This window comes from Streptomyces flavotricini, from assembly GCF_020639365.1.
Taxonomy (GTDB): domain Bacteria; phylum Actinomycetota; class Actinomycetes; order Streptomycetales; family Streptomycetaceae; genus Streptomyces; species Streptomyces flavotricini.
On the sequence record NZ_JAINUL010000001.1, the window covers coordinates 1,062,558 to 1,119,404 of the forward strand.

General features: G+C 73.7%; 45 protein-coding genes and 1 pseudogene (1 of these 46 cut by a window edge). 28 read left to right on the forward strand and 18 right to left on the reverse strand.

Features of this window, described 5'->3' with window-relative positions:
- Window positions 1–1,540 (reverse strand): helix-turn-helix domain-containing protein (locus K7B10_RS05150; protein ID WP_443734637.1); only part of this gene is annotated, 1,540 nt, incomplete at its 3' end.
- Between the two features lie 158 nt (window positions 1,541–1,698).
- On the opposite strand from K7B10_RS05150, the gene K7B10_RS05155 reads away from it, so the two are divergent.
- Both K7B10_RS05155 and K7B10_RS05160 read left to right on the forward strand, forming a co-directional pair.
- Window positions 1,699–2,712, forward strand: a complete 1,014-nt coding sequence (locus K7B10_RS05155; protein WP_229334749.1) for a hypothetical protein — start codon at window positions 1,699–1,701, stop codon at window positions 2,710–2,712.
- Window positions 2,705–3,154, forward strand: a complete 450-nt coding sequence (locus tag K7B10_RS05160) for a peptidase inhibitor family I36 protein (RefSeq protein WP_229334750.1) — start codon at window positions 2,705–2,707, stop codon at window positions 3,152–3,154. The genes K7B10_RS05155 and K7B10_RS05160 overlap by 8 nt, the downstream gene beginning before the upstream one ends.
- A gap of 7 nt (window positions 3,155–3,161) precedes the next feature.
- Here the strand turns inward: K7B10_RS05160 and K7B10_RS05165 are convergent, their stop codons facing one another.
- Together K7B10_RS05165 and K7B10_RS05170 are read right to left on the reverse strand one after the other, a co-directional pair.
- Window positions 3,162–4,235 carry a GNAT family N-acetyltransferase gene (locus K7B10_RS05165; RefSeq protein WP_229334751.1) on the reverse strand — a complete coding sequence of 358 codons (1,074 nt, stop codon included), beginning with the start codon at window positions 4,233–4,235 and terminating at the stop codon, window positions 3,162–3,164.
- Between the two features lie 67 nt (window positions 4,236–4,302).
- Window positions 4,303–4,512 carry a hypothetical protein gene (locus K7B10_RS05170; protein WP_229334752.1) on the reverse strand — a complete coding sequence of 70 codons (210 nt, stop codon included), beginning with the start codon at window positions 4,510–4,512 and terminating at the stop codon, window positions 4,303–4,305.
- A 186-nt stretch (window positions 4,513–4,698) separates the two neighbouring features.
- On the opposite strand from K7B10_RS05170, the gene K7B10_RS05175 reads away from it, so the two are divergent.
- The gene (locus K7B10_RS05175; protein WP_229334753.1) at window positions 4,699–5,280 is read left to right on the forward strand and encodes an HPP family protein; all 582 of its coding nucleotides are present in this window, start codon (window positions 4,699–4,701) and stop codon (window positions 5,278–5,280) included.
- 96 nt (window positions 5,281–5,376) lie between these two features.
- Complete coding sequence (locus tag K7B10_RS05180; RefSeq protein WP_229334754.1) at window positions 5,377–6,528, forward strand: serine hydrolase domain-containing protein; 1,152 nt, start codon at window positions 5,377–5,379, stop codon at window positions 6,526–6,528.
- A gap of 10 nt (window positions 6,529–6,538) precedes the next feature.
- Here the strand turns inward: K7B10_RS05180 and K7B10_RS05185 are convergent, their stop codons facing one another.
- Window positions 6,539–7,891, reverse strand: a complete 1,353-nt coding sequence (locus tag K7B10_RS05185; protein WP_229334755.1) for a M64 family metallopeptidase — start codon at window positions 7,889–7,891, stop codon at window positions 6,539–6,541.
- 153 nt (window positions 7,892–8,044) lie between these two features.
- Here K7B10_RS05185 and K7B10_RS05190 point away from each other — a divergent pair, with 153 nt between their 5' ends.
- Complete coding sequence (locus K7B10_RS05190; protein WP_229334756.1) at window positions 8,045–9,379, forward strand: helix-turn-helix domain-containing protein; 1,335 nt, start codon at window positions 8,045–8,047, stop codon at window positions 9,377–9,379.
- 19 nt (window positions 9,380–9,398) lie between these two features.
- Here the strand turns inward: K7B10_RS05190 and K7B10_RS05195 are convergent, their stop codons facing one another.
- Window positions 9,399–10,934: an MFS transporter gene (locus K7B10_RS05195; RefSeq protein WP_229334757.1), complete on the reverse strand. Its 1,536-nt coding sequence runs from the start codon at window positions 10,932–10,934 to the stop codon at window positions 9,399–9,401.
- Between the two features lie 119 nt (window positions 10,935–11,053).
- The gene (locus K7B10_RS05200) at window positions 11,054–11,296 is read right to left on the reverse strand and encodes a DUF6158 family protein (protein WP_229334758.1); all 243 of its coding nucleotides are present in this window, start codon (window positions 11,294–11,296) and stop codon (window positions 11,054–11,056) included.
- Window positions 11,297–11,415: 119 nt separating this feature from the next.
- Between K7B10_RS05200 and K7B10_RS05205 the strand changes: the two genes are divergently transcribed.
- From K7B10_RS05205 to K7B10_RS05215, 3 genes and pseudogenes are all read left to right on the forward strand, one after another.
- Window positions 11,416–12,534: a M20 family metallopeptidase gene (locus K7B10_RS05205; RefSeq protein ID WP_229334759.1), complete on the forward strand. Its 1,119-nt coding sequence runs from the start codon at window positions 11,416–11,418 to the stop codon at window positions 12,532–12,534.
- Window positions 12,535–12,982: 448 nt separating this feature from the next.
- On the forward strand, window positions 12,983–13,603 hold the full coding sequence (locus K7B10_RS05210) for a TetR/AcrR family transcriptional regulator (protein ID WP_229334760.1): 621 nt from the start codon (window positions 12,983–12,985) through the stop codon (window positions 13,601–13,603).
- Window positions 13,600–14,946: pseudogene (locus K7B10_RS05215) on the forward strand (MFS transporter); the annotation flags it as partial. The gene K7B10_RS05210 and the pseudogene K7B10_RS05215, both read left to right, overlap by 4 nt.
- Here K7B10_RS05215 and K7B10_RS05220 read toward each other — a convergent pair.
- Window positions 14,929–15,837 (reverse strand): LysR family transcriptional regulator, encoded by a 909-nt coding sequence (locus tag K7B10_RS05220; RefSeq protein WP_308284518.1) that lies wholly within the window; start codon window positions 15,835–15,837, stop codon window positions 14,929–14,931. The pseudogene K7B10_RS05215 and the gene K7B10_RS05220 sit on opposite strands and share 18 nt — an antisense overlap.
- Before the next feature lie 202 nt (window positions 15,838–16,039).
- Between K7B10_RS05220 and K7B10_RS05225 the strand changes: the two genes are divergently transcribed.
- Window positions 16,040–16,675, forward strand: coding sequence for a DUF6817 domain-containing protein (locus K7B10_RS05225; RefSeq protein ID WP_229334762.1), 636 nt, complete (start codon window positions 16,040–16,042; stop codon window positions 16,673–16,675).
- 12 nt (window positions 16,676–16,687) lie between these two features.
- Here K7B10_RS05225 and K7B10_RS40705 read toward each other — a convergent pair whose 3' ends face one another.
- Entirely contained in the window at window positions 16,688–19,915 is a 3,228-nt protein-coding gene (locus K7B10_RS40705) for a TIM-barrel domain-containing protein (protein ID WP_267501333.1), read from the reverse strand.
- Between the two features lie 335 nt (window positions 19,916–20,250).
- Between K7B10_RS40705 and K7B10_RS05245 the strand changes: the two genes are divergently transcribed.
- Window positions 20,251–20,553 (forward strand): DNA ligase LigA-related protein, encoded by a 303-nt coding sequence (locus K7B10_RS05245; protein ID WP_229334763.1) that lies wholly within the window; start codon window positions 20,251–20,253, stop codon window positions 20,551–20,553.
- 435 nt (window positions 20,554–20,988) lie between these two features.
- Here the strand turns inward: K7B10_RS05245 and K7B10_RS05250 are convergent, their stop codons facing one another.
- From K7B10_RS05250 to K7B10_RS05260, 3 genes are all read right to left on the reverse strand, one after another.
- Window positions 20,989–22,779, reverse strand: coding sequence for an ABC transporter permease/substrate binding protein (locus tag K7B10_RS05250; RefSeq protein WP_229334764.1), 1,791 nt, complete (start codon window positions 22,777–22,779; stop codon window positions 20,989–20,991).
- Window positions 22,779–23,840, reverse strand: coding sequence for a quaternary amine ABC transporter ATP-binding protein (locus K7B10_RS05255; protein ID WP_229334765.1), 1,062 nt, complete (start codon window positions 23,838–23,840; stop codon window positions 22,779–22,781). The genes K7B10_RS05250 and K7B10_RS05255 overlap by 1 nt, the downstream gene beginning before the upstream one ends.
- Window positions 23,841–24,039: 199 nt before the next feature.
- A complete protein-coding gene (locus tag K7B10_RS05260) occupies window positions 24,040–24,975 on the reverse strand; it encodes a SigB/SigF/SigG family RNA polymerase sigma factor (RefSeq protein ID WP_229334766.1) in 936 nt (311 codons plus the stop codon).
- Between the two features lie 471 nt (window positions 24,976–25,446).
- Between K7B10_RS05260 and K7B10_RS05265 the strand changes: the two genes are divergently transcribed.
- Window positions 25,447–26,850, forward strand: coding sequence for a S8 family peptidase (locus K7B10_RS05265; protein WP_229334767.1), 1,404 nt, complete (start codon window positions 25,447–25,449; stop codon window positions 26,848–26,850).
- Window positions 26,851–26,924: 74 nt separating this feature from the next.
- On the opposite strand, the gene K7B10_RS05270 is transcribed toward K7B10_RS05265, so the two are convergent.
- Entirely contained in the window at window positions 26,925–28,490 is a 1,566-nt protein-coding gene (locus K7B10_RS05270; protein WP_229334768.1) for an IucA/IucC family protein, read from the reverse strand.
- 131 nt (window positions 28,491–28,621) lie between these two features.
- On the opposite strand from K7B10_RS05270, the gene K7B10_RS05275 reads away from it, so the two are divergent.
- On the forward strand, window positions 28,622–30,172 hold the full coding sequence (locus K7B10_RS05275) for an IucA/IucC family protein (protein ID WP_229334769.1): 1,551 nt from the start codon (window positions 28,622–28,624) through the stop codon (window positions 30,170–30,172).
- Window positions 30,173–30,183: 11 nt separating this feature from the next.
- Complete coding sequence (locus K7B10_RS05280; RefSeq protein ID WP_229334770.1) at window positions 30,184–30,840, forward strand: class I SAM-dependent DNA methyltransferase; 657 nt, start codon at window positions 30,184–30,186, stop codon at window positions 30,838–30,840.
- Between the two features lie 10 nt (window positions 30,841–30,850).
- On the opposite strand, the gene K7B10_RS05285 is transcribed toward K7B10_RS05280, so the two are convergent.
- Window positions 30,851–32,020, reverse strand: a complete 1,170-nt coding sequence (locus K7B10_RS05285; RefSeq protein ID WP_229334771.1) for a hypothetical protein — start codon at window positions 32,018–32,020, stop codon at window positions 30,851–30,853.
- 259 nt (window positions 32,021–32,279) lie between these two features.
- On the opposite strand from K7B10_RS05285, the gene K7B10_RS05290 reads away from it, so the two are divergent.
- Together K7B10_RS05290 and K7B10_RS05295 are read left to right on the forward strand one after the other, a co-directional pair.
- Complete coding sequence (locus tag K7B10_RS05290) at window positions 32,280–33,797, forward strand: FAD-binding oxidoreductase (protein WP_229334772.1); 1,518 nt, start codon at window positions 32,280–32,282, stop codon at window positions 33,795–33,797.
- Between the two features lie 11 nt (window positions 33,798–33,808).
- Window positions 33,809–34,729: a S1 family peptidase gene (locus tag K7B10_RS05295; RefSeq protein ID WP_229334773.1), complete on the forward strand. Its 921-nt coding sequence runs from the start codon at window positions 33,809–33,811 to the stop codon at window positions 34,727–34,729.
- On the opposite strand, the gene K7B10_RS40710 is transcribed toward K7B10_RS05295, so the two are convergent.
- Together K7B10_RS40710 and K7B10_RS05305 are read right to left on the reverse strand one after the other, a co-directional pair.
- Entirely contained in the window at window positions 34,683–35,078 is a 396-nt protein-coding gene (locus K7B10_RS40710) for a hypothetical protein (RefSeq protein WP_267501334.1), read from the reverse strand. The genes K7B10_RS05295 and K7B10_RS40710 overlap by 47 nt on opposite strands.
- Window positions 35,079–35,464: 386 nt before the next feature.
- Window positions 35,465–36,412, reverse strand: a complete 948-nt coding sequence (locus K7B10_RS05305) for an AEC family transporter (RefSeq protein ID WP_229334774.1) — start codon at window positions 36,410–36,412, stop codon at window positions 35,465–35,467.
- 83 nt (window positions 36,413–36,495) lie between these two features.
- On the opposite strand from K7B10_RS05305, the gene K7B10_RS05310 reads away from it, so the two are divergent.
- From K7B10_RS05310 to K7B10_RS05325, 4 genes are all read left to right on the forward strand, one after another.
- On the forward strand, window positions 36,496–37,842 hold the full coding sequence (locus K7B10_RS05310) for a sensor histidine kinase (protein WP_229334775.1): 1,347 nt from the start codon (window positions 36,496–36,498) through the stop codon (window positions 37,840–37,842).
- Complete coding sequence (locus tag K7B10_RS05315; protein ID WP_229334776.1) at window positions 37,839–38,519, forward strand: response regulator; 681 nt, start codon at window positions 37,839–37,841, stop codon at window positions 38,517–38,519. The genes K7B10_RS05310 and K7B10_RS05315 overlap by 4 nt, the downstream gene beginning before the upstream one ends.
- A 145-nt stretch (window positions 38,520–38,664) precedes the next feature.
- Entirely contained in the window at window positions 38,665–39,708 is a 1,044-nt protein-coding gene (locus K7B10_RS05320) for an alpha/beta hydrolase (protein WP_229334777.1), read from the forward strand.
- Window positions 39,705–40,916, forward strand: coding sequence for an acyltransferase family protein (locus K7B10_RS05325; protein WP_229334778.1), 1,212 nt, complete (start codon window positions 39,705–39,707; stop codon window positions 40,914–40,916). The genes K7B10_RS05320 and K7B10_RS05325 overlap by 4 nt, the downstream gene beginning before the upstream one ends.
- Window positions 40,917–41,007: 91 nt before the next feature.
- On the opposite strand, the gene K7B10_RS05330 is transcribed toward K7B10_RS05325, so the two are convergent.
- Entirely contained in the window at window positions 41,008–41,430 is a 423-nt protein-coding gene (locus K7B10_RS05330) for a DUF350 domain-containing protein (protein ID WP_229334779.1), read from the reverse strand.
- Between the two features lie 125 nt (window positions 41,431–41,555).
- Here K7B10_RS05330 and K7B10_RS05335 point away from each other — a divergent pair, with 125 nt between their 5' ends.
- A complete protein-coding gene (locus K7B10_RS05335; RefSeq protein WP_229334780.1) occupies window positions 41,556–43,436 on the forward strand; it encodes a GNAT family N-acetyltransferase in 1,881 nt (626 codons plus the stop codon).
- Here K7B10_RS05335 and K7B10_RS05340 read toward each other — a convergent pair.
- A complete protein-coding gene (locus K7B10_RS05340) occupies window positions 43,355–45,466 on the reverse strand; it encodes an AMP-binding protein (RefSeq protein WP_229334781.1) in 2,112 nt (703 codons plus the stop codon). The genes K7B10_RS05335 and K7B10_RS05340 overlap by 82 nt on opposite strands.
- A gap of 128 nt (window positions 45,467–45,594) precedes the next feature.
- On the opposite strand from K7B10_RS05340, the gene K7B10_RS05345 reads away from it, so the two are divergent.
- The 3 genes from K7B10_RS05345 to K7B10_RS05355 all read left to right on the forward strand — a co-directional run bounded on the left by K7B10_RS05345 (window position 45,595) and on the right by K7B10_RS05355 (window position 48,921).
- Complete coding sequence (locus K7B10_RS05345; protein ID WP_229334782.1) at window positions 45,595–47,508, forward strand: ABC transporter ATP-binding protein; 1,914 nt, start codon at window positions 45,595–45,597, stop codon at window positions 47,506–47,508.
- Between the two features lie 64 nt (window positions 47,509–47,572).
- Entirely contained in the window at window positions 47,573–47,980 is a 408-nt protein-coding gene (locus K7B10_RS05350) for a VOC family protein (RefSeq protein WP_229334783.1), read from the forward strand.
- Window positions 47,977–48,921 (forward strand): NAD(P)-dependent oxidoreductase, encoded by a 945-nt coding sequence (locus tag K7B10_RS05355; RefSeq protein ID WP_267501335.1) that lies wholly within the window; start codon window positions 47,977–47,979, stop codon window positions 48,919–48,921. The genes K7B10_RS05350 and K7B10_RS05355 overlap by 4 nt, the downstream gene beginning before the upstream one ends.
- A gap of 22 nt (window positions 48,922–48,943) precedes the next feature.
- Here K7B10_RS05355 and K7B10_RS05360 read toward each other — a convergent pair whose 3' ends face one another.
- Window positions 48,944–49,660 (reverse strand): FadR/GntR family transcriptional regulator, encoded by a 717-nt coding sequence (locus tag K7B10_RS05360; RefSeq protein WP_229334784.1) that lies wholly within the window; start codon window positions 49,658–49,660, stop codon window positions 48,944–48,946.
- A gap of 105 nt (window positions 49,661–49,765) precedes the next feature.
- On the opposite strand from K7B10_RS05360, the gene K7B10_RS05365 reads away from it, so the two are divergent.
- The 5 genes from K7B10_RS05365 to K7B10_RS05385 all read left to right on the forward strand — a co-directional run.
- A complete protein-coding gene (locus K7B10_RS05365) occupies window positions 49,766–50,332 on the forward strand; it encodes a gluconokinase (protein WP_229334785.1) in 567 nt (188 codons plus the stop codon).
- A gap of 12 nt (window positions 50,333–50,344) precedes the next feature.
- Window positions 50,345–51,742: a GntT/GntP/DsdX family permease gene (locus K7B10_RS05370; protein ID WP_229334786.1), complete on the forward strand. Its 1,398-nt coding sequence runs from the start codon at window positions 50,345–50,347 to the stop codon at window positions 51,740–51,742.
- 155 nt (window positions 51,743–51,897) lie between these two features.
- Complete coding sequence (locus tag K7B10_RS05375; RefSeq protein ID WP_229334787.1) at window positions 51,898–52,329, forward strand: SseB family protein; 432 nt, start codon at window positions 51,898–51,900, stop codon at window positions 52,327–52,329.
- Window positions 52,329–52,892 (forward strand): hypothetical protein, encoded by a 564-nt coding sequence (locus K7B10_RS05380; protein WP_229334788.1) that lies wholly within the window; start codon window positions 52,329–52,331, stop codon window positions 52,890–52,892. Before K7B10_RS05375 ends, K7B10_RS05380 begins: the two co-directional genes overlap by 1 nt.
- A protein-coding gene (locus tag K7B10_RS05385) for a putative T7SS-secreted protein (RefSeq protein WP_229334789.1) crosses the window boundary here: on the forward strand, window positions 52,892–56,847 show its 5' portion. Its footprint extends 778 nt past the window's final position; the window shows 3,956 of its 4,734 coding nt (coding positions 1–3,956); it begins with the start codon at window positions 52,892–52,894; its stop codon lies beyond the right edge, outside the window. Before K7B10_RS05380 ends, K7B10_RS05385 begins: the two co-directional genes overlap by 1 nt.

Genomic DNA, 56,847 nt, shown 5'->3' on the forward strand with positions numbered 1-56,847 from the left:
CGCGGCGCCGGGCGGCGCTGCCCGCGGCGGCCTCGGCCGCCGTGCTCGCTTCGAGGAAGGCCCGCTCGACCGGGGTGAGTCCGATCGGCCGGGTGGCGGCCGGATCGCGCGCGAGCTCGAGCCGGGTGCCGCGGTAGAGGGCGCCGGGGTCCCGGCCGAGGGCCTCCCAGGCGCGGGCGGCGTCGGTGAGGCGGCGGTGCAGGCGCAAGCGCTCGCGGTCGTCGGTGAGCCAGCCGCGCAGCCGGGGCCAGGCGCGGATGAGGGCTTCGTGGGTGAGTTCGACCCGTCCGTCGTCGAGGGTGAGCAGGCGCAGTCGCGCGGCGCGGGCGAGGACGGCCGTGGTGTCGGCGTCCTCGTCCAGCTCGTCCCGGGCGACGGGGCGTTTGGTGTCCTCCGTGCCCTCGCCGAGGGCGATGAGGTGGACGAAGACCTGCTGGGCGAGCCGCTGCCGGCGTACGGAGAGGGAGGCGTAGAGGGTCTCCGCGGACTGGGCGAGCGCGCCCTCGAAGCCGCCCGCCGCGTGGAACCCGTCCAGGGTCAGGGCGGCGCCCCGGCGGCGGCGCCAGGTCTCCAGGAGGGCGTGGGAGAGCAGGGGCAGGGCGCCGACCTGTCCGTGGGCGTGGGCGACGAGCGTGGCCTGGAGGGCGCCTTCGACGGTGAGGCCGGCCCTGCGGGCCGGTTCGACGACGGCGCGGCGCAGTTCGGCCGCGCTCATCGGTCCGACGAGGACCTGGGCGTCGCGCAGGACCTCGACGAGGGCGGGGTACCGGGTGCAGTGGGCGTAGAAGTCGGCGCGTACGCCGAGGACGACGCGGCAGCGCGAGCCCGGCTGCCGGGCCGCCTCGACGAGGGCGGTGATGCAGCCGTCGCGCTCGTCGGGGTCGGCGCAGACCGTGAAGACCTCTTCGAACTGGTCGACGATCAGGACGAGTTCGCCGTCGTCGGCCCGGTGTGCGGCGAGGGCCTGCCGCACACGGCCGAGCGGGTGCGGCCCGGGGGTCAGGACGCGCACCGCCCGGTGGGCGTCCCGCGCCTCCAGCCGGGGCAGCAGTCCGGCGTGCAGGAGGGAGGACTTGCCGGCTCCGGAGGCGCCGACGAGGGCCACGACGCGCTGTCGGGCGAGGGTCGCCAGGAGGTCCTCGACCAGTCGCTCCCGGCCGAAGAACAGGCCCGCGTCCTCGGCGCGGAAGGCGGCGAGGCCGACGTACGGAGTGCCGTGCGCCCCGGTCTCGCCCGCCTCCCCCGGATCCTCCTCGGGCTCGGGCGCCTGCGCCGACAGCCGCACGGCGACGGCATGCCAGCGCCGTTCCCACTCGTGCGCGTCGCCGCCGCAGGCGCGGACGTACGACAGCGTCACGTCGAGGCTCGGCAGGCGCCGGCCGGACGCGGCCCCGGACAGCGTCGCCACCGAGTAGTGGGCGCGGGCCGCCAGATCCCGGTACGGCGGGGATCCGGCTTCGTGGCGCAGACGGCGCAAGGCGGCGGCGAACTGCCGCAGCGGTCCGTCCTCCCCCTCCAGCGGACGCTCCTTGCGGGCCATGTCCTCCCCTTTCCCACCCGGTGGGTTTTCCGCCCTCTGGGGCGGATTGTCCAGCAATTGTTTGTTCACTGCCACCGCGCCGACGCCGAACAACGGATCGCCGCTAGACCTGAGTTCGCCGCACCACCGCCGTCGCCGCGAGAGGAGGGAGCACACCGATGCAACGACACCGACCCGTCCGGGCCACGGCCGCCGCCGTGGCGGCCTTCCTGTTCCTGGGAGGATGCGGATCGGCGACCGGGGCTCCGCCCGGCCCGTCACCCGAGGCCGCGGCCGGACGCGCCGGGCCGGCCGAACCGCTCGCCCCCGCACGTGAGCCGAGCGCCGCCGACACCCGCCTGCTGGAGCGGGCCGAACAGGTCCTGATCAGCCGGTGCATGGACCGGCGGGGGTTCCCGTACGCCGTCACCGAGGCCCCGGACGCCACGGGGCGCTCCTTCCCGTACGGGGTGGACGACGTCGAGTGGGCGCGGGCCCACGGCTACGGGGGCCGGGACGAACGCGCCGCCGCGCGGGCCCGCGAGGCCGACCCCAACCAGCGGTACTTCCGCGGGCTGTCGGCCTCCGGGCGGGCGGCCGCCCGGGCCGCGCTCATGGGTTCCGCCCCGGTGGGACTCTCGGCCACCGCCCCCACCGGGATGACGATCACCGCCTCCGCCGAGGGCTGCATCGCGGACGCGCAACGCACGCTCTACGGGGATCTGGCGACCTGGTTCCGCGTCAAGGTCGTCACGATGAACCTGCGGCCGGTACGGGAGGCGCGCGTACACGAGGACCGGCAGTACGCGGACGCCGTCGGGCAATGGGCGGCGTGCATGCGGGCGGCCGGCCGCCCGTACCCCGACCCCGACGCCTCCCGGCAGGCCGCGGGCCGGTTCGGCGAGAACATGGCGCCGGCCGAGGCGGACGCGGCCGAGGCCGAACTGGCCGTCGTCGAAGCGACCTGCGCGACCGGCACACCGCTGGCCCGGGTCTCCCAGGCTCTGGACCACACCTACGGCGAACGACTCCGTGCCCGGCACCAGGAGGAGATCGCTCTCAGGTGGCGGCTCCAGAACGGCGCGCTGCCGACGGCGCGCCGGGTTTGCGCACCACACGGCTCGCAAGAGCACAGCACCGATGCACACGACACGGCACCGAAACCACGATCTTCAGGAGGATCCCATGCGTAAGTTCCGCACCCTGCTCCTCGCCGGCGCGCTCGCCGTCCCGCTGCTGGCCGTCCCCGCGACCGTCACCGCCGCCGGCGCCGCCACGGCCGGCACCTCCACCGCGGCCGACGCATCCACCGGGGCCGACGCATCCGGCGCGGCCGCGGACGGCAACTACTGGGTCTGGGAGGACACCAGCCGCGGCGGCCACTCCTGCGGCTGGAGCGGCAACGACTCCGACTGGCGCACCTGTGGGGCGGGCGGCAACTTCAACATGAACGACCGGGCCTCGTCCTGGTGGAACAACGGGTACGCCGGTTCCTTCGGGGACGTGCGCGTCTACGAGAACATCAACTACGGCGGTGCCTCCACCTGTGCCCCGAACGGCGGGGCCGGCAACGTCCCGTGGGAGTGGAACGACCGCATCTCGTCCCACAAGTGGGTCAACAACTGCGGCTTCTGAGCGGCCGCTACCGAGCAGCCGCCCGCAGGGTGTAGCGGGCCCCGCCGTCCTCGGCGGGGCCCGTCCGCTCGAAGCCCGTCCGGACGAGGACGCCGTGGGAGGGGGCGTTGTCCGCGTCGACCCTGGCGTGCAGCGCGGTCACGCCGGGCTGGGCGAAGGCCCAGGCGACCAGGCCCTGCAGCGCCTCCGTGACGTACCCGTCGCCGCGGGCCGACGGTACGAGGTCGTAGCCGACCTCCGCGTTCCCCTCGGCGTCGGGGGCGCCGTGGAAGCCGATCCCCCCGATCGCGCGCCGGTCCCGCTTGCGGACGATGGCGTACGCGCCCCATCCGGGACGGAACGTGCCCTCCTCGCGCGCCTTGGCCACCATCCCGGAGGCGACCCTGGTGCCCGCGCCGGGGCCGTCCTCTGCCCAGGCGAAGCCGCCGGTGCCGCCGCCCTGCAGGTCGCCCGCGACGAGCGGGGAGATCTCGCAGAGCACGACGCGTTCCGTGACGACGGGTTCTGCGTACCAGCGCCAGGCGGTGCGGCGGGGCAGACCCGGGAGTTCACCCCGGCCGGTGACCCAGAGCAGGGTCGGCCACGCTCCGGCGAGGTCGCGCGGCACCTGTGGGAAGAGCCGGTCGAGGACCTGCTCGCAGAGGTCCGCGTCGGGCTCCCAGTCCTGGACGCCGAGACCGTTCAGGATGTCGTGGGTGTGCAGCAGCGTCTCGACGACGCCCATCGCGGCGAACCCGTCCGGGCCCGCCATTCCGTACGGATGCCAGGCCCGGACCCCCGGGTCGGTCACGGCCGCGGCGGCGGACAGCAGCCCCCCGGTTGCCTCGATGACCTGGATCAGGCCGTCGGGGGTGGTGCCGGGCGCGGCGCTGATGTCGAAGGGGGCGTACCCGCTGGTCGAGCGCCCGGTGAGTTGGGTGGCGTACCCGGTGAAATCGCTCGCCACGTGGACGGCGGTGTCGTGACAACTCCACTCCAGGCCGGCGGCGGGGACGGACCAGTCGAGGTGCGCCACCTTCCGCAGTGCCTGCGCGGTGAGGGACACGGATCGGTCTACGGCTTCGGAGCCCATGATCGTCATGGCCCGCACCTTAGGACCGCCGCCCGTGCCCGGGCCACCGGATATACCGCGTGCCGTCGCGGGGGCCTCAGGAGCCGGGGGCCGGGAGCGGGCCGCCGCAGCGGGAGCAGGTCCGGGCGCCCCGTTCGTCGGCGAGCCGTCCGCATTCGGGGCAGACCAGGTGGAGCAGGCAGGCCGGCTCACCGCCCTCGGCGTACTCGGGAGCCGGGGCGCAGGCCGGGGCGGCGGGGACGGCGGCGGGCGTGACCGCCTTGGGATCGTGGTCGTGCGTGGTCATGTTTCGTCCTTCCCGTGTCCCCATCCCTCCCCCGGGACGGGCCGCGCACACCTGACGGATAAGGTCGTAGCCGGTCAGCGTCGGCCGTACCAGGGACAGGCGCGAGGCCGGGGCCGCGGTTGATCACCCTGCCTCCGTGCCGCTTCGACCGCATTCGCCCCGTCGTCCTGCCCCGGAAATCCGTACATGAGCACCGTCCTGCCGTCCCCGTCCCCTTCCGCTACGGCCCCCGCCACCGGCCCCTTCCCCGGGTCCGCCGACGGGCCGGTCCGGTCCCGGATCACCGCCGGCCGGGCTCCCGCCCGTCCCACCACCGCGGCCGCGTTCCACAGCACCAGCGCCGTGACGGCGGTGCTGCTGGGGCTCGTCGGGATCGGCGCGCTGCTCCACGAGCCGGTGCTCGTACCGCCGCTGGCCGCCAGCGCCGCCCTCGTGCACAGTGCCCCCACCCTGCCCCTGGCCCAGCCCCGCGGTGTGGTCGTCGGCCATCTGCTCGGCACCGCCGTCGGTTACGGCGCCCTCGCCGCCGCCGGCAGCAGCGCCTGGGCCGCGGCCGTCGCGGCCGGGGTGACGCTCGCGCTGCTGATGGCCGCCCGCACCCCGCACTCGCCCGCCTGCGCGACCTCCGTGGTGATCGTGCTCCAGAGCCCGGACCCCGCCCGGTTCGTCCCCCTGCTGTTCGGAGCGACGGTGCTGCTCGTCCTGACCGGGTACGCCGCTTCACGCATCCGGCGCAAGGCGCCCAGGTACCCCGCCTACTGGTGGTGACCCGTCCGGTCGTCCGCCGCGCGTCCGGCCGATGAATGCGCGGCGCTGCGGGAGTCTGTAGGAGGCATCCGGAGCGGGATCGGGAGAGGTGGAGTGATGAGTGACCTGCGCGACATCCTGGAACGGCACGTGAGCAGCGGATCGCTGCCCGGGGCGGTGGGCCTGGTGGCCCGCGGCGACCGGGTGGAGGTGGCGGCCGTCGGCTCGGCCGACCTCGGGGGCACCGCTCCGATGGTCCGGGACTCGATCTTCCGGATCGCCTCGATGACCAAGCCCGTGACGGCCGCCGCCACCATGGCGCTCGTCGAGGAGCGCCTGCTGGCCCTGGAGGACGAGATCGCGCCCTGGCTGCCGGAACTGGCTTCGCCGCTGGTCGCCCGGACGCCCGCGAGCCCGCTCGACGACCTGGTGCCCGCCGACCGCCCGATCACCGTGTTCGACCTGCTCACCTCCCGCGCCGGGTACGGGTTCCCGTCCGACTTCTCGCTGCCCGTGCTCGCGCCGCTGGTCGGCGAGCTGAAGCAGGGCCCGCCGCAGCCGCAGCACGTCGCGGGGCCGGACGAGTGGCTGAAGACGCTGTCGGGCATCCCGCTGCTGTACCAGCCGGGTGAGGCCTTCCTGTACAACACCTGCTCCGACATCCTGGGCGTGCTGATCGCCCGGGTCTCGGGCCAGTCCCTGCCCGAGTTCATGGCCGAGCGGATCTTCGAGCCGCTGGGCATGGCCGACACCGGATTCTGCGTCCCGGCCGCCGACCTGGGCCGTTTCACCAGCTTCTACCGTGGGGGCGAGGGCGGCCTCGCCCTGGCCGACGCCCCCGACGGCCAGTGGAGCAGTCTCCCCGCCTTCCCCTCCGGCGCCGGCGGCCTGGTCTCGACCGCCGACGACTGGTGCGCGTTCGGCCGGATGCTGCTCGCGCAGGGGGCGCTGGACGGGGGCCGGGGACGGCTCCTGTCGGCCGAGTCGGTACGGAAGATCACCACCGACTGGCTGACCCCGGCCCAGCGGGCCGCCGGCGAGCTGTTCCTGGAGGGCCAGGGCTGGGGCTTCGGCGGCTCGGTGGACGTCACGGCCCGCGACCCGTGGAACGCGCCGGGGCGGTACGGCTGGATCGGCGGCACCGGAACCGCGGGCCACGTCACCCCGGCCACCGCCACCGTCTCCCTCGTGCTCACCCAGCGCGAGATGGACGGTCCGACCCCGCCCGCGGTGATGCGCGACGTCTGGACGTACGCGGCCGGCGCCTGACGGACTCCCCCTAGAGGCGGACGCTCCAGTCGACCGTGGACTTCAGGGTGCGGGCGATCTTCGGGTCCCGGACCGAGGGGGTGCGGTCCTCGGCCGTGACGGACAGCTTGTGCGTGCGCAGGTCGAAGAGCCACAGCTCGGCGACCGCGACCTCGGTGCGGCCCGCGAACCGCTTCAGCTCCCGGCCGTCCAGGTACCAGCGGACGTCGAGCTGCCGGCCGTCCGCACCGGCCAGCCGGGGTACGGAGACCTTCGCCGTGTTGCGCAGCCGCAGGGTGCGGCCGGTCGGGGTGAGCGGGGAGGCGGGCTTCGCGTGCTGGTAGAAGCCGGCGATCATCGCTTCGGTGCCGGGCAGGTTGAACGGCTTCCCGAGCACGCGCATGATCGAGCTCTCGGTGGGCCGGTACAGGCCGGTGACGTAGTACCCGCCGCCCTCGTACGCACCGACCGTGCCGCCGTCGGGCGACTGCGCGCCGAGCCAGCGGTACCACTTGGCCCGCTCGGCGGCCATCCGGTCGGCGGGCAGCGTGGAGGTGTTGGATTCGGCGGGCTCGGGGCCCTCGTACTTCTCGTAGCCCGGGGTGTCCGGGTAGAAGTACTCGTCGGCCAGCTTGCCCAGGGAGTGGCCGGTCTCGTGGATGGCGACCTGGCCGGACTTGGCGTTGCCCGCGGAGGCGGTCGATATCCCCTCGTAGCCGAGGGTGGCGCTGGGCTCGTTGTAGCCGGCCCCGCCGTACTTGGTGCTGTGGGAGAGGACCAGGACCAGGTCGGCCGCCGGCGCCTTGGCCACGTACGCGTCCACCTTCGGCTGGTCGATGCAGAGCAGCCTCTCGATGTCCTCGCACCAGAAGTACGAGCCGAGGGCGGTGTCGCGGACGGTTGCCGGGGTGGGGTCGCCGGAGACGCCGGAGTCGTGGGAGACGGCGTCGACGGTCCAGACGTTGAAGAGGTCGCGGTAGGTGGAGTACGGCTCGACCGCGGTGATCTCGGCCCACTTGGCCCGGGCGTCGGCGTGGAAGCGGTCCTGCTCGGCGGCGGTGTAGCCGTCGCCGATGACGACGACGTCCAGGCGGTCGGAGGTCGAACCGTTGTCGACCATCTTGGCGACCTCGCCGTCGGCCGCCCGATCGGCCTCGGAGAGCTGCGGGGCCTTCTTCGCCCGCCCTGCTGCGGGGACGCGGACGTGGCCGGATCCGGCGGCCGTGCCGTCCTCGGGCCCGGGTACCTCCACTTCGGTCCCGGCCTTCACCGGTGGCGGCGGTGCCGCGGCCGCCGTGCCGAGCGGGCCCGCGGCCAGCAGCAGGGCCGTCGTACAGGCCGCGGCGAAGGCGGCGCGCAGCGTCAGACGGAGGGACGCGTCCATGGAGTTCTCCCCGGGAAGAAGCCGGAAGTCACCGGAAGTTAAGCGGCTCGATAAGTGTGCTGAACCAGTTGCTTAAACTAGGGGGCGCGCGAGAGGTGCGCAATGGCCGACCACCCCTGCACCATGGGGAGTTGGAGCGATGAAGGGGTCTTCATGGACGAACCGGCCGAGATCGGCCGCAGGGTTCAGCGCATGCGCGCCGAACGCGGGCTGACACAAAGGGCGTTGGCGGAGCCCTCGTACACCTCCGCCTACATCTCGACCCTGGAGTCGGGCAAGGTCCGGCCCTCCGAGACGGCCCTGCGCTTCCTCGCCGAGCGGCTCGGCACCTCGTACGAGGAGCTGGCCACCGGGCGCCCCGCCCATCTGGCCACCGAGCTGCGCCTGGCCCTCACCGACGCCCAGCAGACGCTGGCCACGGGGGCCGCCGCCGAGGCGGCCGTAAGGTACCGGCAGCTGCTGGCGGACGCGGAACGGCTCGGCCTCGACGCCGAGCGGGCGGAGGCGCTGCTGGGCCTCGGCGACTGCGCACTGGAGGCGGGGGAACTGCCGGACGCCATCGGTCACTTCGAGTCGGCGGAGCGGCTGCTGGCCGATGAGCCGCTGCCCCGCCGGGCCCGCCCGATCCGCGGCCGGGCCGTCGCGCACCTGCTCGCCGGGGAGCTCCGCTACGCCTGCTACCTGCTCGAATCCGCCATCGACGAGCTGAACGCGAGCGGGCTGGCCGATCCGGAAGCGCTGGTGCTGCTGTACGCGGCCGTGATCGGCCCGTACATCGACATGGGCGCCCACGCCCGGGCAGCGCACGCCGCCGAGCTGGCTCTGGCGCTGGCTCCGGAGGTGGCCGATCCGGCGCTGGTGGCGGGGATGCACCGGCAGGTCGCGCGGACGTTCCTCACCGCGGGCCGGCCGGCGGACGCGGACGCTTCCCTCGCCAAGGCGCAGGCGATCTACCGGCAGCTGCGGCTTCGCACCGATCTGGCGCACTGCCACTGGATGCGCGGGTACGTACAGGCGCAGAACGGCGATCTGGTCGCCGCGGAGGCGGAGTTGCGCACGGCCCGGGACATCCTCGCGGCGCGGCGGGCCGCCCTGTACACGGCGCAGGTCGAGGTGGAACTCGCGGACGTGCTGCGCCGGCTGGGCCGCTGCGAGGAGGCCGCCGAGCTGCTCTCCGGACTGCTGGAACTGGGCGACAGCCACGGCGCCGTGCACGCGGGCGGCGCCCACCGGCTGCTCGGGCTGATGGCCGAGGAGCGCGGGGAGGCCGAGGTGGCGGAGGAGCACTACGTCCAGGCGCTGACCCTGCTGGAACGCAGCGGGGCCAGCGGGGATCTGGCGGATCTGTGCCGGCTGCTGGGTGATCTGCTGCGGCGCACGGGCCGGATCGAGGCCGCGCTGGACGCGTACCGCACGGGGCTGGGCCATCGCGCGGCGCCGGGCACCACCACGCTGGGCCCGGCGCCGGCGTCACCGCTGCGGCGGTGACGCCGGCGGCCCGGCCGCGTCAGTGGTTCTCGGTGGGCCTGAGGTCGCGGGGGATCATCGTCCACGTCGTGGCCGCCGCGGCCACCGCGAGGAGGCCGGCGATGAGGAAGGCCGGGGTGATGGCGAGGGTGTAGGCCCGGGAGGCCGCCTCGATCAGGCCCTCTCCCACATCGCCGCCCAGCCGTTCGGCGATGTGGGCGGCCGCGCCCACGGACTCGTGGACGGCCGCGGAGGTGACGCCGTCCAGGTCGAGGGCCGGCAGGTTGCCGCGGTAGAGGGCGGCCGCGGTGCTGCCGAGGACGGCGACGCCCATGGCCGAGCCGAGTTCGTAGCAGGTCTCCTCGATGGCGGCCGCGCTGGAGACCTCCTGCGCGGGCGCGGTCGAGATCAGCGTGACCGAGGCGACGGTGGTGGCGATGCCCGCGCCCAGGCCCATGACGGTGAGGGCCACGGCGAACGCCGGGTAGCCGAGCTCGGCGAACTGCTGGGAGGTCCAGGGCAGGGCCATGCCGGCCGCGAGCAGGACCAGTCCGGCGCCCAGCACGTGCCGGATCGCGAAGCGCTGCATCAGCGTCGGGGCGACCATCGAGGCGCAGATCAGGGCGAGCGGGGCGGGCAGCAGGCGCAGGCCGGCTTCGAGCGGGGTGTAGCCCTGGCCGTACTGGAACCACTGGGTGACGAGGAAGAGGATCGCGCCCATGCCCACCATGGGCAGGAAGATGGCGGTGGCGGCGACGCTGAAGGCGGGCCTGGCGAAGAGCCGGACCTGGAGGAGCGGGTCGTCCAGGCGCAGCTGGCGGCGTACGAAGACGGTCAGCGCGACGGCCGCGAGGGCGAGCAGGGCCCACGGGAGCGGATCGGTGATCCCGCTCTTGCCGAGCTGCTTGATTCCGCCCGCGAGGGCGAGCATGCCGACGATCGACTGGCCGACGCCCCACCAGTCCCAGCGGCCGCCGCTGCGTGGGGAGCGGGATTCGGGCAGGTAGCGCAGGCCGGCCGCGACGATCACGGCGGCGACGGGGAGGTTGAGGAGGAAGGCGGAGTGCCAGCCGTGGTTTTGGACGAGGAGCCCGCCGACGACCGGGCCGAAGGCCATGCCCCCGCCGAAGACGGCCGCCCAGACGGCGAGCGCGAAGGCCCGCTCCTTGGCGTCGGTGAACACGCTGCGCAGGATCGACAGGGTGGACGGCATGATCGCCGCGCCGCCGACGCCGAGGAGGGCGCGGGCGGCGATGACGTGCCAGGCCTCGGTGGAGAAGACGGCGATGAGCGAGGCGATGGAGAAGATCGCGAAGCCCGCCATGAGCAGCCGCTTGCGGCCCCAGCGGTCGCCGAGGGCGCCGGCGGTGACGAGCAGACCGGAGAGGGCGAGCGCGTAGACGTCGATGATCCACAGCTGCTGCACGGCGCCGGGCCGGAGGTCGCCGACGAGGGAGGGGAAGGCCACGTTGAGGATCGTGGTGTCCATCGAGATCAGCAGCAGGCTGCCGGAGAGGATCGCGAGGACGATCCACCGGCGCGGATCGAGTGGAGCGGTGGGACGGCGGGCGTGCATGGGGTTCCGTTCAGGTGAGCGGGCGGGGAGGCCCACCCCTTCGCACAGCAGTGAGCCTCCTTCGCCCCGAATGATACATCAACGTCTCATTCGGGGCGAAGGAGGCTCAGAATCGGAGCTCAGCCCTCGCCGGTCCGCGCCCGGGCGCCCGACCGGGTCCGCCCCGGCGTCTGGGCGCGCTGCGGATGCCGGCGTACGTACTCGTGCTCCAGCTCGTTCATCCGCTGCGTGTGGGTGACCAACGCCTCGTCCGACCCGTAGAGCAGGGTCTCGTGGCGGGTCCGGTGGATGGCCTCCAGCTCCTTGAGCAGCTTGCCTTCCTCCAGGTGCGCCGCCGAGGGACCGCCGTCATGATCCGCCATGGCCCGTACACCTCCTCCTCTCCATCATCCCCTCGGATGCCCCTTTCGTCCCGGCCGCACCTGATTCAGCCGCCCTTCCCCCGGACTGCGCGCCGTGGCGCTGCGGCTACCCTGTCGCCATGACGATGCGTGCGGTTGTCCATGTGAATGTGGACGCGATGATCGAGGACCTCAGGACACTCGTCGAGATCGAGTCCCCCTCGCGGGACCTCGACGCCCTGGGGGTATCGGCCAAAACCGTCGCCGCCGTCATCGAGAACCGCCTCGGCGGCGAGGCCGTCCTCATCGAGAGCGAGACCGGCCCGCACGTCCACTGGTCGGGCGGCGGCGAGCCGCAGGTCCTGATCCTCGGCCACCACGACACGGTGTTCCCGCTCGGGACCCTCGAACGCCGCCCGTTCGCGGTCGAGAACGGGCGGGTCACCGGCCCCGGGGTCTTCGACATGCTCGGCGGACTGGTGCAGGCCGTCCACGGGCTCGCCCTGCTCGACGACCTGTCGGGCGTCGAGATCCTGGTGACCGCCGACGAGGAGATCGGCTCCCCCTCCTCGCGGGCCCTCATCGAAGAGCGCGCCCTGGCCTGCGGGGCGGTGCTGGTGTTCGAAGGCGCCGCCGACGGCGGGGCCCTGAAGACCGGGCGCAAGGGCTGCGGCTCGTTCCACGTCTCCGTCGCGGGCCGGGCCTCGCACGCGGGCCTCGAACCCGAGGCCGGGGTCAACGCCCTGATCGAGGCGGCACACCTCGTACTGGACATCGCCGCGCTCGGCCGGCCCGAGATCGGAACGACCGTCACGCCGACCGTCGCGTCCGCGGGGGGCGTGGACAACGTCGTGCCCGCCGAGGCGACCGTCACCGCCGACGTACGGGTCGAATCAGCCCGCGAACAGGCACGCATCGAGTCCGCGTTCGCGGCGCTCGCCCCGCACCTCGAAGACGCGGAGATCTCCGTCCACGGGTCCATCGGCCGGCCCCCGATGCCGGAGTCGGCGTCGGCCGATCTCTTCGCCGTGGCCCAGCGGCTGCTCCCCGGCCTCGAAGGCCGCTCGGTCGGCGGCGGCAGCGACGGCAACTTCACCGCGGCGCTGGGGGTTCCGACCCTGGACGGCCTGGGCGCGGTGGGCGGCGGCGCGCACGCCGATCACGAGTACGTGCTGGTCGACGCCATGGCCGAGCGGGCGAACCTCGTGGCCGGACTGGTCCGGGCGATCCGCAACACCCAGGAGAACGCGGGCGCTTAGGCCGCGCCTTTCGGATCATCTGACTGTCGAGCGTTCCGGCAGCCGGAAGACCGTCCACGAACGGCACCGGCGCTGGTCGGCGGACGGCTCCGGCCGTGATCCGTCAGACGTGGCCTCATCGGTGAAGGGGTCTTCCAGCGTCGGGATGCACGGGACAGCTGCGCCTCCGTGTGCTGCGTGACCGCGCCCCGAGCGAGTCCGAGCACGCGTCATCTGCGCCATGCGAAGCCGGAGCTCGTCCACGCCATGGCGCAGCCGGACGTCATCGTCGTCATCGTCGTCATCAACCGGGTTCTCCCCGACGGCGATCCAGCCGTGGCACTCGAACACGTCACGATCCTGGAGGGGTCAGCCCGGCCTCGACAGGCCCGACCACGGCATGATCCGCCGGACACCCCCTACGGGCCCGCGGATAGACACTGTCTACCCCTCCTGGTAGACAGTGTCTATGGACCCGCACCACCCGCTCCGGGAACGTCTGATCGACGTCGGCGTCGAGCTCGTACTGACCGAGGGCACCGCCGCCCTCGGCCTGCGTGAGATCGCCCGCCGCGCCGGGGTGTCGCACGGCGCACCCCGGCGCTACTTCCCCACCCACCACGCGCTGCTCTCGGCGATCGCCCGGCGCGGATTCGCCGACCTCGGCGGCCGGTTCGCCGCGGCGACCGCGCCCGGCTCCTCACCGCGCGAGCAGCTGCGGGCGCTCGGGTGCGCGTACGTCGGCTACGCGCTGGAGCGCCGCGGGATGTTCGAGCTGATGTTCCGCCACGACCTCCTCGACAGCGAGGCAACGCAGAACACCGGGGAAGAGGCCGCCGGGCCGCGGCAGCCGAAGCTGCGCGAGTCCACGATCCCGCTCTTCCGCCTCCTCGTCGGACTCGTCTCCCGCTGCCGGAGCGACGCGGACCCGGAGGTCGTCGCCGGCTCCCTGTGGGCCAACCTGCACGGCGTGGCCCAGCTGTGGGCCTGGGGCAGCCTGCCCCTGGTCCTCGAAGCCGGCCGCGCCGTCGGTGTCGAACGGCTCGTCGACGCCGCCCTGGTCGCCCACCTCGGGCCGGACCCCGCATGACCCGCGCGCGGCAGCGGATCGCGCTGCTCGTCAGCGTCGGCGGCGCGATGCTCGTCGCCCTCGACGGCACCGTCCTCAGCGTGGCGCAGCCCAGCCTGCGCCAGGACCTCGGGGCCAGCGTGGCCCGGGTCCAGTGGACGAGCACCGCCTACCTCCTCGCCGTTGCCGCCTTCCTCGTCATCGCCGGCCGCCTCGGCGACCGGTACGGGCACACGCGGCTGCTCCTCACCGGCGTGCTCGGCTTCGCCGCGAGCTCCGCAGGGATCGCGCTCGCGCCCGGGATCGGCTGGGTCATCGCCCTGCGCGCCGCCCAGGGGGTGTTCGGGGCCCTGCTGCAACCGGCGACCCTCGCGCTGCTGCGCCTCGCCTACCCGCCCGACCGGCTCGCCACCCCGGTGGCGGTCCGGACCAGTGCCATCGGCGCGGCCGCCGCGGCCGGCCCGCTGCTCGGGGGCGTACTGGTCGCGCAGGCGGGCTGGCGTTCGGTGTTCGTGCTGAACGTGCCGATCGCCCTCGCGATCGCCGCACTCGCCCTCGCCGTACGGATCCCCGCGCCGGACCGGACCGGATCCGCGGGGCCCGCACCGGACGGCCCCGGCTCGGGCCGGCCCGCGCTGACCGGCGCGGCGCTGCTGGCCGCCGCCCTCGCCGTACTCGTCCACGCCCTGGCCGGTGTGCCCGCCCACGGCTGGACCGCGCCTCCGACGCTGCTCGGGCTCTGCGGGGCCGCCGCCCTCGCGGCCACGCTCGTACGGTACGAACGGCGGGCCGCGCAGCCCCTCGTACCGGCGGCCGTGGCGCGGTCCCGGCCCGTCGCGGCCTCGATGGCACTGCTGCTGGCCGTCTCCGCCGGCATGTTCGGGGCGCTGTTCACGGCGACCTTCCTGCTCCAGGACGTACGGGGGCTCGGCCCGCTCGCCACCGGTCTGCTGGTGCTCCCGCTGACCGGCTGCATGGTCGTGGGCGCGCCGCTGACGGGCCTGGCGCTGCGCCGGTACGGGCCGCGCCGGACCGCGCTGGCCGGTACGGGCCTGGTCGTCCTCGGGGTCGGCGGCCTGGGTGCGGGAGCGGGACCGGCGGTCATGGCGGCCTTCGCGGCGCTCGGCGCCGGGTTCGCCGCGGTCATGGTGACCGCCACCGGCACGGTGGTCGGGGACGCCCCGGCCGGGTACGCGGGGGTCGTGGGCGGGCTCAAGCAGACGGCGATGAACGTCGGTCCGACCCTGGGCATCGCCGTCGCGGCGGGCGGGGGCGCGGGCTCCGCGACCGCGCCGACCGCGCTGTTCGCCCTCGCGGCGCTGGCCGCCGTGGGACTGCTGCCCGCCTCACTGCTGCCGCGCGGCACGCGCCGTACAGCTGCGGGCGACGTCGTCGGCGAAGACACGGGCCAGCGGGGACAGCGACGCCCAGCGGCGGACGGCCCAGCCGACCGGGAGCGCCGGCAGGGCCGGGACCGGGACGAGGCGCAGCGGGCCGTCTGATCCGGGGACCCGCCAGCCGGGCAGGGCCGGCACGACGGCGTGGCCGAGGCCCAGTTCGGCCAGCAGGAGGGCGGTGTCCCAGTCGGCCACGCTGGTGTCCGACCGTATCCGGATGCCGGATTCCGCGAAGGCGGCGTCGAGGTGGGCGCGGGACGCGGAGTTCTCCGGGAGCCGGATGTGGCGGATGCCGGTGAGGTCGGCCGGCTCGATCCGCGGCCTGGCGGCGAGGGGGTCGCCGGCGCAGACCGCGAGCACCCAGGGCAGCTCCATCACCGGGCGCTGCTCGATGCCGCGCACGGGCCGGCCGATGGTGATCCAGGCGAGGTCCAGGTCGTCGGCGGCGAGCGCGTCGAAGCAGCTGCGGCTGGAGTTCTCGGTCTGGAATTCCAGGCTGACCTGCGGGTGTCGGCGCCGGAAGTCGACGACGGCCTCGGACATGAAGTGCCGTACGGTCGTCGCGCCCGTGGTGATGCGCACCGAACCGCCGTTCCCGTGGACGAGTTCGTCGAGGCGGCGCAGGGCCCCGTCGAGTCCGGCGATGCCGTCGGCGGCGGCCGCCTGGAGAATGCGCCCGGCCTCGGTGGGGACGACTCCGCGGGCGTGCCGCTCCAGCAGCTCGGTCCCCGTCTGCCTTTCGAGACGGCGGACGTGCTGGCTGACGGCCGACTGGGTGCGGCCGAGGTCGCGGGCGACGGCGCTGAGACTGCCGGCCCGGCAGACGGCCACGAAGACACGGAGATCGTCGAGAGTCACGAATTCCAGGCTACTCCAAGCCATAGCTTGGGTCTTGATAGGGAATCAGAGGATTGACTTGGGTCTGAGGGTGGACAACGATCAATTCAGGGCCCAGGGCGGCAACCCGTCCGCGCTCGTGCCGGGTCCGGACCCGGCACGAGCGCGGACGGGTGTCGACCCACCCCCCCCTTTCACTCGCGCGCGGGAAAGGACCACGCCCATGCCGGCACCGACCCGGGCCGAGCACCAGGAGGCGCGCGCCCTCGCGCTGTTGCGCGAACTGGGCGCCGGGCACATGGACCACCCCGGTGGCACCCTCCTCGCACATCTGGAACGCGTCCACGCGCGGCTCGGGGAGTGGGGGGCCCGGCCGGCGCTCCGGCTCGCGGGCCTGTGCCACGCGTTCTACGGGACGGACGGCTTCGCCACCGCCCTGCTGCCGGTCGGCCGGCGGGCCGAACTGGCCGCGGTGATCGGGGCCGAGGCCGAGGAGATCGTCTACTTCTACGCCTGTTGTGACCGCGCGGCCTCGTATCCGACGCTCGCCGCCGACGCCCCGGCCGGGGCCTCCGGCGCCGACGCCGACGCCGCCGACAACGAGGCGGTGTCGTCGGTGGCGCCGGCGTTCCGCGACCGGTTCACCGGCCACGTCCACTCCCCCGACCTGCAGTCCCGCCGGGACTTCGCCGAGCTGTCCGCGGCGAACGAGCTGGACCTCGCCCGGATCGACCCGGCGTTCCGCGCGGCCCACGGGCCGGGCCTGCTCGCCCTGTTCACCCGGTTGCGGGGGCTGCTGACCGAGCCGGCCTGGCGGGACTGCCAGGCCGTGCTCGGCGACAGCGCGTCCGCTCCCTGACGACCGGTTTCGTCAGGGCGTGAAGGTCCAGCGTTGCGCGGGGCTGCCGTCGCAGGCCGCGCGGGTCAGCCTGGTGCCGTTCGCGGTGCCCGCGCCGACCGGGGCCAGGCACTGGCCGAGCGTACGGAGACTGCCGTCCGGCCCGGGCTGCCAGCTCTGCCCGGCGGCTGCGCCGCACGTCTGGACGGTGACCGAGGAGGCGCTCGTACCGTCGAGGCAGACACCGCCCAGGCCCGTGACCCGGCCGTCGGCCGTCAGGCTCCAGCGCTGGTTGGGGCCGCCGTGGCAGGTGTACAGGGTGGGTTCGGTGCCGGGCGTGGTGGCGCTGTACGGCAGGTCCGCGCAGCGGGCGGACGCCGCGCTCACGAGGGTGGCGTCGGCCGGGAGGGGGACGGCCCGACCGGTCAGGCTGATCTCGGCGGCGCTGGTCCAGGGGCCGCGGCCGCCGGCTTCGGTCAGGGACCGCAGGCGGAGGTAGCGTCCCGTCTTCGCGGCCAGGGGGACGGACTTCGCCGCCGCGGTGTCGGCGAAGGTGCCGGTCGCCACCGGTTGGCCCCAGTCGGTGGTGCTGTCGGAGACGTACACCTCGTAGCCGCCGATCCGGCCGTTGACTCCGCCGTCCTGGCGGGGCAGGTAGCCGAGGCCGTCGACCGCGTAGCGGGCGCCGAGGTCGACGCGGATCTCGTGCGGCAGCGCGGCCGGGGTGCCCGAGGACCAGGCGGTGTGCCAGAGCGTGGCCGGGTTGCCGTCGAAGGCGTTCTTCGCCGCGCCGTTCTCGGCGGCGGTCTCCTGACTGTCGGCGGAGACCAGGGTCCACGCCGACTGCGGGACGGGGGCGGAGGTCGCGGGGATCGGGTCGGCCGCCGGGACGGAGGTGCCGGTGACCGTGATGCCGAACGCGCCCGACCTCGTACCGGACTTGACCCACAGGATGCCGCCGCGGTCGGCGGGGTCGAAGAACCAGCCGGTGGCGGCCGCGTCGTAGGCGGCCTTGGAGGTCTGGCGGGCCAGGGCGGTTCCGTCGGCCGCGACCGCGCCCGGGGAGGAGGCCACGTGGAGGCTGAACTCGTAGCCGCGGGCGGCCGGTTTGCCACTGTAGTCGCCGGTGGGGGCGCCGACGGTGACGGTGACCGTACCGGAGCCGGCGGCCGGGGCCGTGACGTCCACCTGCTGGCGGGCGTACGCGCCGGACTGGTGGGCGCGGGTGAGCCCGTCGTCCTCGTACAGGCTGAAGGAGGAGTTCCCGCGCGGGTGGATGTCGTAGGTCAGGGTGGAGACGGGCTTCTCGCCGGTGTGGTTCATCTGCGGCCACATCGGCACGATCGCGCCGCCCTTGACGAACAGGGGCAGGGTGTCGAGCGGCGCCTGGTAGCCGTTCAGCCAGCCCGGTCCCGCGTACGTCTTCCCGCTCCAGTAGTCCGTCCAGGTCCCGGCGGGGAGGTAGATGCCGTCGCGGACGGAGGTGTCGGAGACGACCGGCGCGACGAGGAAGGAATCACCGGCCATGAACTGGCCGCTGGTGAGGTTTCCGCGTGCCACCGGGTCGTCCGGGTACTCCAGGACCAGGGCGCGGGTGCTCGGCACACCGCTCTCGTGCGCGGTGCGGCTCATGGTGTACAGGTACGGCATCAGCCGCATCTTGAGCTGCAGGTACTTGCGGTTGATGGAGAGGTACGGCTCGGCGAAGCGCCAGGGCTGCTTGTCCTGGTAGCCGGCGGCCGGGTTGGTCGCGCCCCAGCCCGACATGGTCATGAAGGCCGGGGTGAAGGCCTTCCACTGGAGGTCACGGGTGTAGGTCTTGGGGCTGCCGCCGAAGATGCCGTCGACGTCGCCGGAGGCGTAGTTGAGGGCGGACAGGCCCGCTCCGGCGATGGCGGGGACGTGCCAGCGCATGTCGTCCCAGGTGCCGTTGGTGTCACCGGTCCAGACGACGGCGTTGCGCTGGGTTCCGGCCCAGCCGTCGACCGTCCAGACGTAGCGGCGGGCGTCGGAGTTCTTCTCGATGCCGTCGACGGCCTGCTGGACGCCGGTGAAGGCGGTCTTGTAGCCGCCGCCGATCCAGGCGACGTCCGTCTTCACGCCGCGGGTGCCGGCTGTCCCGACCTCGTCGGCGATGGAGCCGAGGCCCGTGGAGGTCCACAGTCCGGTCTGGAAGCCCTTGGCCTTCAGGGCGTCGACGGTCGATTTGAGCGGCGCGGTGTAGCCGCAGCCGTAGCCGTCGTTGGGCAGGAACCAGCCCGAGGGCATGTCGGCGGCGCGGGCGTCGGTGGCGTATCCGACCACGTCCGGGGTGGTCTGGTGGCGCAGGCGGTTGTGGTCGCCCTGGTATGCGGGGTTGGAGGCGTTGAAACAGTCGGCGTTGCCCAGTTCCAGACCCCACATCGGCGCCATGAACGGCTTGCCGCTCACATCGGTGTAGGCATCGAGTACGGATTTCAGCGAATCGCCGGTGAAGTACCAGGCGTCGAAGCGCTTCTCGTCGTGGGTGAGGGTGGTGGGGGCGTTGAAACCGTACGAGCCGGGGGCCCAGGTGTTGCGCATGACGCCGTAGCCGTTGGTGGACATGTAGAAGGGGGCCGGGCTGGCGTTGCCGTTCTCGCGCCACTTGTTGTCGACGGCCACGGGGACGGTCTTGCCGCGCAGCGCCCATTCGCCGAGGCGCAGGCCGGTTCCGTAGAACTGCTCCTCGGCGCCCCGGGCCAGGTACTGGGTGGTCTGGGCGGCCGTCCAGGAGGTGGGCTGGGTCTCCTGCCAGACCAGGGTGGCGTTGTCGGCGCGGTAGACGGAGAACTGCAGGGGCGTCTTGTTGACGCGGATGTTCAGGGCTCCGGTGGTGATGCGGTAGTACGCGCCCGCGTCGGTGAAGGAGGCGTCGACGGGGCCGAAGTCGGTGGTCGGGGCGAGGTCGGAGCCGGCCGGGTCGTTGGTGAACGCGCCGTCGGGCGAGAGCCAGAGCCGGAAGATGTCGGCGCGGGCGATCACGACGCGGGCTTTGGCGCCGGCGGAGGTGCTGACGGTGAAGGTGTTCCCGGAGCGGGTGAGGCCGGTGGCGTTGCCCGCCGTGGCGGGGGCCGGAGCGGCGGCTGCCGGTGAGGTCATCGGCCCGGCGGCGGCCAGCCCGGCGACGGCGAGCGCCCCGGCGAGCAGGGCGGCGAGGGGCGCCCGTTTCCGCTCGGTCTTCTTTCGTACTCCTGTGGGGATACGGCTGTGCGTGCGCCTGGGGATGCGGATGAGTCTCATGGGGCAGCTCCTCGTGCGGTCCGGATTGCGGACACACCGCTTTGGCATGCGCCTGGCAAGATAGCGGCCCACGGAGATCAGTTGAAGGATGATGCTCGAAATCGTCTCCGATCAAGCATCTTTGAGCATCCGTCAGCTGAATCGCGCACCGAGGGGCGACGTGCCGTTTTGCGGTGGACCGGGCCGTCCGATCGGGTGACCGCACGACGGCCGCTCTTCCGGCGGGTCGAGCCGGACCGCCACACATCCGTGCCGTGATGGCGGTTCTTCACCGCCACCTGGACCACACCCGGCAGCCGGCGGGCATTGTCAGACGCCTGCGCGACGATCGGGGCATGACGATCACCAACGCCCCTCCCGCCGGATGCGCCCTCGCCCACCGCGACGCGTACGCCGACGCGATCGGTGCGGTCATCAGAGCCGCCGCCGCCCACTACGGGTCCGGTGATCCGCCGCTCGACGACGCCTCGTTCGACCTCCTCGTCTCCCTGATACAGGCGTACGAGGAGCGGTACCCGGAGCACACCGACCCGGCCTCGCCGGCCGGAGAGGTGGCCGGGAGCCCGGCGTTCCTCAGCCGCCGAGCCGTACGGGCGGCCGAGCCGGTACGGGGGAGCCCGCCGGCACCGGTGGGGTGACGGCCAGGATCGGCGCGGCCGGCGAGGTGTACCGGTCGCCGCAGGGTTCGAAGACCAGCGCCACCGGCCGGCCCGGGCACTGGCGCCAGGAGATCCGCTCCGGTGCGCTCCCGCACACGGGGCAGCGCGGCAGCGGGCCCGGCTCCGCCGGAGCGCCGGGGGCGGCCACGAGCCGGGGCACGGCGTGCGGATCGCGCATGGGGGCTCCCTGGTCCGGCGGTGCTGTTCCAGGCACTGTGCCACGGCCGGCCCCTCCGGGGCACGGGACGGATCATCCAGGATCCCGGCAGGTCAGCGGTGCGTTCCCGAAGCGGATCCGCCGTTCGCCGGCACGGCTGCCCTCGCCCGCGGCGCGGACGCGGACGAAGGCGCCGGCGGGTCGGTGGGAGCGTGCTCCTCCACCGACCCGCCGGCGCCCGCACCGCCTCACGGGGGTCAGGCCGCCTTCGCGACCTCCGGGTGTTCCCGCAGCCAGCTGCGGACGGCCTGCTGCTCCTTGCCCTTGCCCGCCTCCTGGATCTTCGCCTCCAGGCCGGTCAGCTGGGCCTCGGTCAGCTTGAACGAGCGCAGCCAGGAGGCCACTTCCGGCTCGTCCTGCGCGAAGCCCTTGCGGGCCAGGGTGTGGATGCCGTCGCCCTTGCCCCAGGCCCCCTTGGGGTCCTGGAGCTTCTTCAGGTCGTACGAGGCGTACGCCCAGTGCGGCGACCAGAGCACGACCGCCACCGGCTCCTGCTTCTCGTAGGCCCGCTTCAGCTCGGCGAGCATGCCGGGGGTCGATCCGTCGACGACCTGGTACTCGCCGTCGAGGCCGTACTCCTTGAGCAGTTTGCCCTTCAGGATCCCCATCGCGCCCGCGCTGGGCTCGATGCCGATGATCCGGCCCTTGAACCGGTCGCCCTTGCCCTTGAGGTCGGCGAGGGAGGTGACGTCCTTCATGTAGGAGGGGACGGTCAGCTCGATGGAGGTGGGCCCGTACCAGGAGCCCAGGTCGTCCAGCTTGTTGCCGTACTTCTCCCAGTACTGGGCCTGCGTGACCGGCAGCCAGGCGTCGGTCTGGAAGTCGACCTGGCCGCCCGCGAGCCCGGTGAACAGGGCGCCGAGCTCGAGCTGCTTCGCCTCCACCTGGAAGCCGCGGCGCTCCAGGAGCTCCTTCCACAGGTAGGTGGAGGCGATGCCCTCGTCCCAGGGGATGTAACCGATGCTGATCTTGCGGCCCTTGCCGACGGCGTCGGCCCCGGCGGCGGCCGGCTGCCCGGAGCCGCCGAAGGCGTTCAGGCCGCCGGCGACGAGGGCGAGGACCACGGCGCCGGTGACGGCGTAGGCGGGCTGGGGGCGGTGGTTCCACAGCTTGGCGGCGCCGCTCGCGGCGGCCCGCGCCTTGGCGAGGGTGCGCCGGCCGAGCGGGGAGACCTGGCGGCCGAGCGCCCCGGTCATCCGGTCCAGGTACATGGCGAGGATGACGATGGAGATGCCCGCCTCGAAGCCGAGGCCGATGTCGACGTTGCCGATGGCCCGGTAGACGGCCCCGCCGAGCCCGCCGCCGCCGACCATGCCGGCGATGACGACCATGGACAGGCCCAGCATGATCACCTGGTTGATGCCCGCCATGATGGTGGGCAGGGCCAGCGGCAGCTGGACGCGTACGAGGGTGTCGCGCGGGGTGGTCCCGAAGGCGTCGGCGGCCTCGACGAGTTCCGCGTCGACCTGGCGGATGCCGAGCTCGGTCATCCGTACGCCGGGCGGCAGCGCGAAGATGATGGTCGCGATGATGCCGGGCACCACGCCCACGCCGAAGAAGATGATGCCGGGGATCAGGTAGACCATGGCCGGCATGGTCTGCATGAAGTCCAGGACGGGACGCAGCACGGCGCTGACCCGGTCCGAGCGGGAGGCCCAGATGCCGAGCGGGACCGCGATCACCAGGGTGACGAGCGTCGCGACGAGGACCAGGGAGAGCGTGGACATCGCGTCGGCCCACAGGTCGACGGAGTCGACGAGCGCGAAGCCCGCGAAGGCGAGGAGCGCGGCGAGCAGCCCGCGCAGCCACCAGGCGGCGACGGCGAGGATGCCGGCGAAGAGCAGCGGGGCGGGCGCGTCGAGCACGGCGTGGATGCCGTCGTAGAGGCCGGTGACCAGCGCGCTGATGGCGTCGAACAGCCAGGACAGGTGGCGCTGGAGGAAGTCGACTCCGCTGTCGACCCAGGCGCCGAGGTGCAGGCGGGGCATCAGGCGGCCACCTCCGCGCAGCGCACCGGGGCGCGGTCTTCGTCGCCGATGAAGGCGACGAGCCGGTCCTGCGGCACGGAGCCCACGACGACCCCGGCTTCGTCGGTGACGGCGACGGCGTGCGGGACGCGCGCGCTGACCGCGCACAGGTCGGCGATCGGGGTGTCGGCGGTGACGCTGGGGCAGCCGCAGGCGCAGCTTCCGGCGACGGGGTCCGTCATCACGGCGTCGGCCGTGAGCACGCGCGAGCGGTCCACGTCCTGGATGAAGGAGGCGACGTAGTCGTCGGCGGGGCGGGTGAGGATGTCCTCGGCGGTGCCCTGCTGGACGATGCGCCCGTCGCGCATGACGGCGATGCCGTCCCCGAGGCGCATGGCCTCGTTCAGGTCGTGCGTGATGAACACGATGGTCTTCTTGAGCCGCTGCTGCAGCTCCAGCAGCTGGTCCTGCATGTCGCGGCGGATCAGCGGGTCCAGCGCGCTGAAGGACTCGTCCATCAGGAGCAGGTCGGCGTCGGTGGCCAGGGCGCGGGCGAGGCCCACGCGCTGCTGCATGCCGCCGGACAGCTCGTCGGGCCAGGAAGCCTCCCAGCCGGCCAGCCCGCACAGCTCCAGCGCCTCGGCGGCGCGGCGCAGGCGCTCCTCGCGGGCGACGCCCTGCACCTCCAGCCCGTAGGCGGCGTTCTCGAGCACGCTGCGGTGCGGGAAGAGCGCGAAGTGCTGGAAGACCATGCTGATCTTGGTGGAGCGGACGTGGCGCAGCTCACGCCGGGAGAGGGACGTGAGGTCCTGGCCGTCGAAGAGGATGCGCCCCTCGGTGGGCTCGAGCAGTCCGTTCAGCATGCGCAGCAGCGTGGACTTGCCGGACCCCGACAGACCCATGACGACGAAGATCTCGCCGGGCTCGACGCGGAACGAGGCGTCGATCACAGCAGCCGTCGTGCCGTCGGCGCGCAGTTCGTCGCGGCCTGCGCCGGATCGGAGCGCGCGGACCGCGGCGGCGGCGTCGCCGGGTCGTCTTCCGAACACCTTGTAGACGTGCTCGGCCTGGAGCGTGGACACATACACCTCGCGGGTCGTACCGGGAACGGCCTGCGCCCGGCCACTGGGGCCGGGCGCGGGCCGTGGAGCGGCACGGGATCCGCCCGCACCCGGGCCGGCCGCGTGACGGCCGGCGGAAGGGTCCGCTCCGGATCCGCGGGTGCCCAGGCTCCTGCGGGGTAAACGCCGAGGTGACCCACCTCACGCCGGGCGGTCCGGGTCAGGCGTGGTGCCGGGCGGTCCGCTCCTCGGGGTCCGGGTCCTCCAGCATGGAGGCGCGCAGGTGGGCGAGGATGCGGGTCAGCAGGCGCGAGACCTGCATCTGCGAGATGCCGAGCGCGGCGCCTATCTGTGCCTGGGTGAGCTCCTCGCCGAAGCGCATCCGCAGCATCCGGCGTTCGCGCTCCGAGAGCTGCTCGAGCAGCGGCGCGAGGGTCTGGATGTCCTCGACGCGCTCCAGGGCCGGCTCCTCCTCGCCCATGACGTCGGCGAGGGTGTGGCCGTCGGCCGAGCCGTCGGCGCGCTCCGCATGGGGGGCGTCCAGGGAGCCGGTGGTGTGGCCGTTGGCGGCCACGAGGCCCTCTATGACGTCCTCCTCCGCGAGGCCGAGGTGGCCGGCGAGGTCCGCGACGGTGGGCGAGCGGTCCAGCGTGGTGGTCAGCTGTTCCTTCGCCTTGGCGATGTCGAGGCGCAGTTCCTGGAGACGGCGCGGAACGCGCACGGCCCAGGAGGTGTCACGGAAGTGCCGTTTGATCTCGCCTGTGATGTACGGCATGGCGAGGGTGGCGAATTCGTTCTCGCGGGCCGGCTCGAACCGGTCGATCGCCTTGATCAGGCCGATGGTGCCGACCTGGACGATGTCCTCGATGTCGCCTCCGTCACCCCGGCCGCGGAAACGGCGGACGGCGTACTGGACGAGTGAGGAGTTCATCTCTATGAGCGCGTTGCGGACGTACTGGTGTTCCGGCGTGCCCTGGGGCAGTTCACGCAGCCGCCGGAAGAACACCCTTGACAGCTCCCGCGCGTCAGCGGGGGCCACCTCCCTGGGCTCCTCGATCCGCGGCAGGTCCGCGATCCGGGCGGCGTTGCTGCCGCGACGCGGACGGGGGACGACTGACGCGGTTTCGGAAGTGGAGGACGGGGCAAAGGCGGGCATGGGGTTCGCTCCTTGGGCTTGTCGGCTTGCGGCGCGGGACCTTGACTGCCGTAGATGGTGGTCTCTTTCAGCTTGTACGTCAAGAATTGCCGGAAATGAGGCCGTCCGCTTACCCGCGCGCACGCGCGCGAACGGCGGGTCGGGTTCCTCCTGTGTGCACGGCCTTGTGCGGGGGCTCGCGGCGCCCCAGTCTGAGCGCACGACTCAACGGGGGGTTCGATTCGGATGCTCAAGACATGGCATGCATCACACCAATTACGTAAGTCACACGAGTTATACAGGTCACACGGATCGCGGGGATCGCAGGGATCGCACGGATCACGGCAGTTCGTACTCCGGCGGTGCGGGGCCGTCCTCGCCCTCGCCGCGGCGCTCGCCCTCGGCGCCGACACCGGGGCCTCGGCCGCGAGCCCGCCCGAGGGAGCCGTCCGGTACGCCGGAGCTCCCGGAGCCGTCGCCGGAAGCTACCTCGTGCTGTTGAACCCGGACCGGGCGGGCGCCCGTACGGCACAGGGCCGGTCCGTGGTCACGCGCTTCGGCGGCACGATCCGCCGGACCTACGACGCCGCCCTGAACGGCTACTCCGTCCGGCTGTCGGAGCGGCAGGCCCGTCGGCTCGCCGCGGACCCCGCCGTCGCCGAGGTCGCGCAGAACCGGAAGCTACGGCTCGACTCCACCCAGCCGGACCCGCCCTCCTGGGGCGTCGACCGCATCGACCGGCGCAGGCTCCCGCTCGACGCGAGCTACGCGTATCCGGACTCGGCCGGGCAGGGCGTGACCGCGTACGTCATCGACACCGGCGTCAACATCAGCCACCAGGACTTCGGCGGGCGCGCCTCGTACGGGTACGACGCCATCGACGACGACTACGAGGCCGACGACCTGCACGGGCACGGTACGCACGTCGCCGGGACCCTCGCGGGCACGACGTTCGGCGTCGCGAAGAAGGCGAAGGTCGTGTCCGTGCGGGTGCTCGACTGGTCGGGCGAGGGCACCACGGAGCAGGTGGTCGCCGGGATCGACTGGGTCACCCGCAACGCCGTGAAGCCCGCGGTGGCCAACATGAGCCTGGGCGGCGACCCCGACGACGTGCTGGACGCCGCCGTCCGGGGCTCCATCGCCTCCGGCATCACCTACGCGGTGGCCGCGGGCAACCAGAGCGCGGACGCCTCCACCCACTCCCCCGCCCGGGTGCCCGCGGCGCTCACCGTCGGGGCGACCAACGACTGCGACGCGCGCGCCTCGTACTCCAACTACGGCCCGTTGGTGGACCTGTTCGCCCCGGGCGACTCGATCACCTCGGCGGTCTTCTGGGGAGACGACTGGAGCACCACCATGTCGGGCACCTCGATGGCCTCCCCGCACGTGGCGGGTGCGGCCGCGCTCTACCTCGCCGACCACCGTACGGCCACGCCCGCCCAGGTCGCGGGCGCCCTGACCGCGGCGGCCACGACGGACTCGGTGGTCGACGCCGGGCCGGGCTCGCCCGACCGGCTGCTCTACGTGGGGACACAGCCGAACCGGGTACCCGGGCCGCGCTTCGCGAACACCGCGGACTACCCGGTCGAGGACCTGGTGCCGGTCGAATCCCCGGTGACGGTCAGCGGGATCACCGGACACGCCCCCGCGCAACTGGACGTGGAACTCGACATCAGGCACCCGGATTCCGGCACCCTCCAGGTCGACGTGATCGCACCCGACGGCACGGTGTACCCCATCAAGGACAGCTACACCGGCTGGGGCAATGCCGACCTCCGCGGGATGTTCGGGATCGACGCCTCGTCGGAGATCGCCAACGGCGTGTGGAAACTGCGGGTGTTCGACGCCTTCGCGGGCCACACCGGCCACATCGACGCATGGGCCCTGCGCTTCTGACGGCCGGCGAGCGCGGAAGGCCCGGGGCCGTCCTCCGGATCAGGGCGGCCCCACCGTGATCCGGAGGACACCGCCTACCCGTTCAGGGGGTTGGGGAGGGGGATGTAGCGGGCGGCGGCGCCGTCGGCGCGGGTCCAGCGGAGCAGCAGATTCGTTTTGGCCGGCAGGGACGGGGCCGAGAGGAGCTCCGCGATCTCGGGCAGGCCGTGCTCCGCGTCGTAGCGCAGGAACTCCTCGCGCACCGCCGGCCACAGCGCGGCGGCCGTGCCGGGGTGCGCCTCGGCGATGGCCCCCGCCACCTCCGTGAGGTGGTTGACCACCAGGCAGTAGACCAGCCGCTGCCAGGCGGCCGCGCGCTCCGTCTCCGGCAGCAGCTTCACCCCCTCCGCGTCCCGGAACAGGGCCTGTACCGGGACGCCACGCGCGTCGACCGCCACGAGGCTGTTCTGCAGGTGCGCCTCCAGTACGACGCCGTGCCGGGCGAACAGGTCCAGTACGGGCGGCACGACGTGGCGCAGGTACGCCCGCCACCAGCCGGCCGGATCGGCCGTCGCGGCGAGCGGGCTGCCGGTGAATCCCTCCGCGAGCGCGGCGGACGCGAGGGGCGTGGCCCCCGGCTCCAGCTGCGCGTGCAGCCCGTCGCGGACCAGGACGGCGAGTTCCTCGAAGGCGAAGGAGGCGGTCCGGTAGCCGCGGTCGGCGAGCCAGACCGCGTTCGACCCGCAGCGCCGCAGCTCGGCGAATCCGGCCTCGACCGCGACGTCCGTACGGCGGAGTTTCAGCAGGTCGTGCCGCCACAGCCGGCGCACGTCGTTGGTGATCCGGACGTCCAGGCTGAATTTGACGAACAGGTCCGCCTCACCCGGCACGTACAGCGTGCGCACCGAGGCCGTCGGCCAGACCGGGCGGCGGCCCGGGCCGAGGCGCAGCAGCCGCCCGTCGGCGAAGGCCGTGCGTACGGCCGCCGAGCCGCCGACGAGGTCCAGCTGCCAGGGATGCGCGGGCAGCAGCCGGTATCCGGCCGGCGGGCGCGGCCCGTCGAGCAGCCCGGCCAGCGCGTCGATCGCGTCGGCGGCGCGCGGCCCGCCGTCCTCTGCCACCTCGTCCTCGCGCAGCCCGAGGAAGACCAGCGGGTGGCGGGCGTACGCCTCCGGCGCGTAGGGCAGCCAGCTCGCGACGGGCGCGCCGCCGCGCGCCTTGGGGGCGGGGTGGTACGGGTGTCCCATGACCAGGGACTGCTCGGAGCGGACGTACGGGTCCCGCGGGGGCTCGGCGGCCGCGCGGGCGGCCAGCAGCGCGGCGACGGCCTCACGGCTGTCGGCGATCTCGACCGGGAGCTCGTCGTTCGGGACGCCCGTGTACCGGTGCAGTTCGTCGGCGGTCAGCTTGACCAGCTCGGTATGGCTGAGCGGACGCCAGCCGTCCGCCGTGCGCAGCTCGGGGCGCAGCGGCCGGCGCCCGCCCGTCACGCGCAGGAGCCGGCCGCTGCCGCGCAGCCGGTGGACCGTCCGGCCCTCGTCCGGCGTGGCGGCGGACCCCTCGGCGGGATCGGCGGCTTCCCGCAGCAGACAGTTCAGCAAGGGGGTGGCGGCATACGCGTCGGCTGCGGCGTTGAGGTCCACGGATTCCATTCGGTCCATCCCAAGTGCCGGGGTCGCGGGGCGTACCTCCGGCCGTGATCTTCAGTATCCGCGATGATGACGTGATCATCACGTCATCCGTGAGACACCCGTGAGAGTCCCGTGAGAGGAACAGGGCCCTGCACCCCAGCATGAACCTCCCCGCCTCCCCGGCCGAAGAGGCCGTGTCCGCCGAACTGGCCGAGGTGCGCCCCGCCCTCGGTTCCGCTTACGGCTCCGCGCTCGGCGGCGCCCGGGCCGCCGTGCTGACCCGGCTGTGGCGGGCGCTGGCCTTCGAGCCGCTCCCGTGGGTGGAGCGCCGCGAGCACGGGCCCGGCGGCCTGACGGTCCGGCTGCCCGGGGGCGGCCGGCTGGAGGGCCCACCGCCGGACCCGTACGCGACCGACCCGTACGTCGGCGAGGTACTGCTCGACGGCGTCCCGTACCGGCAGGCCGGGCGGCTCATGACGGCGCTGGGCGTGCCGCACGGGGACGCCTTCGCCGCCGAGCTGGACGACAGTACGGCCTCGCTCGCGCTGTCCCGGGCGGGGCGGCCGGCCGCGCCCGAGCCGGCCCCGCAGGCCGCCTGGGAATGGGAGCAGCGGGTGGTCGACGGCCATCCGTACCACCCCAACTGCCGCTCCCGGCCGGGGTTCTCGGTGGCCGAGCAGCTGGCGTACGCGCCGGAGCACGGGCCGCTGGTAGAGCTCGGACTGGTTGCCGTACGGGCCGAGGAGTGCCTGGTCACGGGCGCCTGGCCGGCCGGGCTGCGCGACGGTGGCCGACTCCTGCTGCCGGTCCACCCCTGGCAGGCGGAACACGTCCTGAAACAGACGGGCCGGGGGGCGGCCGGGGCGCTGCGCCCCGGATTCGCGGCGCATCCCCTGATGGCGCTGCGCACCCTCGCCCCGGCGGCGGGCGGCGCGCACGTCAAGACGGCGCTGAGCACCCGGCTGACCTCCTCCGTACGCGACATCTCGGAGTACTCCATCGAGACGGCCGCCGCGGTCTCCGCCTTCGCACAGGCCCTGTCGGAGCGGCTCGACGGGCAGCTGCACGTCACCCGGACCCTGGGCGCCGCGACCGCGCACAGCCCGGACCTCGCGGCGGTGCTGCGCGAGCCGCCCGAGGTCTACGCGGACGCGGCGGCGGGCGAGCGGGTCGTGCCGGTGGCGGCGCTGGGCGGGGCGGCGTTCGCCCGTTCGGCGTCGTGGCGGGCCGAGTTCGCCCGGCTCGCGCTCTCGGTGTGCCTGCGGGTCCTGGACCTGGGGGTGGCGCTGGAGGCCCACGGCCAGAACCTGCTCGTCGTGCTGTCCGCGACGGGGGCCCCGCTGCGGCTGGTCTACCGCGACCTCGCCGACATCCGGATCAGCCCGGAGCGGCTCGCGCGGCACGGCCTGCCGGTGCCGCCGCTCTCGGGGCGACTGGTCTCCGACGACGTGACCCTGCTGCGGCGCAAGCTGTTCGGTTCCCTGCTGACCGGAACCCTGGGGGCCACGGCGGGCTCCGCGGCGGCCTTCGGCGAGATGCTGGCGCAAGCCGCCGCGCTCCCGGCCACCGCGGACACCGAGGCCCTGCTGACGGCGCCACTGCCGACCAAAGCCCTGACGCTGATGCGGCTGAGCCCCGGGATCCCGGGCGATCGGTGGACGGAGCTGGACAATCCGGTGGCCGGGGCCGACGGGCGGGGGCGGGCCGGATAGTGTCACAGGGCATGAACGGGACCTCGGACCTGAACTCCGTACGGGCGTCGTACGACGCCGTCGCCGTCGACTACGCCCGGCTCCTCGGCGCCGAGTTGGCGGACAAGCCGCTGGACCGCGCCATGCTGGCGGCTTTCGCCGAGTGCGTGCGCGGCGAGGCGCGCGGCGCGGCCCGGGCGGTCGCGGACCTGGGCTGCGGTCCGGGTCGCGTGACGGCCCATCTGGACGGGCTCGGCGTACGGGCCTTCGGCATCGACCTCTCCCCGGCGATGGTCGCGGTGGCCCGGCGGACGTATCCGGGGCTGCGCTTCGAGGTGGGCTCGATGGCGGCGCTGGACGTGGCCGACGGGGTACTCGGCGGGGTCCTGGCCTGGTATTCGACGGTGCACACCCCGCCGGGTGAACTGCCCTCGCTGTTCGAGGAGTTCGCTCGCGTGCTCGCGCCGGGCGGCCACCTGCTGATCGCGTTCAAGGCGGGCGACGAGAGGCTCCGGCTGGAGCAGGCGTACGGGCACCCCGTCGAGCTGGACGTGTACCGGACCCCACCGGAGCTGATCTCCGGCCTGCTCGCCGGGGCGGGCCTGGAGGAGGTGGCCCGCCTGGTGCGACAGCCGGCGGGCCAGGAGAAATCCCCGCAGGCCTTCCTCCTGGCCCGCAAGCAGGTCTAGGGGGTGCCCGCTAAGGGGTGCCGACGGCGCCCTCCAGCACCTCCAGCCGCTGCTGCGTCAGCCGCAGCAGGCGGGGTTCGAGGCTCGGCAGGGCCCGCAGCAGGCGGACGAGTTCGGGGCCGGAATCCCGGGCCGCCGCCTGGTCCTTGAGCTGGGTCCAGCAGTACAGGGCGCCCGCCGCGGCAGCCAGGACCTCGGGGGCGTCCGGCGACTGTTGCTCCAGACGGGTGTGTCCCGCGTTGATCCAGAGCTGGGTCGCCGAGCGGTAGTTCCCGGCCATCCGGGCGAGGTCGGCCCTGATCTCGGCCCAGTGGGTGGCCTCGGGCGAGGTGTACCCGTGGGTCTGCAGCACGTGCTGCTCCCAGGCCTGGGCGAGGGTGGCGGCCTCCTGGTGCCGGCCGCCGGAGGCGAGGGCGTGGATGTGCGGCCGCGGGTCGGGGGTCTGTCCCTGTGGCGCCTGAGGTGCCGGAGGTGCTTGTGGTGCTTGTGGTGCGGCGGTGGCGCCGAGTTCGCGCGTGGCGGGCAGGACGAGCGTGCCCGGCGGCAGGGCGGCGGCTCCGACGGCGAAGGCGTGCAGTTGGAGGTTGGCGGGGCGGGTGGGGCTGCGGCGCAGCTGGTCGATCCAGTGCCGGGTGTACGCGCTGACCTGGTGCGGCCCACCGGCGAAGGCGGGCGGGACGACCACCCCGTAGACCTCGGCGGAGGGTGAGGCGGGCAGGCTCCCGTACTCCTGGAGCACCGGCCAGGCGGATTTGTCGGCGACGAGGTCGAGCACCACGGTGGTCGGGCCGGCGGGACGGGCCGCGAGCTCGGTCCCGAGCCAGTCCCACGGCAGGGCGGTGTAGCGGACGGTGGAAGCCGTGGTCCCCGCCAGCGCGAGGTGCAGGCCGTGCCCGCGGCGGTCGAGCGTGAGCCGGCCGGAGAGGTAGACGAGCAGCGGCCCCGGGGTGGCCGCGGCTGCGCGCAGCCGCATCAGCACGGTATTGGGGTCCCGGGCGCCGTCGAGGTACGTGGTGTCGCTGGGGACCTGGCTGTTCAGCACCGCGGAGGCGGGCAGCACTCCGAGCGCGGCCAGATTCGCACTGGGCGCGACCTGAACGGCCCGCCTCCGTACGGCGGCGTCGCCCGCTATGAGAAGAACATGCCCCCGCTGCTGCCTGCCGGCTCCGTCGATCTGCATGGGCAGACCGTACTCACCTCACGCCCCGGTCGCAGCCCAGGGGTTCGAACCGTACCCGTACGCCCCCTCCCCACCCTCCTGATCGGGCGCTCCTCCACCCGCTCCTTGGCCATCGACGGAAGCCCCGCGCTCCTCGAGAGTCGGACGACCGGGGTGGGGAACGTGGAACGGCAGCAGTACGTGGGCCGTTCGGGGGGCAGCGCAGGCCCCCCGGGCCCGCCTTCGCCGCGATCAGGCCGGACGATGGCAGGAAGGAGGGATGAGCCTCCACCGCCGCCGGTTGCTGGGCAGCGTGCCCGCAGCCGTGCTGGCCGCCTTCGCCGTCGCGGCGGCGCCGGCCCGCGCTCCCGACTGGTCGGCGCTCGGCCGCGGCATCGACGGGCGGGTGGTGCTGCCGGGCGACCCCGGCTACCCCGAGGCCCGGCAGCTGTTCCAGCCCCGCTACGACGCCATCGCCCCGGGCGCGGTGGCCTACCCCGCGCACGCCGCCGATGTGGCCGTGTGCCTGGACTTCGCGCGCCGCTCCGCCGTCCCCGTCGTACCGCGCGGCGGCGGCCACAGTTACGCCGGCTGGTCCACCTGCGCCGGCGGGCTCGTCGTCGACGCCGGTGCCATGGCCGGGCTGGTGGTCGAGGGGTCCGGTGTACGCATCGGCGCCGGGGCCCGGCTCGGCGACGTCAATCGGAGCCTCGCCTCGCGGCGCCTCGCCGTCCCGACCGGCCTGTGCCCCACGGTCGGCATCGCCGGACTCACCCTGGGCGGCGGGCTCGGCCTGGCCTCCCGCGCCCACGGGACCACCTCCGACGCCCTCACCGGGGCCACCGTCGTCACCCCCGACGGCCTCGTGCGCGAAGTCGACGCCGCACGCGACCCGGACCTGTTCTGGGCCCTGCGCGGTGGCGGGGGCGGCAACTTCGGCGTGGTCACCGAGTTCCGTTTCCGCACCCACCCGGCCACCGACTGCGCCTACGCCGAACTCCACTGGCCCGAAGCCGACTCCGCCGCCCTGCTGCGCGGCTGGCAGCGCTGGCTGGCCGCCCTCCCCGACCCCTTCTGGAGCCAGGTCGAGTTCCTGATCGAAGGCGGCCCGGCCGCGGCCCCCGCCGTCCGCGTCCTGTGCCTCGACGGGCGCACCGAACTCGAGCGGCAGCTGACCCGCCTGTCCGACCTCGTCGGCCGGCCGCTCCGGGACAGCTGGATCGTCGTACGCACCTACGAGGAGACCCTGCGGGCCATGTCGGGCTGCGCGGAGCGGAGCGCCGCACAGTGCCATCTGCCCGGCACCCTGCCCGGCCGGACCCCCGAGGGCCGGATCGGCCGGGACTCGTACGGCGGGCGCTGCGACTTCTGGGGCGCCGCCGGGCTGCCCGACGCGGGCGTGGCCGCGGTGCTGGCCGCCGTACGCCGCTACGGGCGGAGCGTCCCGGCCGGCGGCCTCGGAGTCGTCCAGTTCACCGGCGAGTGCGGCGGGGCCGTGAACCGCCCGGCGGCGGCCGACACCGCGTTCGTGCACCGCGACAGCGCCTTCCTCACCCAGTACCTCGCCTACTGGCCCGGCTCCGCGACGCCCGCGCAGGTGGCCTCGCACCAGGGCTGGCTCGACGGGCTGTGGCGGGACCTGCGCCCCTGGGCGAGCGGCCGCGCGTACCAGAACTACATCGATCCGAAACTGCCCGCCTGGCGCGAGGCGTACTACGGGCCGAACCTCGCGCGCCTCGAAGAGGTCCGGCGCGCCTACGACCCGGACCGGCTGTTCCGCTTCCCGCAGGCCATCTAGAGGAGCTCGACATGCGACGTACGTTGACCGTGGCGGCGGCGACGGCCGCCCTGCTGCTGCCCGCCGGGCCGCTGCCGGTGGCCGAGGCCGGCAGCGCCATCCCGCCGCCCGGCCGGTGGTCCGCCCGCGAGGCGGAGTCCTTCTGGACGGCCGACCGGATGGCGTCCGCGGCCCCCATGACCCCGGCCTCGGCGGTCGCGGCCACCGATCCCGGCACCGGGCAGGACTTCGACGGGATCCCGGTCGTCGGCCGGATGTTCGTGATGAAGGGCGGCGGCGCGTACTTCTGCACCGCGAGCGTGGTCTCCTCCCCCGGCCGCGACCTGGTGCTCAGCGCGGCGCACTGCCTGCTCGGCACCGACGCCCGCCAGGTGGCCTTCGTACCGCTGTACACGGCGGACAACCCGCAGCCGTACGGGATGTTCCCGGTGCTGCGGGCCGCGGACGGGAAGTCCAAGGTGTGGATCGACCCGCGCTACAAGAGCCTGGGCGCCGACAAGGGTGCCACGCTCGACGTGGCTTTCGCACAGGTCGGGCCGGATGCCGACGGGTTCCCCGTCGAGGACGTGGTCGGCGGGAACCGCCTGGTCACCGGCGCCGGTTACGAGCACGCGAAGGTGTCGCTGATCGGATATCCGGCATCGGCCGCGCGCCCGAGGCTGTGCGTGAACCGCACGACCAAGTTCACCAGCAAGGACGCGGGGATCCCCGGATCGTTCCTGCGGATCGACTGCACGGGATACCCGGGCGGGACCAGCGGCGGCCCCTTCCTGAAGAACTACGACAAGGTGACCGAGACCGGGGACGTCGTCGGGGTCATCGGCGGCTGGAAGACGGGCGGGGACACCGCCGACACCTCGTACAGCTCGTACTTCGGCCCGGAGATCAAGAAGTTGTACGAGCAGGCGGTTGCCGGGGCAAAGGCGGGGTGAGCACCCTCACCCAGCGGGTGCGCCGCGGGTTGCCCACGGTGCGCGGGGTCGCGGGCACGCCCTCGGCGGTCAGCCGGTCGGCGGGCGGCAGGCCGAGCTGGCGGCGCAGGTCGGCGAGGGCCGCGTGGACCGGGGCCAGGAGGACCTCGGCGCGCGGATGGGCGTACGCGAGCGCGTGCGCGGTGGTCTCGATGGTCTCGGCGGCGTCCTCGGCCGCCGTACGGCTCCACCCGCCGGGCTCGGCGGAACTCCAGGGGGCGACGGCGTCGTAGAGGTGGCAGGCGGCATCGGCCGCGGCGTCGGCCCGTTCACCGACGCCCGGCGCCGCGATGGTCGGCAGCAGCTCCATGCCGGGTCAACGACCGAAGCCGCCACGGGGAACGACCGTCGCGCCGCCGGTTCCCCGGGCGCGGCTCATCCGGGCCGTCTGTTCACCGGGGCGCGGCTCACCCGAGCCGCCGGGCCACCGCCTGCGAGCCGATCGGCGGCCGCCGCGGCCACGACGACGCCCATCACCCCGACGGCGCGGGCGAACCGGCGCCGTCGGTGCCGCCCCACACGTCCCAGACCCGGTCGGGCACGCGGGGGTGGCGTTCGCGCAGTACGGGGCCCGGGTGCGGGACCAGCGTCCCACGGTCGCGGCCTCCTCCAGGTCGTGCAGGGCCCAGGCGGACAGCAGCCCCCAGCCGGTGGCGGCAACGGCGCCGCTCCTGGCGGCAGTTCGTGTCGGCGTGCTCACGGGGCCACAGTCTGCAGCCAGACGGGGAGCAGCAGCAGCGACACGACCGAACTTTTGATCACCAGCGAGGCGGAGAGGTCCACGCCCACGTCGTAGCGCTGGGCGAAGACGAACAGGTTCTGCGGGGTGGGCATCGCGGCGATCAGGACGAGGTACGTCAGCCACTCCCCCCGTACGCCGAACAGCACTCCGCACACCGCCCAGGCCAGGAGGGGGAAGGCGAGGCACTTGAAGGCGATGAGGGCCATCTCCTCGCGGGAGGTGCCCCGGACGTCCAGTCCCACGCCGCCGAGGTGCAGTCCGAGGGCGAACAGGGCGATCGGCGAGGCGCTGTCGCCGACGAAGGCGGCCCCGTCCAGGACCACCTTCGGGAGGTGCACCGAGAGGAGGTTGAGCACGATCCCGGCGTTGCAGGCCAGCACCACCGGGGTGGCGAGCGAGGCGCCTACGGCCCGCGAGAGCCGCTGCCCGGGGCCGCCCGCGGCCGGGCCGGCGCGGCCCAGCTCCATGATGGAGATGACGACGAGGGAGAGCACGCAGACCTGGAAGAGCAGGACGGGGAAGATCGGCGCGGCCGTCCCGAAGAAGGTGATGAACACGGGGACGGCGAAGTAGGCGGTGTTCACCTGGACTCCGGCCATCACGCGCAGCGCCACGTCACGGGGATCGCGAATGCCCCGGGCGCCCGAGGCGAAGGCTATGAGGAGCACGGCGAGGGCGGCGGCCGCGGCGTAGGCGCCGATCGCGTGCCAGTTGAACAGGGCGCCGAGGTCGCTGCCGTAGATGTTGCCGAAGAGGTAGCAGGGGACGGCGAAGAGGAAGGCGTAGTCGGCGAAGGCCTTGGAGGCCTCGGCCGGGACGGTCTTGCGGCGGGCGAGCAGGACTCCTCCGCCGAAGGCCAGCAGCACCGGTACGAGTTTTTCGAGTGCTGCCGCCGTGCCCATGTGTACCGGCTCCCCCGTGATCGACCGTGAGCAGCGTACTCCTGCCCTCCTGGAGGACCTCCGGAGCATAGGCTGGACCGATCATGAGCGATCGCGACGAAGCCCGCCCCCGTACGCCGGCCCCCGCGAAGGGGGACCGGTCGCCGGTGCGGTTCACGGTGGTGCTGCGCACGCCCGCCCGGGCGGCGGAGCCGCTGTTCGCGCGGGCGCCGAAGGCCTGGCAGCGGATGCTGCCGTACGTCGTCGCCGGCATCCTCGTGGTGTCGCTGCTGCCGGCGACCATCGCCGTGCTGACCAACGACTACAAGGCGGGCGGCGGCTGGGCGGGGGCGCTGGGCGCGGCCCAGACCGTGCCGCTGCTGCTGGCGGTGACGCGGCCGCTGGCCGCGTGGGCCCTGATCCTGGTCGCGGACACGGTCGGGGCGGTGGTGCTGACGCACGCCGACCAGGTGGCCGGGCACGCCTGGCCGTGGACCCCGATGTGCATCGTCGGGTACCTGGCGCTGATGATCTGCCTGGGGTTGCGCGAGTCGATCCGCACGCTGATCGGGGTGTGGCTGGTGACGGGCGGCGTCGGGGTGGTGCTCGGCTTCTTCGAGCCCGACGGGGTGACCACCACGGCCGCGCTGCTCTTCGTACTGAGCGGCAGCTTCCTCGCCGTGACGGGGGCCCTGCGCGGGATCGGCGACGCCCAGCAGCGCGTCGCCGAGCAGGAGAGCATCAGCGAGGCGGAGCGGGCCCGGCGCACGCTCCTGGAGGAGCGGGCGCGGATCGCCCGGGAGTTGCACGATGTGGTGGCGCACCACATGTCGGTGATCACCGTGCAGGCGGATTCCGCTCCGTACCGGCTGCCGGGCATGCCGGAGCCGGTGCGGGAGGAGTTCGCGGCGATCGCGGCCAGTGCGCGCCAGTCGCTGGGCGAGATGCGGCGGCTGTTGACGGTGCTGCGCGGCGACCGGGCGAACGGCGGGGACGGAACCCGGACGCCCGACGGCACCGGCGCGCTGGCCCCGCAGCCGGGGATCGGCCGGATCCAGCAGCTGGTGGAGGCGACCGTACGGGCGGGACAGCCGGTGGAGTTGTCGCTCGCGGCCGGGGCGGAGCGGGCGGCGCCGCCGGCCGTGGACCTGTCGGCGTACCGGATCGTGCAGGAGGCCCTGGCGAACGTGGTGCGGCACGCGCCGGGCGCCGAGACCCGCGTCTCGGTGACGCACGACGCCGGGGAGGTCCTCGTGCTCGTGGTGAACGGCCCGGCGGCCCGGGACGCGGCGGTGGAGCCGGCCGGTTCCGGCACCGGGCACGGTCTGGTCGGCATGCGGGAGCGCGTACGGTTGACGGGCGGGACGCTGGACACCGGCCCGTTGCCCGACGGCGGCTTCCGGGTCGCGGCCCGCCTGCCCCTGAACGACGCCACCGAGGACGCCAGTTGACCATCCGTGTGATCGTCGTCGACGACCAGGCCATGGTGCGGGCGGGGTTCGCCGCCCTGCTGTCGGCGCAGGCCGACATCGACGTGGTGGGCGAGGCCCCGGACGGGCGGCAGGGCGTGCAGGTCTCGCGCACCGCGCACCCCGACGTGGTGCTGATGGACGTGCGGATGCCGGAGATGGACGGTCTGGCGGCGGCCCGGGAGCTGCTCAGCCCGCCGCCGGGGGTGGTCCACCGGCCGAAGGTGCTGATGCTGACCACCTTCGACATCGACGACTACGTGTACGAGGCGCTGCGCGCGGGAGCCTCGGGGTTCCTGCTGAAGGACGCGCCGCCGGCCGACCTGATCGCGGCGGTCCGGGTGGTCGCGTCGGGCGAGGCGCTGCTCGCTCCCTCGGTGACCCGGCGGCTGATCGCGGACTTCGTCCAGCAGCGGCCGGCCCCGCGCAAGGACCCGGCGCTGCGGCTGAAGGGGCTGACCCCGCGGGAGACCGAGGTACTGGAGCTGATCGCGCGCGGGCTGTCGAACCAGGAGATCGCCGGGCACCTGGTGCTGGCCGAGCAGACGGTGAAGACGCACATCGGGCGGGTGCTGGCCAAGCTGGACCTGCGGGACCGGGCCCAGGCGGTGATCTTCGCGTACGAGGCGGGGCTGGTCCGGCCCGGGGACTCGCACTGACGTCCGCCCCCGCCGCCGCGCCCTGACGCGGCGGATCTCCTCCACCCCCTACCGGGGTATGACATCCGACTTGGCTCCACGGTCCGACGTCCCCTTCGACACCTTCTTCTTACCTTCTCCCCGTCACGAGGAGAGGAGAAGGGGCATGCGCCGCTTCGGAAGGACCCTGGCCACCGCCGCACTGGCCGTGGCCGTGGTCGGGGGGACCGCGGGCTGGGCCTCCGGCGACAGCCAGCGGGCGGTCACCGGACCGCCGCCCGGCGCCGCCGCCTGGCGGGCCGACACCGTGTCCGGCCGGTCGCTGCCCGATCCGGCGAGCGCCTCGCCGCATGACGTGGCCCGGTTCTTCGCCGGGCTGGACGACGCGGAGCGCCGGGAGCTCGTACGGAGGCACCCGCTGGTGGTGGGCAACCTCGACGGCGCACCCGTCCCCCTCAGGTACGAGGCCAACCGGCTGGCGGTCCTCGCGACCGGCGAGGCGCGCTTCGCCTCGCTCGCCTCCCCGGGGCGGCAGATCCTCGCCTTCGACCCGCGCGGGCGCGGCCAGGTCGTCGAGGTGTTCGGGGACCTGCCGCGGGCCGCGCACGTCTCGGTGGTCGTGCCGGGTTCGGACAGCGACGCCACCACGTACGACGCGAAGCGCGCTCCGAACACCGGGCCGGCCGGGATGGCCCGCTCGCTGCGCGCCGCGGCCGGCGAGGACACCGCGGTGGTGGCCTGGGCCGGCTACACCACCCCCGTCGGGGTCGGGCTGGACGCGGCCTCCGGGCGGCTCGCCGAGGCGGGCGCGGACCGGCTGGCCCGGTTCACGGCGGGCCTCGACGCGATCGGCGCACCCGACCCGGTGCTGTTCTGCCACAGCTACGGCTCGGTGGTGGGGGGTCTGGCGGCCGGGCGTACGGACGCCAGCGACATCGTCGTGTTCGGCTCCCCCGGCATGCGCGCCGACACCGCCGCCGGACTGCACACCCGCGCCCGCGTCTGGGCGGCCCGGGGGCCCTCCGACTGGATCGCGGACGTGCCGAACGTGGAGTTCGCCGGAATCGGCCACGGCGCCGATCCGACCTCCGCCGCCTTCGGCGCGCGCAAGGTGCCGGCCGGCGACGTGCACGGCCACACCGGGTACCTCGCACCCGGAACCCGGTCCCTGGCGGCCTTCGCCGCGATCGCGAAGGGGGAGGTCCGATGAGCGCGCCGGCCACGCTCCGGAAGGTGGCCGACCGGATCGAGCGGCAGACCCCCGCCCACCGCGACCGGGCCGTCGACGGGCTGCGCGCCCTCGCCCTGCTGGCCGTTCCGACCGGGCACTGGCTGCTCGGCGGGTTCACGCGCGACGCGGAGGGCGGCCTGCACAACGCCAGCCCGCTCTCCGCGTTCGGCGCCCTGGCCCCGGCCGGCTGGGTGCTGCAGATGCTCGGCATCTTCTTCCTGGTCGGCGGTTACGCCTCGGTGCTCTCCTACCACCGCCGCAAGGGGTCCGCCGGGGACTGGCTGAAGGGCCGGATCGCCCGGCTGGGGCGGCCGGTGCTCGGGGTCACCGCGGTGTGGGCGCTGGCCGCGCCGGTGCTGTACGCGGCGGGGGTGCCGGAGGTCAGCCTGCGGACCGGGGCCACGCTGGTGATCCAGCCGCTGTGGTTCGTCGGGGTGTACGTGGTGGTCACCGCGCTGACCCCGTACTGCGTACGGGCGGCGCGCCGGCTCGGCGGCTGGGCGGCGGCCCCGCTGCTCGCCTCGGTCGCGGTCGTGGACTTCCTGCGGTACGGGCCGTTCGCCGAGGCCGTGCCCTCCTGGCTGGCGGTCGTGAACATCCTGCCGGGCTGGCTGTTCGCGTACCAGCTGGGCGTGAGCTGGGTCGAGGGGCGGATCGGCAGGCGCGGGGCCTGGCTGCTGCTGGCGGGCGGGACCCTGCTGTTCGCGGCGCTGCTGGCGGTGTTCCACTACCCGGCGTCGATGGTCGGCGTGCCGGGCGAGGCACGGACCAACTCGCACCCGCCGTCGCTGCTCGTGCTGGCCCTGGCCTCGGCCCAGTCGGGCGCGGCGATGCTGCTGCGCGACCGGCTGGCGGGGCTGCTGGCCCGGCCGGCGCTGTGGGCCCCGGTGGTGGTGGTCAACCTGTCCGCGATGACGATCCTGTGCTGGCACCAGACGGCCATGCTGGCGGCGGCCGTGCCCGGTTCGTTCGTGGGCGATCTGACGGGGCTGACGACGGCGCCGGACAGCCCGGTCTGGATCGCGGCGCGGCTGGCGTGGATGCCGGTGTTCGCGGTGCTGCTGGTGGGCATCGCCCGGTACGCGCGCCGGTTCGAGGAGCCGTGGACCCGGGCGACGGCGGTGCGGCGGACGCTCGCGGGGGTGTTGGCGGCCGGGTTCGCGGTGTTCGCGCTGGGGCTGGCGTAGCACCGGCCGACGACGGTTCGACGATGTGCCGAGAGCGCCGCTCCCTGCGGGGAGCGGCGCTCTCGGCGTGTTCGCGCGGCGGGTGCGCGGTTCAGGCGATCGACGCGGCGACGATGGCGGCCACCGCCAGGTTGCAGGAGGCCGTCACCCAGACCGCCGGGTGCGGCTCCGGGTCGACGACGATCGCGCCGAGCTTGCCGGGGGTCACCCAGTCCAGCACCAGGAAGGCGAGGCCCATCAGGACCAGGCCGAGCAGCCCGAACGCGGCGGTGGACAGCAGTCCCTTGCCGAAGTCGTCGTACGTGGTCCAGATCGAGGTGAAGACGATCCCGCCGACGCCCACGAGCGCGGAGCTCAGCATGACGGCCGCGTTCCGGTTGCGCTCCTCCCAGATCTGCTTCGGGAGCTTCCCGGGCGTCAGCACGTCCACCAGGACGATGCCGAGGATCAGCAGGACCAGACCGAGGGCGCCGTAGGCGCTGGTGCGGCCAAGTCCGTTGATGATGTCGCTCATTGAGAAGCCGTTCTCCGCGGGGGTAGGAAGGACCTGCCGTACATGACGGGACACCGCCCGCCAGGGGGCTCAGGGTGGCCGAATCTATCGCACGGTCTCGCGGCAGGCCATGGGGAGGTCAGGGAATGGTAAAGCTCAGAGCGGCGCGGCCCGGTGAGGCGGAGGAGCTCACCGCTCTCGTGCTCCGCTCCAAGGCGTATTGGGGGTACGACGCCGCGTTCATGGCCTCGTGTACGCCGGAACTTCGGATTCCGGCCGGGGAGGTGGCGGACCGCCGGATCGTGGTGGCCGAGGAAGCGTCCGGCGGCCGGGTGCTGGGGCTCGCCTCCCTGGAGGGCGCGCCGCCGGTGGCCCGGCTGGGGCTGCTGTTCGTGGAACCGGGGGCCATCGGCCGGGGCGTGGGGCGGCGGCTGTACCGGGACGCGCTGCGCCGGGCCGCCGAACTGGGCTTCCGCGGACTGCTCATCGACGCCGATCCGCACGCGGCGGGGTTCTACCGGGCGATGGGCGCGCGGAGCTCGCCGGGGTCCCGCGCGGCGGACGGCGAGGAGGCGGAGGCGCCCGCCGGGCTGGTGCGGTACGAGGCGGCGCCCACGCCGCCGGCCGACTGGGCGCAGGCCTGGACGGGCGGCGGGCCGGCCGTGCACGTCGGCAATGTGGCGGAGTACAACGCCCAGTTCGCCGACGCCTCTTTGGACCGCGAGCAGCGGGCCGCCCGCCACTACGCCTGCCTGGCCGCCTTCTACAGCCCGTGTCCGGGGGCGCTGGTGCTGCCCGCGGCGGTGCCGCCGGGGTGGATCGGGCGGGTCGGGCGCCTCCTGGAATGGGAGGGGGTGGAGGTGTACGACGGCCTGGCGGACGGGGGTCCCGGGCTGCCGGCCACTGCCGGATTGTGTGATGCCGTGCGGGCCAGGCCTGTGCTGGCCGGGCGGCTGGCCGCGGCCGGGCTGCCCCTCGTACCGTGGGGGCGGACGGCGGGTTTCGCGCGGCTGGCCGGGCGCCCGTGGCGGCCCTCCGAGCTGCGGTACGAGTCCAAGTCGGCGTCGCACGGCCTGTTCGGGCGGATCCTGGCGGGCGGGGGGCACCCCCGGATCCTGCTCCCCGGGCAGTGGCCGGCTCCCACCCGGCGGGCGGCGGCCAGGCTGCTGGCCGCCCGGGCCAGGGCGGGCGAGAGCAGTGTTCTGAAATCGGAGCACGGTGTCGGCGGTTCCGGCACCACCGTGGTGACGCCCGGCCGGATCCGGGCCGCGGGCAGCGCCCGCGCGGTGCTGCGCGCCCTCCCGCGCGGGCCCCTGCTGGTGGAGGAGTACGTGTCCGGCCCGGCCGGACCCCAGGAGCCTCGGGACCTGACGTACGACGGGTTCGTCGACGAGGCGGGCCGCGTGCACGAGGTGGGCGGCGCGGTGATGGACGTGGCGGACTCCGGGTACCGCGGGGCGACGGTGGGCCCCGGCGTGGTGCCCGCGTGGGCGCGGGAACCGCTGCTCGCGTTCGGGGAGGCGGTGGGCCGGGAGCTGTCGGCCGCCGGCTACCGGGGCTGGTTCGACGTGGACTTCGTCGCCGACGGGGCGGGGCGGCTGGCGCCGACCGAGACGAACCTGCGGCTCACCGGGCCGTCGATCGCCTTCATGGTGGCGGCCCGGCTCGACGCGCTGCGGGGCGCGGGGCATTTCGTACGGATCGCGGACCGCGTGGAGCTGGGAGCCAGGCTGCCCGAGGCCGCGCTCGACGAGCTGTGCGAGACGCTGGAGCGGGGCTGCGCGGAGCTCGGGGCGGTGTTCCTGCCCGCGATCCCGACGGGCGCCTTCGACCCGGCGCCCTGGCTGGGCGTGCTGGTGGCCGCGTACAGCAGGAGGACGCTGGACGCGGCCGAGGCACTGGTACGGGCGGAGGCCCTCGCCGTGGGGGCGGCCTTCGCCGGAGGTCAGCGGGCGGAGGCGCCGCCCGCGTCCTCGACCTCGACTTCGTCGAAGTCGAAGGGTGAGGGCTGTTTCCGGGTGACGTAGACGGCGACGACGACGGCCGCGATCATCAGCGGGATGTTGAAGACGTAGACGAGGGCGGCCTGGACCGGCCAGTCGTGCTTGGCCGCGAGCCGGTAGAAGTTGTCCTGCGGCCACCACGCCATGAGCAGGTAGACCACCGCCAGGTGCGCGGCCGCGGTGAGGCCGGGGCTCCCGCCCGGGCTGTGGCGCCGCATCATCGCGCGGCCGTCGAAGAGGAACACCAGCCCGGCGGCGAACGAGGCTCCTTCGAACAGGTAGAGCACGAAGAAGAGGAAGGCCCACGGGTTGGGCACACCGGTGAGGTCGGTCGAGCCCGGCCAGAAGATCTTCGAGAGGAGGAAGAAGAGCAGGCCGGTGACGACCAGGAACACGATGCCGCAGCCGGCGCGCCCGGCCGGTGTGAAGGTGGCGGCGCCGGTGGCCGTGTACTTCCCGGATCCCCCCGCGCCGCCCCGGCCCGGCTTCCCCGTGAGCACGGGCTGGGGCAGCGCCTCCCGGCTCTCCTGGCCGCCGCGGTTGCGGGGCAGGGTGCGCAGCCGCACCACGGCCTGCGGTACCTGCGCGGGGGGCACCTTCCCCGCGAGGTGTTCGCGGAGCCGCCCCCCGTCCGGCAGGTCGGCGGCCGGAGGCCAGGACCGCGCGCCGGCGGGCGGTGCCACGTGCGCGATCAGCCTGCGCGCACCGCCGGGACCGTCGGGGACCTCGGTGACCAGGGCGGCGCCGATGTCGGGGTGGCTGCGGATGACGGCTTCGACGGCGTGCGGGTCGAACACCCCGCCGTCCGTGGTGATCCGGTCCCGCGTCCGGCCCCGGAACTCCAGCAGCCCGTCCGGGCGGAGCTCCGCGAGGTCGCCGGTGGGGACGGCGTCGCCGCCGTCGGGCGGGCTGAGGCGCAGCTGACCGTCGCGGGCGTCGGCCCGGCAGCCGGGGAAGGGGGTGCCGATCAGGGAGAGCCGCTCGGGGTCGTCCAACGGGCGGGGCAGCTGGGACAGTTCGAACCAGGTGCCGGTGCCCGCCGCCTCGGTGAGCCCGTACACGTTCAGCAGGCGGGCGCCGGCCCTGAGCCTGCTCTGCAGGGCGTCCTGTTCGTCGAGGAAGAGCCGGTCGCCGGTGACCGTGACCAGGCGCAGGTACCGCAGGGCCGGGTCGTCGTCGCGTCGTCCGCGCATGCCGGCGTCCGCGGCTCCCGCACCGGGTCGGTCGGCGGCTCCGGGATCGCGCAGGAGCAGCCGGGCCGCCCCCGCCGGGTCGGTGTGCACCACGGTGACCTGCTCGGTCTCGACCGCCCGGCGGATCCCGTCGGGCGTCCAGGGCGTCCGCTCGGGCACGACGAGGGCGCCGCCCGAGCACAGGGCCCGGGTCCAGCCGGCGGAGAAGGGGACGACGTCCGCGCCGTGGGTGATCAGATGACGGTCCTCGGGGACCGGCCGCATGACCTCGGCCCAGCTCTCGTGGGCGGCGAGCAGCCGGGTGTGCCCGACGGGGACGGCGCGCGGAACCGCCGCTCCGGTGAACAGGACCGCGGCCGTCTCCCCGGGCTCGGACCGCTCCGGCGCTCCGGCGGGCCGGCCGGCGATCTCGGCCGACTCCGCCCCGAGGCGGACGACCCGTCGTCCGCTGCCGTCGTCCAGCCGGGCGTGGTGCGCGGCGTCGGTGAGCAGGACGTGCGGGGTGAGGGCGGCGAGCTGCCGCCGCCCGGTGAGCGGGACCTCGACGTCGAGGACGGCGTAGGCCCCGCCGGCCTTGAGGACGGCCAGGAGGGCCACGACGATCTCGGTCCGGCGGGCGGTGCCGATCGCGGCGACGGCGCCGGGCGGCAGTCCACCGGCTATGAGGTGGTGCGCCAACCGGTTTGCCCGCACGTCCAGTTGTCCGTAGGTGAGGCTGTCCGCGCCGGCGATGACGGCGTACGCCTGCGGGGCGTCCCGCACCTGTTGCCCGAACAGGTGCAGGACGGTGTCGGCGGTCGTCCGGCCGGAGCGATCGGAGCCTGGTCCCTGCGTCGATCCCTGCGTCGATCCCTGGGTCATTCCCCGATGATGGCACCCCCCACCGACAGTCCACAGGATGTGGAACGTCCCCCGCACGAGCGGGGGTTCGGTACGGATCCGGCCAATACATTGACCTCAAGTTTGGTTGAGGTCTTAGCGTTCCCCGTATGAACATGGAAGTCACCGCCTGGACATCGCTGCACAACGCGATGAACGCCCGGCAGGAACGGCGCCCGCTCTCCCGGGCGAGCCTGCGCCGCGTCGCCGCATTCGCCCGCCCGCATCGCCGCGGGCTCGTCTTCTTCCTGCTGCTCAGCGTGGTGACCGCGCTGCTCGCGGTCGCCACCCCGGTCCTCGCCAGCCGGGTGGTCACCGCCATCGTGGACGGCGGGGACAGCGGGACGGTCACCCGGCTCGCCCTGCTCATCGCGGTGATCGCGGTCGCGGAGGCGGGGCTCGGGCTGCTCACCCGCAAACTGTCGGCCACCCTCGGCGAGGGGCTGATCCTGGACCTGCGCACGGCCGTCTTCGACCACGTGCAGCGCATGCCGGTCGCCTTCTTCACCCGCACCCGCACCGGCGCGCTCGTCAGCCGGCTCAACAACGACGTGATCGGCGCCCAGCGCGCGTTCAGCAACACCCTGTCCGGCGTCGTCGCCAACACGGTGACCCTGGTGCTCACGCTGGCCGTGATGCTGAGCATCTCCTGGCAGATCACCCTGCTGGCCCTCGTCCTGCTGCCGGTGTTCGTACTGCCGGCCCGCCGCATGGGCGTGCGGATGGCCGCAATGCAGCGGGAGGCGTCGACCCTGAACGCGGCGATGGGCACGCAGATGACGGAGCGTTTCTCCGCGCCCGGCGCCACCCTCGTCAAGCTCTTCGGGCGCCCTGCCGACGAGTCCGCCGAGTTCGCGGCGCGGGCGGCGCGCGTACGGGACATCGGGATCCGTTCGGCGATGGCGCAGTCCGCGTTCATCACCGCCCTCACCCTGGTCTCGGCCCTCGCGCTCGCCCTCGTCTACGGGCTCGGCGGGTACTACGCCCTGCGCGGGACCCTGGACGCCGGGAACGTCGTCGCCCTCGCCCTGCTGCTGACGCGGCTGTACGCCCCGCTGACCTCGCTCGCCGGCGCCCGCGTCGAGGTGATGAGCGCCCTGGTGAGCTTCGAGCGGGTCTTCGAGATCCTCGACCTGAAGCCGCTGATCTCCCAGAAGCCGGACGCCGGACGCGTGCCGGAGGGGCCGGTGGCCGTGGAGTTCGACCGGGTCTCCTTCGGCTACCCCTCCCCCGACAAGGTCTCGCTCGCCTCCTTGGAGGAGGTCGCGGTCCTCGACTCCCGGGGCGGTACCCAGGTCCTGCACGAGGTGTCGTTCCGCGCCGAGCCCGGGCAGATGGTCGCCCTCGTCGGCTCGTCCGGCGCGGGCAAGTCGACCATCGCGCAGCTGCTGCCCCGGCTGTACGACGCCGACGCGGGCGCCGTCCGCCTGGGCGGGGTCGACGTACGGGACCTCACGGCCGACTCGATCCGGGAGACGCTCGGCATGGTCACCCAGGACGGACACCTGTTCCACGAGTCGGTGCGGTCCAACCTGCTGCTGGCCCGGCCGGATGCGGGCGAGGAGGAGATCTGGGAGGCCCTGCGCCGCTCACGGCTCGACGGGCTGGTCGCCTCGCTGCCGGACGGCCTGGACACGGTGGTCGGCGAACGCGGCTACCGCCTCTCGGGCGGCGAGCGGCAGCGGCTGACCATCGCGCGGCTGCTGCTGGCCCGCCAGCGGGTGGTGATCCTGGACGAGGCCACGGCCCATCTGGACTCCACCTCGGAGGCGGCGGTGCAGGAGGCCCTGGGCGAGGCCCTGTCCGGCCGGACCGCGGTCGTGATCGCGCACCGGCTGTCGACCGTCCAGGCGGCCGACCTGATCCTGGTCGTCGAGGAGGGCCGGATCGTGGAGCGCGGTACGCACCCGGAGCTGCTGGCCGCGGGCGGACGGTACGAGGAGCTGTACCGCACCCAGTTCGCGGCGGCGGACACGGCGGCGGGGGCCGCTCCGGGCGGCGCCGTACCGGCTGCGGGAGCATGATGCCGGGAGGTCCGCGAGCGGCGGGCCGCCTCCGAGCACCGACCGTGGAGCACGTGGAGCACCGATGGACATCAAGCTGGAACTGGTCGCCGTCCCCGTCACCGACGTCGACCGGGCCAAGGCCTTCTACGAGCGGGTCGGCTTCCGCGCCGACCACGACGTCACCGTGAGCGAGGACATCCGCTTCGTGCAGCTGACCCCGCCGGGGTCGGCCTGCTCGATCGCCCTGGGCAAGGGGCTCACCCGGATGGCCCCGGGATCGCTGGACAACATGCAGGTCGTCGTCACCGACATCGAGGAGGCGTACGAGGACCTGCGCGGCCGGGGCATCGAGGTGACGGAGATCCAGGACATGCCGTGGGGCTCGTTCGTCTACTTCTCCGACCCGGACGGCAACGGCTGGGCGGTCCAGCAGACGACCCCGCGCACGGCGGCGGCCGGGGTCGAGTCCGGGGCGCCGGGCGTGGGATGACCCGTCGGGCGGGGTGCGGCGCCGAGACTGGTCGCACTGTACGCATCCGGAAGGGAAGTGACACCGTGAACACTGTCGCACTGCTGGGCACCGGGATCATGGGCTCGGGGATGGGCCGCAATCTGCTGCGGGCGGGGCTGGGGCTGCGGGTGTGGAACCGGACCCGGGACAAGGCCGAACCGCTGGCCGCGGAAGGTGCGGTGGTCGTGGACACCCCGGCCGAGGCGGTCGCCGGGGCCGATGTCGTGCTGACCATGCTGACGGACGGCGCGGCCGTGGCCCATGCGATGGCCGCCGCCGTGCCGGGGCTGCGCGCGGGGCAGGTGTGGGCGCAGATGAGCACGGTGGGCGTGGTCGCGCTCGACGAACTGGCCGGCTTCGCCCGGGAGCACGGCCTGGTGTTCGTGGACGCCCCGGTGCAGGGCACCCGGCAGCCGGCCGAGGCCGGGACGCTGGTCGTACTGGCCTCCGGGCCGGCGGATCCGCGGCTGGACCCGGTGTTCGACGCGGTGGGCGCCAAGACGCTGTGGGCCGGGGCCGAGGCGGGGGCCGCGACCCGCCTGAAGCTGACCACGGTCGGCTACGCGATCACCTTGACGGCGGCGGTCGGCGAGGCCCTCGCGCTGGCGGAGGGGCTGGGTGTGGACCCGGGCCTGTTCGCGCAGGCGCTGACCGGCGGCCCGATGGACAACCCGTATCTCCAGGCGAAGATGAAGGCCGTCCTGGAACGGGACTTCGCGCCCAGCTTCACGGTGTACGGCGCCGAGAAGGACACCGCTCTGATCGCGGAGGCGGCGGACGGCGCGGGGGTCGCGGTCGACCTGGCCCGGGCCACGGGAGCCCGCATGCGGCGAGCGGCGGCGGGAGGCCACGCCGAGGAGGACATGGCCGCCGCCTACTACGCGGGCTTCGAGACCGTGCCCGTGGGGACGGCGTCTTGAGCCCGTACTAGAAGCACGTACGTCACGGGGAGGTGGGCGCCGGGGCGAGGACGTCGAGTTCCTCGAGGGCGCCCACCGCGATCTGCCGGGTCAGGGACTCGGCACGCTCCGCGTCGCCCTCCCGTACGGCCTCGGCGACCTGGACGTGGAGGGTGACGGCGGCCGGGTCGGGGTCGGGGAACATCACCGCGTGCTGCGTACGGCCGGTCAGGACCTCGGCGACCACGTCGCCGAGCCGGGCGAACATCTCGTTGCCGGAGGCGTTCAGCACGATCCGGTGGAAGTCGATGTCGTGGCGCAGGTACGCGTCGAGCTGGTGGCCGCGCGAGGTGCTGACCATCCCCAGGGCGGCCTCGGTGAGCGCGGCGCACTGGTCGGGGGTGGCCCGGGCGGCGGCGAGGCCGGCCGCGACCGGCTCGATCGCGGAGCGCAGCACGGTCAGTGAGCGCAGCTGGCGGGGGCGGTCGGCGCCGGCGAGGCGCCAGCGGATGACGCGGGGGTCGTAGACGTTCCACTCCTCGGCGGGCCGCACCGTGACGCCGACCCGGCGGCGGGACTCGACCAGCTGCATGGACTCCAGGACGCGGACGACCTCGCGGACGACCGTGCGCGAGGCGTCGAAGCGGTCCGCGATCTCGTCGGTGCGCAGGACGCTGCCGGGCGGGTGCTCGCCCGCGGTGATCGCGAGGCCGAGGGTGTCCAGCACGTGGGAGTGGAGTCCCTGGCCTTCGGTGGTCATGGCGTAAGCGTACGGTGACCCCTCGGCCGACCAAAGATGTGATGTTTTCCGTCAGCCTCTTGAATAAGTACTACTTAATGGGTTTCAGTGAGGGCGCACGAACCGATGTCGACGAAGACAGCGAGGTACGACGTGAGCGGCACCCAGCGCGTGATGGTGGTGATGGGCGTGGCCGGCACGGGCAAGACGACCGTGGGCAGGTTGCTCGCGGACGCGCTCGGCCTCCCGTACGTGGAGGGCGACGCGTTCCACCCGGCGGCCAATGTCGCCAAGATGTCCGCCGGCATTCCGCTCGACGACGCCGACCGGCGGCCCTGGCTGGACGCCATCGGCGCCTGGATCAGCGCCCGGCCCGCCGGGCAGGGCGCGGTGGTGGCCTCGTCCGCGCTCAAGCGCGCGTACCGCGACCGGCTGCGCGGCTTCGCGCCCGACGCCGTGTTCGTACACCTGACCGGCGAACGCTCCCTGATCGAGCGGCGCATGGCGGCACGTACGGACCACTTCATGCCGACCGCGCTGCTGGACTCGCAGTTCGCCACGCTGGAGCCCCTCCAGCAGGACGAACTCGGCGTCGTCGTCGACGTGTCCGGATCACCCGAGGAGATCACCGAACGGGCCCTGGCCGCGCTGCCCGGCATCCGCCCGGACGCCGCTCCCTCCCGAGAGAACTGAGGAACCCACACCGTGACAGGTCTCAGCGTCGAGATACTGGCAGCGGCCGCGCCCGCCCCGATCACCTCGGCCGGGAACGCCCAGCTGGGCGTGGCCGTCCTCGCGGGCATCGCCGTCATCGTCCTGCTCATCACCCGCCTCAAGCTGCACGCCTTCCTGGCGCTGACGGTCGGCTCGCTCGCCCTCGGGGTGTTCGCGGGCGCCCCGCTGGACAAGACCATCACGAGTTTCACGGCCGGGCTCGGCGCCACGGTCGCGGGGGTCGGCGTACTGATCGCCCTCGGTGCGATCCTCGGCCGGCTGCTCGCGGACTCGGGCGGCGCGGACGAGATCGTCGACACCATCCTCGCCAAGGCCAGGGGCCGGGCGATGGCCTGGGCCATGGTGCTGATCGCCTCGGTGATCGGGCTGCCGCTCTTCTTCGAGGTCGGCATCGTGCTGCTGATCCCGGTGGTGCTGCTGGTGGCCAAGCGCGGCAACTACTCGCTGATGCGGATCGGCATCCCGGCGCTGGCCGGCCTGTCCGTGATGCACGGGCTGATCCCGCCGCACCCCGGCCCGCTGGTCGCCATCGACGCGCTGCACGCCAACCTCGGCGTGACCCTCGCGCTCGGCGTGGTGGTGGCGATCCCGACCGTGATCATCGCCGGGCCGGTGTTCTCCCGGTACGCGGCCCGCTGGGTGGACATCCCGGCGCCCGAAGACATGATCCCGCAGCGGCCCGCGGCGGAGCTGGAGCACCGTCCGCGGTTCGGGGCGACGGTGTTCACCGTGCTGCTTCCGGTCGGGCTGATGCTGGTGAAGGCGCTCGTGGACATCGTTGTCGACGAGCCGAAGAACGGCTTGCAGCGGATCACGGACGTCGTGGGCTCCCCGCTGATCGCACTGCTCGCGGCTGTGCTGGTGGGCATGTTCACCCTCGGCCGGGCGGCCGGGTTCACGAAGGCGCGGATCTCGACGACGGTGGAGAAGTCGCTGGCCCCGATCGCGGGCATCCTGCTCATCGTGGGCGCGGGCGGCGGCTTCAAGCAGACCCTGATCGACGCGGGTGTCGGCCGGATGATCCTGGAGCTGTCGGAGAGCTGGTCGGTCCCCGCCCTCCTGCTCGGCTGGCTCATCGCCGTGGCCATTCGGCTCGCGACGGGCTCGGCCACCGTCGCCACGATCTCGGCGGCGGGGCTGGTGGCCCCGCTCGCCGCCGGCATGTCCACCACGGAGACGGCCCTGCTGGTGCTGGCCATCGGGTCGGGATCGCTGTTCTTCAGCCACGTCAACGACGCCGGGTTCTGGCTGGTCAAGGAGTACTTCGGGATGACGGTCGGTCAGACGGTCAAGACCTGGTCGGTGATGGAGACCATCATCTCGGTCGTCGGGCTGGGCTTGGTCCTGCTGCTGTCGCTGGTCCTGTAAGAGCTCCGACGGCGCGTCCACGGGAACGAGCGGCGGGGGGCGGGCCCATGGCCGCGGGGCCGCGCGCGCGTGCCGCCTCGCCACTTCGGACCATTTGGCGATCAAGTTACTATTTCGCTCCTCGTACCTGGATCACGCGGAGGGGGCGCACCACCATGGGGCTGACCGAGGAGATATCCGACTACCGGGAGGGCCGGGGCGATCCGGGGCGGCTGGTCGGCTCGTTCCGCCGCACGGCCCTCCTCGTTCCGGTCACCGACGCCACCGGAGCGGGAACGGGTGCCGGTGACGCCGCCGGTGGTCTGATGTCCGCCCTGTCGGGCGGGATCCGCTGGTTCTACGCGTTCACCGACGAGGAGTCGTTGTTCCGGTTCGCCGGGGCCCGCGGGGAGGACGGCCGGGAGTGGCCGTACCTGGCGCTCCTCGGCGCGCGGTTGGTCGACGCGGTCGTTCCGCAGGTCGACGGGCCGGCCGGAGTGGCGGTGAACGTGGCCGACCGGGACGGGGCGATGCTGTTCCCGCCGGTGGCCGGGATCGTTCCCGATGCCTGCGCCGTCGACATCGCCCCCGAAGGGACGGTGGCCTGATGGCGGGCGACGGGAACCTCGAGGTCTCGCCGGCGGCGGTGGCGTCCATCCAGGTCGGTCTGCGAGCGGCGATAGCGGAGCTGCGGGAATCCGGCGACGCGGCCGGGGCTTCCCAGGGCGCGGGCTTCGAGAACCTGTCGATGACGGGGATGGAGACCGGGCACGCGGGGCTGGCCACGGACTTCGAGGACTTCTGCGAGCGCTGGGAGTGGGGCGTGCGCGCCCTGATCCAGGACGCCTCCACCCTGGCCGCGAACCTCGGCATCGCCGCGGGGACGATGTGGGAGGAGGACCACTACATCCAGGGCGCGTTCAAGGTGGCCGCGAACGCCGCGTACGGCAATCCGCACGCCAGTGAGGACGAGATCGAGCAGAAGTCCTGGGGCGACATCTTCAGCGCGGACGTCTACAAGCCGGACTACAGCGCCGAGTCGTTCGAGAAGGGCGCACAGGACATCAAGAAGACCTGGTCGGACACCAAGGACACGGTGACCTCCACCGGCAAGATCGGTTCGTTGAAGGACCTGCTGGACCAGGCGCAGGGCAACGGGGGCGACAACTGATGGGCTGGCGCGACTACATACCCGACTCCGTCGAGGATCTCGCCGAGGACGCAGCCGAGGGGGTCGGCGACGCCATCGAGTGGGCCGGCGACAAGACGGCCGACCTGGCGGAGGAGGTCGGCCTCGATGACGCGGGTGACTGGATCCGGGAGAAGAGCCGCTCGGCGGCCAACCGGCTCGGCGCGGACGTCGAGGAACTCGAACTCGGCCAGACCGAGGACCCGAAGAAGCTGGTCTACGGAAGCCCTTCGAAGATCCGCGAGCAGGTCGCCCACCTGGACGACTTCAGGAAGGCCTTCGAATCCGTCGGCAACGGCCTCAAGAGCCTCACCCGCCCGGACGGGCTCAAGGGCGAAACCGCCGGGGCGTTCCGCGATTCCGTCACGAAGGAGCCTCCGCGCTGGTTCAAGGCCGCGTCCGCCTTCGAGAAGGCCGCGGACGCCATGGGCCGCTTCGCCGAGACCGTCGAGTGGGCGCAGGGCAAGGCCAAGGAGGCGCTGGAGGACTACAACAAGGCGAAGAAGGCCTCCGAGGACGCCCGCACCGCCCACAACAAGCTCGTCAAGGAGTACAACGACGCGTACGAGGCGAAGAAGGAGGACCTGCCGCCCCGCCCGGGGAAGGACTACCCCGACCCGGGCAAGGCGATGGCCACCGCCGCGCAGGACAAGCTCGACAACGCCCGCAAGCAGCGCAACGAGGTCGCCGAGAGCCTCCGCGTCGCCGTCAGGGCCGCCCGGGACGCCGCCCCGCCCAAGCCCTCGTACACCCAGCAGCTCGGCGACGGCCTCGACTATCTGGACCTCGCCACCACCCACCTGGTCGGCGGCGTCGTCAAGGGCACCGCCGGGATCGTCAACTTCGCCCGCGCGCTCAACCCGACGGACCCGTACAACCTGACGCACCCCGCCGAGTACCTCACCAGCCTGAACTCGACGGCCGCGGGCCTGGTCACCATGGCCAACGACCCCTGGGGCGCGGGCAAGCAGATGCTCGACGAGTTCATGAAGGACCCCTCCGAAGGCATCGGCAAGCTCATTCCCGAACTCGTCGGCTCCAAGGGCCTGGGCTCGCTGAAGAAGGTCGGCTCCGCAGCCCGGCACCTCGACGACCTCAAGGGTCCCAAGGTGCGCGAGCGGGTGGAGGAGGCCCCGGACGGCACCCACAACACACCGGACGGCGATCGCGACGGCGGCGGCGACCCGGTGGACCTCGCCACGGGCCGGATGTACCTGCCCCAGACCGACGTCGAACTCCCCGGTATCCTGCCGCTGGTCTTCACGCGCCGTACCGAATCCGGCTGCCCGGTCGGGCGCTTCCTCGGGCCGGCCTGGACGTCCACGGTCGACGACCGACTGGAGATCGACGAGGCCGGTGTCATCCACGTCACCGCCGAAGGCCTCCTGATCGCGTACCCGCACCCGGCGCCCGGCGTGCCCACCCGGCCGGACAGGGGCCGGGCCCGCACCCTGCTGGCACGCGACGGCGACGGCGACTACACGGTGACCGACCCCGACGGCGGCCTGGTCTTCCACTTCACCGCCCCGGCCGGCAGTGAGCCGGGCGGCGACGGCGAAGCCTGGCTGTCCGCGATCACCGAACGCAACGGCCACACCATCACGGTCGACCGCGAGGAGGACGGCCTGCCGCTGGCCCTGGCACACTCGGCCGGCCATCAGGTGAACTTCACCACCGCGGACGGCCTGGTCACCGCCCTGTCGCTGGCCGGCGCGGGCAGGGGCGGAGCGGACCTGCCCCTGATGGAATACGGCTACGAGGACGACAACCTCACCGCGGTCACCAAGCCGTCGGGCGCCACCACCTCCTACGTCTACGACGACCGCCGACGCGTCATCGCCTGGATCGACTCCAACGGCAGCCGCTACGACTACGTCTACGACGACCGCGACCGCGTCGTGGCGGAGGGCGGCGAGGCCGGCCACATCCAGATCACCCTCGCGTACACCGAGCCTGACCCGCGGACGGGCCGGCACACCACCACCCTGACCACCCCCGACGGTCACGCGACCCGCCACCTGTTCGGCCCCGGCTGCAAACTCCTGGCGATCACCGACCCGCTCGGCCACACCACCCGCTTCACCCACGACGCGCACGGCAACCTGCTGTCCCGCACCGACCCACTGGGGCTCACCACGCTCTTCTCGTACGACGAGGAGGGCCGGGTCGTCCGCGCGGTCCGCCCCGACGGCAGCGAACTGCACACCGTGCGCGGCCGGTTCGGCCTGCCGGTGGAAGTCGTCGGACCGGACGGCGCACGCGTGCTGCACGAGTTCGACGAACGCGGCAACCGCACGGCCGTCACCGATCCGGCCGGTGCGACCACCCGCTACACCTACGACGAGGCAGGCCGCCTCACGTCGCTCACCGACGCCGCCGGGGCCACGACCGAAGTGGTGTGCGACGCGGCGGGGCTGCCCGTGGAGGTGACCGACCCCGCCGGAGCCGTGACCCGTACGGAACGGGACGCCCTCGGCAGGCCGGTCCGCATCACCGATCCCGTGGGCGGCGTCACCCGCCTGGAGTGGGACGCCGACGGGCGGCTCGCGCGCCGCACCGGCCCCGACGGAGCCACCGAGTCGTGGAGGTACGACGGCGAGGGCAACCTGCTCTCCCGCACCGACGCCGCCGGCCGGGTCACCCGCTACGAGTACACCCACTGCGACCTTCCGGTCTCCCGCACCGGACCCGACGGCGCCCGCTACGAATTCGAGCACGACTCCGCGCTGCGCCTCACCCGCGTCACCAATCCACACGGGCTGACCTGGACGTACACCTACGACGCCGCCGACAACATCGTCTCCGAGACCGACTTCGACGGGCGTACCCTCACCTACCGGCTGGACGCCGCGGGCCGGCTCGCCGCCCGCAGCGACGCGCTCGGCGGGACCATCTCGTTCGAACGCGACCTGCTCGGCCGGGCGGTCTCCAAGGACGTCGACGGCCGGGTGACCACCTACGCCTACGACACGGCCGGACGCCTGCTGGAGGCAGCCGGACCCGACGGTGAACTCCGCTACCAGTACGACCGCCGCGGCAAGGTGAAGACCGAGCTCGTGGACGGCCGTCCCCTCACCTACGCCTACGACGTCCTCGGCCGCCGCACCCGCCGCACCACCCCCACCGGCCACGTCACCACCTACGCCTACGGCGTCGACGGAGCGCCGAACCGCCTGACCACCGGCCGTCACCGCGTGGACTTCACCCACGACGCCGCCGGCAGGGAGCTCTCCCGCGTCTTCGGCGACACGGTCACCATGACCTCCGCGTGGGACGAAGCCGGACGGCTTTCCGAGCAGCACGTCGCGGCCGGAGGGAACGCGGTCAACAGCCGCGCCTACACCTACCGGGCCGACGGCCACCTCACCTCCGTCGCGGACCGGCTGTCGGGCACCCGCACCTTCGACCTCGACCGGGCGGGCCGGGTCACCGCCGTCCACGCCCGGGGGTGGACGGAGCGCTATGCCTACGACGACGCCGGCAACCAGACCTCGGCCTCCTGGCCGTCCGGCCACCCCGGCGGCGAGGCCACCGGATCCCGCACCTACAGCGGAACCTCCCTCACCCGCGCCGGCGGCGTCCGGTTCGAGCACGACGCCCTCGGCCGGATCGTCCTGCGCCAGAAGACCCGGCTGTCGCGCAAACCCGACACCTGGCACTACGCCTGGGACACCGAGAACCGCCTCACCCGCGTCACCACCCCCGACGGAACGCGGTGGACCTACCGCTACGACCCGCTCGGCCGCCGCACCGCCAAACAGCGCCTGGCAGCCGACGGCGAGACCGTGGTGGAGGAGGTCAGGTTCACCTGGGACGGCCTGACCCTGTGCGAACAGACCAGCCACCAGCCGGACCTCCCGCACACGGTCGCCGTCACCTGGGACCACCGCTTCGACGTCCCCCTGGCCCAGACCGAGCGCATCCTCACGCCCGACAC

Excerpts from the sequence above, each read along its gene's own strand:
- K7B10_RS05245 (WP_229334763.1), top strand. The coding sequence starts at position 20,251 with ATGACGATCACCAACGCCCCTCCCGCCGGATGCGCCCTCGCCCACCGC.
- K7B10_RS05295 (WP_229334773.1), top strand. The coding sequence starts at position 33,809 with ATGCGACGTACGTTGACCGTGGCGGCGGCGACGGCCGCCCTGCTGCTG.
- K7B10_RS05330 (WP_229334779.1), bottom strand. The coding sequence starts at position 41,430 with ATGAGCGACATCATCAACGGACTTGGCCGCACCAGCGCCTACGGCGCC.
- K7B10_RS05325 (WP_229334778.1), top strand. The coding sequence starts at position 39,705 with ATGAGCGCGCCGGCCACGCTCCGGAAGGTGGCCGACCGGATCGAGCGG.
- K7B10_RS05310 (WP_229334775.1), top strand. The coding sequence starts at position 36,496 with ATGAGCGATCGCGACGAAGCCCGCCCCCGTACGCCGGCCCCCGCGAAG.
- K7B10_RS05350 (WP_229334783.1), top strand. The coding sequence starts at position 47,573 with ATGGACATCAAGCTGGAACTGGTCGCCGTCCCCGTCACCGACGTCGAC.
- K7B10_RS40710 (WP_267501334.1), bottom strand. The coding sequence starts at position 35,078 with ATGGAGCTGCTGCCGACCATCGCGGCGCCGGGCGTCGGTGAACGGGCC.
- K7B10_RS40705 (WP_267501333.1), bottom strand. The coding sequence starts at position 19,915 with ATGAGACTCATCCGCATCCCCAGGCGCACGCACAGCCGTATCCCCACA.
- K7B10_RS05380 (WP_229334788.1), top strand. The coding sequence starts at position 52,329 with ATGGCGGGCGACGGGAACCTCGAGGTCTCGCCGGCGGCGGTGGCGTCC.
- K7B10_RS05340 (WP_229334781.1), bottom strand. The coding sequence starts at position 45,466 with ATGACCCAGGGATCGACGCAGGGATCGACGCAGGGACCAGGCTCCGAT.
- K7B10_RS05270 (WP_229334768.1), bottom strand. The coding sequence starts at position 28,490 with ATGGACCGAATGGAATCCGTGGACCTCAACGCCGCAGCCGACGCGTAT.
- K7B10_RS05170 (WP_229334752.1), bottom strand. The coding sequence starts at position 4,512 with ATGACCACGCACGACCACGATCCCAAGGCGGTCACGCCCGCCGCCGTC.
- K7B10_RS05195 (WP_229334757.1), bottom strand. The coding sequence starts at position 10,934 with ATGCACGCCCGCCGTCCCACCGCTCCACTCGATCCGCGCCGGTGGATC.
- K7B10_RS05290 (WP_229334772.1), top strand. The coding sequence starts at position 32,280 with ATGAGCCTCCACCGCCGCCGGTTGCTGGGCAGCGTGCCCGCAGCCGTG.
- K7B10_RS05160 (WP_229334750.1), top strand. The coding sequence starts at position 2,705 with ATGCGTAAGTTCCGCACCCTGCTCCTCGCCGGCGCGCTCGCCGTCCCG.
- K7B10_RS05260 (WP_229334766.1), bottom strand. The coding sequence starts at position 24,975 with ATGCCCGCCTTTGCCCCGTCCTCCACTTCCGAAACCGCGTCAGTCGTC.
- K7B10_RS05200 (WP_229334758.1), bottom strand. The coding sequence starts at position 11,296 with ATGGCGGATCATGACGGCGGTCCCTCGGCGGCGCACCTGGAGGAAGGC.
- K7B10_RS05180 (WP_229334754.1), top strand. The coding sequence starts at position 5,377 with ATGAGTGACCTGCGCGACATCCTGGAACGGCACGTGAGCAGCGGATCG.
- K7B10_RS05175 (WP_229334753.1), top strand. The coding sequence starts at position 4,699 with ATGAGCACCGTCCTGCCGTCCCCGTCCCCTTCCGCTACGGCCCCCGCC.
- K7B10_RS05185 (WP_229334755.1), bottom strand. The coding sequence starts at position 7,891 with ATGGACGCGTCCCTCCGTCTGACGCTGCGCGCCGCCTTCGCCGCGGCC.
- K7B10_RS05365 (WP_229334785.1), top strand. The coding sequence starts at position 49,766 with ATGTCGACGAAGACAGCGAGGTACGACGTGAGCGGCACCCAGCGCGTG.
- K7B10_RS05345 (WP_229334782.1), top strand. The coding sequence starts at position 45,595 with ATGAACATGGAAGTCACCGCCTGGACATCGCTGCACAACGCGATGAAC.
- K7B10_RS05305 (WP_229334774.1), bottom strand. The coding sequence starts at position 36,412 with ATGGGCACGGCGGCAGCACTCGAAAAACTCGTACCGGTGCTGCTGGCC.
- K7B10_RS05375 (WP_229334787.1), top strand. The coding sequence starts at position 51,898 with ATGGGGCTGACCGAGGAGATATCCGACTACCGGGAGGGCCGGGGCGAT.
- K7B10_RS05225 (WP_229334762.1), top strand. The coding sequence starts at position 16,040 with ATGCCGGCACCGACCCGGGCCGAGCACCAGGAGGCGCGCGCCCTCGCG.
- K7B10_RS05320 (WP_229334777.1), top strand. The coding sequence starts at position 38,665 with ATGCGCCGCTTCGGAAGGACCCTGGCCACCGCCGCACTGGCCGTGGCC.
- K7B10_RS05360 (WP_229334784.1), bottom strand. The coding sequence starts at position 49,660 with ATGACCACCGAAGGCCAGGGACTCCACTCCCACGTGCTGGACACCCTC.
- K7B10_RS05355 (WP_267501335.1), top strand. The coding sequence starts at position 47,977 with ATGACCCGTCGGGCGGGGTGCGGCGCCGAGACTGGTCGCACTGTACGC.
- K7B10_RS05335 (WP_229334780.1), top strand. The coding sequence starts at position 41,556 with ATGGTAAAGCTCAGAGCGGCGCGGCCCGGTGAGGCGGAGGAGCTCACC.
- K7B10_RS05285 (WP_229334771.1), bottom strand. The coding sequence starts at position 32,020 with ATGCAGATCGACGGAGCCGGCAGGCAGCAGCGGGGGCATGTTCTTCTC.
- K7B10_RS05280 (WP_229334770.1), top strand. The coding sequence starts at position 30,184 with ATGAACGGGACCTCGGACCTGAACTCCGTACGGGCGTCGTACGACGCC.
- K7B10_RS05210 (WP_229334760.1), top strand. The coding sequence starts at position 12,983 with ATGGACCCGCACCACCCGCTCCGGGAACGTCTGATCGACGTCGGCGTC.
- K7B10_RS05250 (WP_229334764.1), bottom strand. The coding sequence starts at position 22,779 with ATGCCCCGCCTGCACCTCGGCGCCTGGGTCGACAGCGGAGTCGACTTC.
- K7B10_RS05205 (WP_229334759.1), top strand. The coding sequence starts at position 11,416 with ATGACGATGCGTGCGGTTGTCCATGTGAATGTGGACGCGATGATCGAG.
- K7B10_RS05275 (WP_229334769.1), top strand. The coding sequence starts at position 28,622 with ATGAACCTCCCCGCCTCCCCGGCCGAAGAGGCCGTGTCCGCCGAACTG.
- K7B10_RS05155 (WP_229334749.1), top strand. The coding sequence starts at position 1,699 with ATGCAACGACACCGACCCGTCCGGGCCACGGCCGCCGCCGTGGCGGCC.
- K7B10_RS05165 (WP_229334751.1), bottom strand. The coding sequence starts at position 4,235 with ATGACGATCATGGGCTCCGAAGCCGTAGACCGATCCGTGTCCCTCACC.
- K7B10_RS05190 (WP_229334756.1), top strand. The coding sequence starts at position 8,045 with ATGGACGAACCGGCCGAGATCGGCCGCAGGGTTCAGCGCATGCGCGCC.